This window comes from Agromyces tardus (assembly GCF_003710805.1).
Classification (GTDB): Bacteria; Actinomycetota; Actinomycetes; order Actinomycetales; family Microbacteriaceae; genus Agromyces; species Agromyces tardus.
The window spans coordinates 114,160-170,040 of the sequence record NZ_RHHB01000001.1 but is presented as its reverse complement, the minus strand read 5'-3'; the positions used below and the strand labels follow the sequence as shown (position 1 = coordinate 170,040).

The following is a 55,881-nucleotide window of genomic DNA, read 5'->3' as shown; positions in this document are numbered from 1 at the left end:
GCCGACCCCGACCGCCCCGCCGACGTGCGGGTCGAGCTCACCGCCCGGCAGGAGACGGTCGACGTGCCCGGCGGGCGTGCGATCGAGGGCTATACGGTGAACGGCACCTCGCCCGGACCGACGATCCGCGCACGGCAGGGCGACCTCGTCGAGGTGGTGTTCGTGAACGAGTCGGTCGCCGCGGGCGCCACCCTGCACTGGCACGGCCTCGACTTGCCGAACGCGGCCGACGGCGTCGCCGGCGTCACGCAGGACGCCGTGCCGGTCGGCGGCAGCTACGTCTACCGGTTCGTGGCCGAGGACGCGGGCACCTACTGGTACCACTCCCACCAGGTCTCGCACGAGCAGGTGGTGGGCGGACTGCTCGGCGCGGTCGTCATCGAGCCCGCCGAGCCGCCGGCCGCCAACCTCGCGACCGACCTCGACGTGACCGCCCTCCTGCACGTCTACGGCGGGCAGCACACGCTCAACGGTCGCGCCGACGACGAGCACGTGGCCGCCGCGCCCGGCGAGACGGTGCGGGTGCGGGTGATCAACACCGACCAGGGCACGGCCCCGGTCTGGTCGGACGAGCCGTTCCGCGTGCTCGCGATCGACGGGCACGACGTGAACGAGCCGTCGGACGTCGACGGCCGCAAGCTGCTCATCCCGGCGGGCGGGCGAGCGGATGTCGCGGTGCGCGCCCCCGACCACGGCGCCGTCGGCCTGCACGTGGGCGGCGCCCGCCGCGTCCTCGTGGGCGATCCCGCCGCCGACGTTCCCCCCGCGCCGCAGGCCACGGAGACGCTCGACCTGCTCGCCTACGGGGAGCCGGCGCCGCTCGGGTTCGACCCGGCATCCGCCGACCGCACGTACGACTACGTGATCGGACGCCGCTTCGGCCTCCTCGACGGCCGCCCGGGCAACTTCTGGACCATCAACGGGCGGCTCTTCCCCGACGTTCCGATGTTCCACGTCACCGAGGGCGACGTCGTCGTGATGCGCATCGTCAACCAGTCGGGCGACGTGCACCCGATGCACCTGCACGGCCACCACGTCGTCGTGGTGTCCCGCGACGGCGTGGCCGCATCCGGAAGCCCGTGGTGGGTCGACTCGCTCGACGTGCACCCCGGCGAGTCGTACCAGATCGCCTTCGTCGCCGACAATCCGGGCATCTGGAGCGACCACTGCCACACCCTGCCGCACGCGGTCGACGGCCTCGTCGCGCACGTGATGTACGACGGCGTCACGACGCCGTTCACCATCAACGGGGCGGCGGGTAACCAGCCGGAGTGATGCGGCGTCAGGGTGCCCGGTCGCCCAGCACCGACTCCAGTCCGTCGGCGACGGCGGCCAGCTGCGTCGCGTCGACGGCCGCGAACTCCCGTTCGATGGCCGGCAGGTAGACGCGGGCCGCGGCGAGGAATCGGCGCTTGCCCTCGGCGGTGAGCACGGCGTAGGCCGAGCGCCCGTCGTCGGGGTTCGGCTCGCGCGCGACGAGGCCGGCGGCTGCCAGCTCGTCGACGAGGCGGCTCACGCGTGTGCGGCTCAGCACGACGCGCTCCCCGAGCTGCCCCATCGTCAGGCGGCCCCCCGCTTCGCGGAGCTCGAGCAGCACGTCGTACCAGGCGAGCGGGATGCCGCTCGCCCTCGTCACGGCGCGGTCGAGGCGCGGGAGCACCGCGGCGTGCAGGCGCAGCACGGCGGCCCAGGTGCGTTCGGCATCGGTCGGCATGGGTCCATCGTAGCGTATTTGTGTGCGTGCGCACATACATGCTACGGTCGAGTCCTCCGAAATTCATGTGCGTCTGCACACACTGAAAGGACACGCCATGACCACGCTCCTCCACGTCTCCGCATCGCCCCGCGGCGAGGCATCCGAGTCGCTCGCGATCGCCCGCACCTTCCTCGACGCCTTCCGCGCGGCGAACCCTGCGGCATCCGTCGACGAATGGGACCTGTGGGACGGATCGCTGCCGGCCTTCGGGCCCGACGGCGCCGGCGCCAAGATGCGCATCTTCGCCGGCGAGCAGCCGGTCGGCCCCCAGGAGACCGCGTGGCACCGCGCTCGCCTCGCCTTCGAGCGGTTCGCGGCCGCCGACCTCTACCTGTTCAGCCTGCCGATGTGGAACGCCGGCATCCCCTACATCGCCAAGCAGTTCATCGACGTCGTGAGCCAGCCCGGCATGGTGTTCGGGTTCGACCCCGAGGCCGGGTACACGGGCCTCCTCGACGGCCGCCGCGCCGCCGTGGTGTACACGAGCGCCGTCTACGGCGAGGAGCGCCCGCGGTCGTTCGGCAGCGACTTCCAGCAGCCCTACTTCGAGGACTGGCTGAACTGGGCGGGCATCGCCGACGTCACCTCGATCGCGTTCCGGCCCAACCTCGCCGTCGCCGACGCGGAGCCCGGACGGCGCGCCGCGCACGAGGCCGCCCGCCGCACGGGGTCGGAGTTCGCCCGCTCGCCGCTGCGCCGGGCGTCGTGAGGCGCGAGCTCGCCTACCTCGGCGTGTCCGCCACGCGGGGCTCCGAGTCCACCGTCGCCTCGAGCGCACGGATGAGCGACGCCGAATCCCAGGGCCCCTTGAGCCGCCTCCCGTTGATGAAGAAGGTGGGCGTCGAGTGCAGGTCCATGAGCTCGGCATCGAGCTGGTCGTCCTCCACCCTGCGCACGACCCGGGGCGAGCGCAGGTCGGCCGCGAACCGCTCGGGGTCGAGGCCGAGCTCGGCGGCGCACCGGCAGAGGTCGTCGGTGGTCAGTGCGTCCTGGTTCGCGAAGAGCAGGCGCGCCATCGGCAGGAACTCCCCCTGCAGCGCCGCGGCCTCGTAGGCCTGCGCCGCCTCCTTCGCGTGCGGATGCACCGACTCGAGCGGCAGGTGCCGCCACACCCAGCGCACGTCGTCGCCGAAGTGCGCGATGACCGCGTCGATCGACCCCGTCGCCCGGCTGCAGAACGGGCACTCGAAATCGCCGTACTCGACGATCGAGTACGGCGCGTCCACCCGCCCGCGGAAGTGGTCGCGGGTCGCGTCGAAGGGGCGCATGAGCGTCGCGCCGACGGCGGTGGGCGGGCGCAGCCGGTCGGCGATCGTGAAGATCGCCCAGCCCAGCGAGAAGGCGATGACGGATGCCGCGAGCACGCCCACGCGCGCGAGGTCCTGTGATTCGGGGTCGGGCAGCGCGATCGTCACGATGAACAGCGAGATCGTGAAGCCGATGCCCGACAGCGCCGCACCGCCCGCGATGCGCGGCATCCCGAGGCCCGGGGCGAGCCGGCCGAGCCCCGTGGCGCGCACGACCGCCGTCGCCACCGTGATGCCGACGAACTTGCCGACCACGAGACCCGCGACGACGGCCCAGGTGAGCGGCGAGGTGAGGGCGGCGCTGAGGGTCGCGGCGTCGAGGTGCACGCCGGCGTTCGCGAGCGCGAAGATCGGCAGCACGAGGAACGAGACGTATGGAGCCCACGCGGTCTGCAGGCGGTCGTTGATCGAGAGGGATTCACGGAGGCTCCGGGTGACCGCCGCCGCGTACTCGGTGTTGGGCGACTCCCGGAACGCCTGCGTGAGCTCGGCCGTGCGCTCGACGTCGCGGCGTCGTGGCGGGTACACCGGGATGAGGAGCGCCACCGCGACGCCCGCGAGCGTGGGGTGGATGCCGGCCTGCGCGAGCGCGACCCAGAGGGCGACGCCGAGCACCGCGTAAGCGAAGCCGCGACCGGCGCGGAGGAACCGCACGAGCGCGAGCGCTGCCATCAGCACCACCGCCGCGATGATGGGCACGGGGCTGAAGCCCGAGCTGTAGAACACGCCGATCGCGAGCAGCGCGCCGATGTCGTCGACGACGGCGAGCGTCAACAGGAACGTGCGCAGCCGCGCGGGGAACTTCGGGCCGATGATCGCGAGCGCGCCGACGAGGAACGCCGTGTCGGTGGAGATCACGGTGCCCCACGCATGCGCGTCGCCGGCGGGCAGCGCGATCACGATGAAGATGAGCGCCGGGAGGATGAGGCCGGCGATCGCGGCGAGGACCGGCACGATCGCACGCGACCGGTCGGTGAGCTCGCCGAGCGTGAACTCGTGCTTCACCTCGAGCCCGACCACGAAGAAGAAGAACGTCATGATCGCGTCGTTCACGAGCTGGTGCGGCGTCGTGGCCAGTGAGAGGTCGCCGACGCTCACGGCGATCGGCATCGACCAGAACTGCTCGTAGCCGTCGCCCCACGGCGAGTTCGCCCACACGATCGCGAGCACGGTGGCGAGCAGCAGCAGGGCCGCGGCCGTGCGATCGCTCGCGCCGACGCCGAGTCGCTTGTGGCTGCGCTCCACGGTCGCGGCGATCGGCGGGCTCGTCATCTGCCCAGAATAGGGACTCCCACGACGCCCGAGTAGGGGCGCGGCGCGCCCCGGCGCTCAGACGGTGGCGGTCGCGCCGGCCCCGGCCCCGACGGCTGCCCCGACCCCGGCCCTGTTGCCGCTGCCGAAGGTCGCGTCGAGTGCCGCAGCGAGATCCGCCCGCAGGTCGTCCGCGTCCTCGATGCCGACCGAGAGCCGCAGGTGCCCGTGGGTGCGGAACTCCTCGGGATACGTCGCGACGCGCGGGCCGTCGGCGGCGACGTGCACGATGAGCGAGTCGTCATGGCCGAGCGAGAACGCCGAGGTGATCAGGCGCAGGTGCGAGACGAACCGGTTCTGCGCGTCGGGTCCGCCCACCACGGCGAACGCGATCATGCCGCCGAAGCCACGGCCTCCGAACTGGCGGCGGGCGAGCTCGTGCTGCGGATGCGTCGTGAGGCCCGGATAGGCCACGTACTCCACGCGGGGGTCGGCCTCGAGGAACTCCGCGAGCGTCGCCGCGCTCGCGAACGCCTGCCGGAGCCGGAGCGGCAACGTGACCGAGCCGCGATGGATCTGCGACGCGTTGAAGGGCGAGATCACTCCGCCCACGTCGACCATCGCGTCGGCCTTGATGCGCTCCACGAGCTCATGGCGGCCGATCACGGCTCCGCCCATCGCGTCGCCGTGACCGTTGATGTACTTCGTGAGGGAGTGCACGACGAGGTCGGCGCCGTCGGCGATGGGCCGGTAGAAGGGCGGCGGCGTGAAGGTGGAGTCGACCATGACGATGGCCTCCCACTCGTGTGCGATCCGCGCGATCGCGGCGATGTCGGCGACCTTCGTCGTGGGGTTCGCGATCGCCTCGACGCAGACGAGGCGGGTCTCTGGGCGCATCGCGGCGCGCAGCGCGTCGAGGTCGGTGACGTCGACGAACGTCGCCTCGATGCCGTAGCGCTGCGGGAGCAGCTCGGTCCACAGGCGCCAGGTCGCCTCGTAGGTGACGTCGCTCACGACGACGTGGTCGCCCACGCGCACGTGCGTGAAGAAGACCGCATGCAGGGCGGCGACGCCGGTGGCGAGCGCGACTGCGGCCTCGCCGCCCTCGAGCGCGGCGAGCTTCGCCTCGAGCGCCGCCTGATTGACGCCGGTGTTGCGCGTGTACAGCCCGGGCGCCGTCGCCGACCAGCTGATCGAGCTCGGGTCGTCGGGCAGCTCGTACGAGTTCGCCATGACGAGCGGAACGCGCAGCGCGCGGGTTCCCGGGTCGACGGCGTTGCCGGCGTGCACCGCCATGCTCAGGTCCGAGAGGGAGTGCGGGAGGCGCTTGTCGGGTCGGGCGGAGGTCATGTGTGGTCCCCTTCTGGAAGTCGACGGCATCGCTCGGCCGGAGCCGTCGCCGTCTGTAGTATGCATCATTGACATATTGTGTTGCTAGTATCGCACGCACGACGACGAAGTCATCGTCGATGCGCACCCACGAGGAGTCCCCATGACCGGAGCCCGTCTCGATGAGATCGATCGGCGCATCCTCGCCGAGCTCGCCGACGATGCGCGCATCCAGCTCGTCACGCTCGCGGCACGCGTGCACCTCTCGCGCAATGCCGTACGTCAGCGCATCGAGCGGATGGAGCGCGACGGGGTGATCGCGGGATACACGCTCGTCCGCGGACGCGCCGACGGCGACGCGCGACCGGTCTCCGCCGTGCTCTTCGTCTACCGGGTCGACCGGATGCGGGGCGGCCAGGTGCTGGCCGAGCTCGCCGCGATCCCCGAGGTCGTGCGGTGCGACATCCTCGCCGGCGAGTTCGACCTGCTCGTGACCGTGCAGGCCGACTCGATGGATCGGGTCGGCGACGTCTGGGAGCGGATCGCCGCGCTGCCCGACGTGGCGAACACCGTGACCTCCGTCTCGCTCACCACGGTGATCGACCGCGGCACGCGCTGACCGCCCCGTCCGCCCGTTCCCGCCGTTCCCTCCGTTCGCTCCGGCGGATGCCGCGGCTCACCGCGCGAGCATCCGCTCGGCTTCGGCGACGTCGACGCCGGCGTGCAGGGCGACGGATGCCGCGACCGCGCCGCCGGTGGCGAGCGCGTGCTTCGCGGCCGCCGTCGCGGCGTCGTACCCGATCACCGGCACCAGCGCGGTCACGGCACCCACGGAGACGGCGACGCGTTCGGCGAGGAGCGCCTCGTTCGCCTCGATCCCGTCGACGCAGTGGGCTCGCAGCACCCGGACCCCGTTGGCGAGCCAGTCGGCGGACTGCAGGAGGGAGTGCGCGATGATCGGCTCGAACGCGTTGAGCTGGAGCTGACCGCCCTCGGCGGCGATCGCGATCGTGACGTCGGCGCCGATGACCGCGAAGGCGATCTGGTTCACCACCTCGGGGATCACCGGATTCACCTTGCCCGGCATGATCGACGACCCCGCCTGCCGCGCCGGGAGGCGGATCTCCGAGAATCCGGCCTGCGGTCCGCTCGAGAGCAGCCGGAGGTCGTTGCAGATCTTCGACAGCTTCACCGCCGTGCGGCGGAGCACCGCGGAGGCCTGCAGGAAGCCGCCTGCATCCCACGTCGCCTCGAAGAGGTGCGCGGCAGGCGTCAGCGGCAGCCCGCTGAGCGCGCGCAGGTGCTCGATCACCGCCTCGCGGTACCCGGGCGGCGCCGTCACCCCGGTTCCGATCGCCGTGGCGCCGAGGCTGCACTCCAGGAGAAGCGGGACGGCCTCCCGGATCCTCGCGACGTCCTCGCGCACCGCGACGGCGAACGCCGTCAGCTCGTCGCCGAGCGTCATGGGCACGGCGTCCTGGAGTTGCGTCCGCCCGACCTTGCGCACGCGCGCGAAGGTCGCGCCGCGCTCGGCGAACGAGTCCGCGAGCCGGTCCAGCTCGGGCACCAGTTCGCCGAGCGCGGCGACGACGGCCAGTCGGATCGCCGTCGGGTAGACGTCGTTCGTGGACTGACTGCGGTTCACGTCGTCGATCGGGTGGATCACGTCGTAGCGGCCCCGCTCGTGGCCGAGCCGCTCCAGCGCCGCGTTGGCGATGACCTCGTTGGCGTTCATGTTGGTGCTCGTGCCCGCGCCGCCCTGCACCACGTCGACGCAGAACTGGTCGTGCAGTTCGCCGCGCCGCACCCGCTCGCAGGCGTGCTCGATCGCCCCCGCCTGGGTCTCCGTGAGGAGCCCCAGGCCGCGGTTGGCGCGGGCGGCCGCCTGCTTCACGGTCGCGAGGGCGCGCACGAGGTGGGGGTGGCGCGCGATCGGCGTGCCGCTGATCGGGAAGTTCTCCCGGGCCCGGGTGGTGTGCACGCCCCAGTACGCCCCGGCGGGCACGCGCACGTCGCCCAGCGAATCGGTCTCGACCCGGAACCGCTGCCCGATGCTCATGCGCTGATGCAGACGACCTTGGGCTGGGTCATCTCCTCGAACGCGAATCGCACGCCCTCGCGGCCCATGCTCCCGTACTTCGCCCCGCCGAACGGCATGCCGTCGACCCGGTAGTCCGAGGAGTCGTTGATCATCACGCCGCCCGCCTCGAGGCGCTCCGCGACGCGGAGGGCACGACCGAGATCGCGCGTGAAGACCGCCGAATGGAGGCTGAACTCGACCTCGTTGGCGAGGGACAGCGCCTGCTCCTCGGAATCGAAGGGCTCGAGCATCACGATCGGCGCGAACACCTCGTCGGCCCAGAGCTCGCACGAGAACGGGACGCGCTCGAGCACGGTGGGCCAGAACACGGCGCCGTCGCGCCGGTTCCCGAGCAGCAGCACGGCTCCGGCGGCGATCGCGTCCTCGACGAGTCGCTCGGCGCGTTCGGCCGACGGCACGCCGATCATCGGCCCGACGTCCGTGGACTCCTGCGCCGGGTCACCGGCACGCAGCGTCGCGGATGCCGCGACGAACCGCTCTCGGAACTCCTCGTACGCCGCCCGCTGCACGAGGATCCGCTGCACGCCGACGCAGTTCTGGCCGGCGGCCCAGAACGCGCCGGAGACGCACGCCTCGACGGCGGCCGGGAGGTCGGCGTCGTCGAACACCACGACGGGGGCGTTGCCGCCGAGTTCCATCGCGAGTCGCTTGAGCCCGGCGCCGCGCGCGATCGCCTCACCGGTCGCGAAACCGCCGGTGAACGACACCATCCGGATCTCTCGCACGGCGATGAGCGCCTGCGCGAGGGTGCGGTCACCGTGCACCACGGTGACGATCTCGTCGGGTACGCCCGCGTCGACCAGCAGGTCGACGAGGAACTGCGCCGTGAGCGGCGTGAACTGAGAGGGCTTCAGGATGACGGAGTTCCCGGCGGCGATCGCCGGCCCGAGCTTGTGCGCGACGAGGTTGAGGGCGTCGTTGTAGGGCGTGATCGCGAGGACGATGCCGAGCGGCTCCCGCGTGAACCAGCCGCGGCGGTGCTCGGAGCCCTCGAACGCATCGAACGGGATCACCTCGCCGGCGTTCGACCGTGCCGCCTCGGCGGAGAGCGAGAGCGTCGTGATCGCGCGGCGCACCTCCTTGCGCGCCTGGCGGATGGTCTTGCCCGCCTCGCGCACGATGAGATCCGCCGCGACGCCCGCGCGTTCGCGCAGCAGGCCCGCCGCACGCTCGAGCGCCGCGTGGCGCTGGAATCGCGACATCGCGCTCGAGAGCGTGAAGCCGAGGCGGGCGCGGTCGAGGATCCGCTCGACGTCGGCGCCGTCGTGCTGCGGGACGCGCCCGATCTCCGACCCGTCGTACGGGTTCAGCACCGCGGCGAAGCGGGGGAACATGCCGGTGGCCACGGGGGCGATGACGAGCTCAGACATCCGTGGCCGCCCCGATGAGGGCACCGCGACCGGCGTGGATGGCGATGACGTCGGACAGCAGGGCGTAGGCGGTCTCGACCCGCCCCGCGCCGGGCCCCGAGACGGCGACGGTGCCGAGCAGGTCGGTGTCGAACGCGACCGCGTTCGTGGCGCCCGAGACGCCCGCGAGCGGGTGGTCGAGCGGCAGCGCGACGGGCGCGACGCTCGCGGTCACCGATCCGTCGTCGTTGCGATGGGCGTCGCCGATGAGCTTCCACCGGCGTCCCTGGCGCTGCGCTTCGGCGATCTCCGCGGCGGAGACGGTCGAGAGGCCCCGGCGCGAGACGTCCGCCGTGGTGAGGTCGGCGCCGAGCACCTCGTTGGCGAGGATCACGACCTTGAGCTGCACGTCGGATCCTTCGAGGTCGGCCGTCGGGTCCGCCTCTGCGTAGCCAAGCTCCTGCGCCTCGGCCACCGCGTCCGGCAGGCTGAGGCCCGCCTCCATCCGGCCGAGCACGTAGTTGCTCGTGCCGTTCAGAATCCCCTGCACCCCGCGGATGCGCAGGCCCGAGAACATCCGCTCGGCGAGCCGCAGGATCGGCGTGCCGCTCAGGACCGCGCCCTCGTGCTCGAACCGCACGCCGTGGTCGGCGGCGAGCGCACGGAGCTCGGCGCCGGCGAGCGCGACGGGCCCCTTGTTCGTGGTCGTGACGTGCTTGCCGGACTCGAGCGCCCAGCGCACGTGGGAGATGGCCGGCTCGCCGTCGACGGGGTTGGTGAAGGTGGCCTCGACCACGATGTCGGCGGTGGTGTTGCGGATGACATACTCGTTGCGCGGTTCGGGGTCGCCTCCTGCGAAGGGGGCGAAGTTCGCGCCGGGCTCGAGCGCGAGCACCGCGGACAGGTCGATGCCGTCGGCCTGCATGAGCGAGCCGAGCCGCAGGTCGGTGATGGCGACCACTCGGAGCTCGAAGCCGAGCTCCGAGGTCAGCGCGGCGCCGCGCTCGTCGATGAGCTCGGCGAGCGCGCGGTTGACACCGCCGAAGCCGATGAGTGCCAGGTCGTAGCGATCCACGTTTTCCTCCTTGGTTCACGCTGTGGTGAGGTTCATCCTGCGAGGCGAGCGCGTCAGCCGTGCCTGTCGATCCGCTCGCGCGGCTGGGCGGATCGCCCGCGTCACGGCCGATGCGACCGTCGTCGTCGAACGCGGCGTACGACGACGTCATCGCACTTGCGGCAGGTCGGGTCGGGGTTGTAACGTCCTCGAAACCGAGGCGCGTGCATTAACGACATATCTGGATGCTGATAATGCATGCACACACTCAACGCCGAGCCCCTCACACGAAAACGGAGAAACCTGAGATGACCGGATCCGCCCGCGGCGACCAGCTGCCCAACACGCTTCCCCACACCACCGCCACGCAAGTGCCGTTCCGCCGATTGCAGCGCTCGATGGATGCGCGGCACCTGATCATGATCGCCCTGGGCGGCGTGATCGGCTCGGGGCTGTTCCTCAGCTCGGGCTACACCATCCACCAGGCAGGACCGCTCGGCGCCGTCATCGCGTACGGCATCGGCGCACTCGTCGTCTACCTCGTCATGGCGTGCCTCGGCGAGCTCGCCCTCGCCTACCCGGTGTCGGGGGCGTTCCACATCTACGCCGCGAGATCCATCAACCCGGCGACCGGATTCACGACGGCGTGGCTGTACTGGCTCTGCTGGGTCGTCGCGCTGGGGTCCGAGTTCACCGCAGCCGGCATCCTCATGCAGCGCTGGTTCCCCGACGTGGCGGTGTGGGTGTGGTGCCTCATCTTCGCGGCGCTGCTGTTCACCCTGAACGCGATCTCGGCGCGCGTCTTCGGCGAGACCGAGTTCTGGTTCTCGCTCGTCAAGGTCGCCGCGATCATCGGACTCATCGTGCTCGGCGGGGCCGCGATCTTCGGCTTCACGCCGCTCTCGACGAACGACCCCGGCGCCGTGCTCTTCAGCAACTTCATGACCCCCGACGGCCTCTTCCCGACCGGTATCGGCGGCGTGCTCATGACCTCGCTCGTCGTGTTCTACGCCTTCAGCGGCTCCGAGCTCATCGGCGTCGCGGCGGGCGAGACCAAGGACCCGGCACGCAACATCCCGAAGGCACTGCGCTCGACCGTCCTGCGCCTCGTGATCTTCTTCATCGGCTCCATCACGGTCATCGCGGCGCTCGTGCCCTACGAGGAGACCGGCGTCACCGACAGCCCGTTCGTGACCGTGTTCGAGTACGTGGGCATCCCCTTCGCGCCCGACATCATGAACTTCGTCATCATCACGGCCCTGCTCTCCGCCGGCAACAGCGGCCTCTTCTCCTGCGCCCGGATGCTGTTCTCCCTCGCCGAGGAAGGACACGCGCCGCGCGCCTTCATGCGACTGACCCGTCGGGGCATCCCGATCGTGGCGCTGAGCGTCAGCATGGTCATCGGCCTGGCGTCGCTCCTGTCGAGCGTGATCGCGCCGTCGACCGTGTACCTGGTGCTCGTGTCGATCGCCGGGTTCGCCGTCGTCGCCGTCTGGATGTCGATCGTGGCCGCGCAGTTCTTCCACCGCCGCGCGTTCGTGCGAGCGGGCGGCGACGTGTCGAGCCTCGCGTACCGTACGCCGCTCTATCCCGTGGTGCCGATCGTGGCGTTCGTCCTACTCGGGATCTCGATCGTCGCGATCGCGTTCGACCCGAACCAGGTCACGGCGCTCTACTTCGGCATCCCGTTCGTCGCGCTCTGCTACCTGTACTTCTGGTTCCGGTTCGGGCGACGAGGTGCGCGCACCGTGACGCCCCCGTCCGAGGAGGCGCCCGTCGATGAGATCGTCGAGCCCGTGATCGACGTCGCGGCACCGGTCGCGGACGACGCGATCCGATGATCCCGTCGCCGGGGTGGATCGAGGTCGACCTCGACGCCGTGGGCCGCAACCTCGACCTCCTGCGGGACTCGCTCCCGCAACGGGTCGACGTGGCAGCGGTGCTCAAGGCGGACGCCTACGGGCACGGGATCGACCACGTCCTCCCGCTGGTCATCGATCGCGGCATCGGGACCATCGGCGTCACCGGCAACGACGAGGCGCGCGCCGCTCGCTTCCTCGGCTTCGCCGGGCGGATCATGCGGATCCGCCCGGCGCTCGCCGAGGAGGTCGACGACGCGATCGCCCACGGCGTCGAGGAGTGGGTCGGCGGCGCCGAGCACGGCGCCGAGGTCGCCCGCGTCGCGCGCGAGCGGGGCATCCGCATCCCCGTGCACGTGTCGATCAACTCGACGGGCCTCAGCCGCGACGGGATCGAGCTGCTCCACCCGCGCGGCAGGGAGGACCTCCGCCGCGTGCTCGACGAGCCGTCGCTGCGCGTCGTCGGCGTGTGCTCGCACTTCCCCTGCGAGGACGCCGACGACGTGGCGCAGGGCGCGGCCGCGTTCCAGGTCCAGTCCGACCTGGTGCTCCGTTCGCTCGCGGCGGCCGCCCGGGCGGGCATCCGCCGTCACTGCGCGACGTCGTTCGCCGCCCTGACGGTGCCCGACTCGCACTTCGACCTCGTGCGGATCGGCGCGGCGCTCTACGGAGACTCCACTGCGCCGCACCCCGGCTTCCACCCCGCGTTCACGCTCAAGTCGCGAGTGGCCGCGGTCAACGAGTACCGGGCAGGGAGCACGGTCGGCTACGACCGCACCCACCGGCTCGACCGCGACGCCGTGCTCGCCACCGTGCCGATCGGGTACGCCGACGGCGTGCAGCGGTCGCTGGGCGGTCGCGCGTGCGTGCTGATCCGCGGTCGTCGCCTGCCGATCGTCGACCGGCACGCGATGAACACGCTGACCGTCGACGCGACCGAGCTCCGCGACCTCCGTCCCGGCGAGGAGGTCGTGCTCTACGGGCGGCAGGGATCCGACCGCATCTCGTCGGCCGACCTCGAGCGGGCGAACGGGCACATCGCCGCCGACCTGTACTCCGTCTGGGGACGGCTGCATCCGCGGATCCCGGTTCGCTCCACCACCGTGTCGCATCGGGATGCGGTGTAATGGGCAGACAACCCCGACCCCGTTGACAGGCGGACGCCGTGCAGACCCACTCATCGCTCTCCCAGGGCCTTCGGCTGCTCGAGACCGCCGTCGCACGGGAGCGGTCGGGTCGCCCCGGATACACTGCCTCGCGCCTCGCCGACGCGACCGGCATCGAACGCAGCCGGGTCTCGCGCCTCACCCAGGAGCTCCGCGCGCTCGACTACCTCGAGCGCGATGACACGCAGGCGTTCCGAGCCGGCGACCGGTTCCTCGCCGTCGCCGCGACGCTCAACGAGCCCTGGCTGCGAGCCGCCCGTGTCGAACTGCGCGCACTCGCCGCCCGCTTCCGGGTCACCGCGCGGGTCACCGGTCGCGACGGCGCGCGGGCCGTGCTGCTGCGCCACGAGGCGGGAGTCGGTGCGGCCGAGTCGTCCGTGCGCCCCGGCATGGTGACGCCCACCTGGTCGACGGGAGCCGGGCGCGCCCTGCTCTGGGACCACGATCGCGGGGCGCTCGAGGCGCTGCTGTCCGACGTCCAGTTCGTCGGCGTCGGCGGCCCCGGCGCGGCGCGCTCGGTCGCCGACGTCGACGCGCTGATGGAACGCGACCGGGCCGGCGGCGTCATCCGGGCCGCGGAGGAGTTCGACGACGGCGTGCACGAGACCGCGCTGCCACTGCGCGGGACCGACGGGACGATCGTCGCGGCGATCAGTGCGAGCGGGTCCGCCGCCGAGCTGACCGATGAGGTCGTCGTCGCGGTGGCAGGGGCCGCCGCGCGCCTGACCGCGCTCGTGACGGGGCGCTGAGCCGGTCGGGGCGTCTCGAACGGCCGAACGTCAGGCGGGAGCGCCCAGCAGGCTCGACAGCTCCGCGGCGGCGCCGACGCAGCGCTCCCCGAGCTCTGCCGTGCGCGGCGCCAGGCTCTCGCGCGCGCCGACGACCTGCACCGCCGCCACGACCTCGCCGCGGAAGTCGCGCACGGGTGCCGCGACCGAGTACAGGCCGGGTTCTGCCTCCTCGTCGACGATCGCGAAGCCGCGCTTCCGCGCCGACCCGAGCCGGTCGAGGAAGTCGTCGACCGATGCCGGCGCGTTCGGTCCGGCGCTCCGGAACGCGGTCGCCGCGAAGACGGCGCGCACCTCGTCGTCGCTCGCATCCCACAGCACCGCCTGGCCGGCGTCGCTGCAGTACGCCGGATAGGCGCGGCCGAGCCACGAGCCGATCATGCGCGACGTCGGCGGCAGGCTCTCGGCGATGGTCACCGTGCTGTCGCCGACCAGGGCGCCGACGAAGCAGGCCTCGTCGGCCGCCTCGCTGAGCCGGTCGAGCACGGTCAGGCCGTCGACGCGCAGGCGGTGGTCGGTCAGCTCCTGGGCGGCCGCGTACCAGCCCCAGCCGAGCCGGTAGCTGCGATCGGCGCCCCGCACGACGAGGCCGTGCGCGGCGAGGGACGCGAGCGTGCGCGACACCTGGGATCGCTCGCGGTCCAGCCGCGCGGCGACCCGCGAGACCGTGGCCCGATGCGGAGCGTCCCCCGTCAGCTCGGCGAGCGCCGAGAGCACCTCGAACGCCCGGCCCATGCTCGAGCTGGCGTTGCCGTGACCCTCGTCCATGGGATTCAGGCTACCGATCGATCGCCCGTCACTGCGGCGCGACGTCGATGAGCACCTTGCCGACCACGCCGCCCTCGACGGCGTCGTGCGCGGCCGCGGCCTGCTCGAGCGGGTAGCGGTGCAGCGGCAGTCCCGCTTCCTCGCCGACCGCGAGGGCACCGTCGCGCGCGGCGGCCGTCACGTCCTCGCCGGCAGCTGCCCAGGCCGTCGCGCCCATCGTGTAGATGAGCACGAACTGGTAGCGCAGGTTGAGCGAGATCGCGCGTCCGAAGTCGATCGTGAGCGGCATCCCGCCGTCGTTGCCGTAGCTCGCGATCGTCGACCGCTCGTGGGTCACCGCCTGGTCGAGCGCGGCGTTCGCGCCCGCGGCCACCTCGACGACGAGGTCGACGCCGCCGGGCGCGATCGCGCGGATCCGGCCCGCGACATCCGGATCGCGGTAGAGCACGACCTCGTGGGCGCCCGCAGCCGTGGCGAGCGCCGCCTTCTCGGGGCTGCTCACGGTCGTGATCACCGTCGCGCCGGCCCAGCGGGCGAGCTGGATCGCGGCGTGCCCCACGGCGCCCGCTCCCCCGGCGACGAGCACGGTCGTGCCGGCGAGCGCGCCCGGGTGCAGGCGGCTCGGTCCGTCCTCCGAGACGGTCAGCGCGCGGTGCGCCGTGACCGCCGGCACGCCGAGGCTCGCACCGACGTCGAACGACACCCCGTCGGGCAGCGGAAACGCCCGCTCGGCGAGCGTGATCGTGGACTCCTGCGCGGTGCCCGACTCGGGGCGCTGCCACGCCGAGATCGCGAGCCAGACCCGGTCGCCCACGGCGAACCCGGTGACGTCCGGGCCCACGGCGTCGACGATGCCCGCGCCGTCCTGGTTCGGCACGGTCAGCCCGGCGGTCGCCGCGGCCGAGCCGGAGCCGCGGCGCGACTTCCAGTCGGTGGGATTCACGCCGGAGACGACGACCCGCACCCGCAGCTCGCCGGGCCCCGGCTCCCCGATCTCCCGCTCCGACGGTTCGAGCACCGAGGAGTCCCCCGGGCGGCGATAGACGATGGCTCTCATGCGAGGTGCAACCCGCCGGGCATGCCCGGGATTCCGCGTCGACGAGCCCGGCGCGGCGAGCGGCTGGCCCGCGGCATCCGTCAGGCCCCGCCCTCGAAGCGCGCCTCGACGCGGTCGTCGAGCGCCAGCTCGATGCAGCGGCGGTGCCGCTCGGCCACGGCGGCCAGATCGTGCACCGGATGCCACGCCAGATCGGTCATCTCACCGTCGGCGGGATACGGCTCGCCCTCGAGCCAGGTGCACCGGAACGTGAGGTCGAGGTAGTCGGCCTGGTCGCCGTTGGCGTAGGTGATGCGCGGGATCTGGTGCACCCACGCCAGCCGATCCACCCGGATGCGGACCCCCGCCTCCTCGAGCGCCTCCCGCCGGGCGGCGTCGGCCGGCTCCTCGCCCGGATCGACGATGCCCGTGATCGGCGTCAGCGCGCCCGTGTCGGACCGCCGTCCGAGCAGCACCGCGTCGCCGCGCACGATGACGGCGGTCACGCCGACGAGCGAGAGCGGGGCCGTGCCGATGTGCCGGCGCAGGTCGAGCACGAAGTCGGGGGTGGGCATGGCGACACCCTATGCGACCGGCGGTGTCGGAGGCGGGTGGCAGGGTGGTCGCATGGCGATCGAGGTGCGTGCAGCATCCGTCTTCGACGACGTCGCGACGATGGTCGGGCCCAAGCGTCCCGACGCGAGCGTGTGCTGGTGCCTCAGCTACCGGCTGACCTCGTCGAAGGAGAACCTCGCGCTGCGAGGCCCGGCCCGGGGCGAGCGCGTGCGGGAGCTCTGCCGGCAGAGCCCGCCGCCCGGGGTGCTCGCCTACGACGGCGACGAGGTCGTCGGGTGGGCGGCCGTGCACCCTCGCTCCGACACGAGCTACGCGCGCAACCGCCGCATCCCCCACGTCGACGACCTCGACGTGTGGTCGGTGTGGTGCATCCGGGTGCGGCCCGGCCATCGCGGCGAGGGCATCTCGCACCACCTGCTCGCCGGCGCCGTGGAGTTCGCGCGCGAGCACGGCGCGCCCGCGATCGAGGGCTACCCCGTCGACAACCACGGCGAGAAGGTCGACCTCACGATGGCGTACGTCGGCACGCGCACGCTGTTCGAGCGCGCCGGGTTCACGAGGGCGGCCGACACGACGTCGGTGCTGAACGGGTTCCCGCGGGTGCTCATGCGGCTCGACCTGCGCTGAGGGCGGCGCAGGGCATCAGCCCCGACTCGCCTTCACGTCATGCGGTACGCGTCGTACACCACGAGCCCCTCGCCGCGGGCGGCCGCCGCGACGACGAGCTCGCGCTGGAGCGCTTCGTGGGCGGGCGCGGAGGTCTCGACCATCACGTGCAGCCGGAACGCGTACTCCGTGGCGGGCACCTGGGCGCCGCGCAGCAGCGCCTCGAGCACCTCGGGGCTGCCGGCGCGCACCCCATGGGTGCGCAGGTGCAGGAGCGCCCCGTCGGCGGTGCGCGCCGTGTACCGCGTGTCGATCTCGATCGTGCCGTCGGCGCGCACGACCTGCCAGTCGGCGCCGCCCGGCAGCACCTCGGCGTCGAGCCCGTCGAAGATGCGGCCCCCGACGATCGGCACGACGCGTCGATGGCCCGCGCTCGTCATGCCGTGGTCCTCGACCGGCCCCACCAGGACCTCCACGCGGAAGAGCCGCTCGAGCCCGGTCGGCGGCGGCTCCAGGCTCATCGCTGCTCCCCCGCCTGCAGTCGCACGCGACCGGCCCGGGCGTGGGCCTGGATCTCGTCCCGCAGTCGCTCGAGCGAGGGGAGCGCCGCGGCGAGCGCCGTGCGATCCGCCTCGGGCAGCGATGACATCGCCGCCGCGAGCAGCCGCTCGCTCGCCTCGTCGAAGCGTCGCAGCAGGGTCGCGGCACGCGTCGAGGCGCGCACCGCGACGCGGCGGCGATCGACGGGGTCGGGCTCGCGCACGATGAGGTCGGCGGCCTCCATCGTGCGCAGCAGGTTGCTGACCGTGGGGCGGCTGAGGCTCAGCTCCTCGGCGATCTCGGCCGGGCTGCGCACGGCGCCGACGGGCAGCGCGCGCAGCACCTCGACCTGGGCGTCGGGGATCTCGGGGAGCTGCTCGGCAGTGCGAGCGGCGCGCAGGAGCCCGCGCCGGAGGGGCGAGATCACTCCGCTGAGGCGGGCCGCGTCGAGGCGGCCGGGCCGCGCGCTCACGACCGCACCCCGGTGCCGGGCGTCAGCGACGGCCGTTCGTTCAGCCGCTCGGGATGGAACCCCGCCGCGACCTTGTACGAGTCGGCGATGCCGCGCAGCTCCTCGTCGGCGATCACGTCGTGGATGTCGGCGAACCCCTGCGGCGCCCGCTCCCGGGCGAGCTGCATGACGCGCTCCGGGCCGAGCTGCCGGGTCATCTCCGACAGGCGTGCGGTCGCCGGGCGGCGCTCCTCCTCGTAGGCGGCGAGCGCCTCGTCGATGCCGGGCCCGGTGGCGAGGTGGAAGACGAGCGTGCGTGCATCGAGGATCGCCTGGGACGCGCCGTTGGAGCCGTTCGGGTAGAGCGCGTGCGCAGCGTCGCCGAGCAGCGTGGTGCGGCCGAAGGTCCATCGGGGCAGCGGGTCGCGGTCGACCATCGGATACTCGAGGATCCGGTCGGCCGCGGCGATGACCCCGGGCACGTCGAGCCAGTCGAACCGCCAGTCGGCGAACAGCTCGACGATGGGGCCGGCGTCGACGGCGTGGTTCCAGTCCGCCGTCTCGGCCATGCCGTCGGGGGCTCGGCGCTCGGCGATGAAGTTGACCCGGGTGAGGCCCGTGTCGGGGCCCTGCGCGACGAGGGGGTAGGCCACGAACTTCTGCTCGTCGTCGCCCGCCATGACCATGGTGCGTCCGTCGAGGAAGGTGGGCGCGAGGGCGGTGCCGCGCCACAGCACGAGTCGGTTCCACGGCGGCGCCCCCTCGGCGGGGTACGCCTGCGCACGCAGGGCCGAGTGGATGCCGTCGGCGCCGACGACGAGGTCGGCCTCGAGCACGAGTTCGGCTCCGGATGCATCCGCGAACCGCACGATCTCGCCCGTGCCGCCGTGCTCGACGCCGAGGGCACGCCAGCCCAGCCGGATCGCATCGGGTCCGAGCCGCCGCCGAACCTCGTCGGCGAGCAGCAGCTGGAACTCGCCGCGATGCACCGAGAGCTGCGGCCAGCGGTAGCCGGCGTCGAGGCCGCGCGGCTCGCTCCAGATGAGCTGGCCGAACCGGTTGACGTAGGTCAGGCGGGCCGGCGGCACGCCGATCGCGGCGACCGCCTCGCCGAGCCCGAGCTCAGTGAGCTCGCGCACGGCGTGCGGCAGCAGGTTGATGCCCACCCCGAGGGGCCTGAGCTCCTGAGCCCGCTCGACGACGGTGACGTCCGAGTAGCCGGCGCGCTCCAGGCTGAGGGCGGTCGCGAGTCCGCCGATCCCGGCACCGACGATGACGATCTTCATGTGGCCTCCTTGCGCACGTGCAGATGATTTTGCAACAAACCTATCGCCGCCGTCAAGCGTCGGGAGCCGAACCGCTCGTCGCACGTCGCCTACCGTTCGTCGCAGGCCGACTTCCGTGAGCGCGCGTCCATGCGCTATGGTCGGTTCCCTGACCGAACGATCGGTCAGTAAAGGCGCTCCCCCGCCGAATCCCCACGCGAGAACAACGGAGTTCGCATGACGTCAACCATCCATGAACAAGCCGAGCGCACCGGCCGGATGCCCAAGGAGGAGCGCAAGGTCCTCGCAAGCACCCTGGTCGGCACCTCGATCGAGTGGTACGACTTCTTCATCTACGCCCAGGCGGCCGGCCTCGTGCTCGCGCCCCTGTTCCTCGCCCCGGTGGCCGAGTCCAACCCGGCGCTCGCGCAGATCCTCGCCTTCGCGACGATCGGCATCTCGTTCCTGTTCCGCCCGCTCGGCGCCGTGGTCGCCGGCTACCTCGGCGACAAGCTCGGCCGCAAGCGGATGCTCGTCTTCACGCTCGTGATGATGGGCGTCTCGACCTCGCTCATCGGCTTCCTGCCGACGTACGCGGCGATCGGCATCGCCGCCCCGATCCTGCTGATCCTGCTCCGCATCCTGCAGGGCTTCTCGGCAGGCGGCGAGTGGGGCGGCGCGGCGCTCATGGCCGTCGAGCACGCCCCGAACGCCAAGCGCGGCTTCTTCGGCGCGTTCCCGCAGATCGGCGTGCCGGTCGGCATGATCCTCGCGACCTTCACGCTCTGGGTCATCACCTCGTCGATGTCGCAGGAGGACTTCCTCGCCTGGGGCTGGCGCATCCCGTTCATCCTCTCGATCGTGCTCATCGTCGTCGGCTACGCGATCCGTCGCGCCGTCGAGGAGAGCCCGGTCTTCCAGGACCTGCAGCGCCGCCAGAAGGAGTCGTCGGCTCCGCTCCGCCAGCTGTTCCGCCACAACACGAAGAACGTCGTGCTCACGGCGATCATCTTCATCGGCAACAACGCGGCCGGCTACCTGCTCATCGCGTTCTTCGCCACCTACGCGGTGACGGTGCTCGGCATGGACCGCCCGGCGGTCCTGCTCGCCACCGTGCTCGCATCGTTCGGCTGGCTCGGGTTCACGATGCTGGGCGGCCGCATCTCCGACCGGATCGGACGCGTGCGCACGTTCCAGATCGGCTACACGTTCCTCGCGCTGTGGGCCGTGCCCATGTGGTTCCTCATCGACACGGGCGACATCGTCTGGTACTTCGTCGCCCTCTTCGTGATGACCATCGGCCTCGGCCTCTCGTACGGCCCGCAGGCATCCCTCTACGCCGAGATGTTCCCGGCGAACGTGCGCTACTCGGGCGTGTCGATCGGCTACGCGCTCGGCGCGATCCTCGGCGGCGCGTTCGCCCCGATGATCGCCGAGGCGCTGCTCGCCGCGACGGGCAACTCGTGGACGATCGGCGTGTACATCGCCATCGCCGCGCTGGTCTCGCTCGCGGGCGTGTCGATGGTCAAGGAGACGAAGGGCGTCGACCTGCACGTGTAGGGGGCGGCGTGCGCGGTCGGGGGCTGCGCACGCCACGGGGGGCCGGATGCCGCATCCGGCCCCCTCGCCGTGTTGTCCCCCGTTTCGGGCCCGGACAGCCCTTGCCGCGCCTCCCACCCGGGTCTATCGTGAGCACTGCTCACTTTTGGGTGTCTGACGTGATCTCGGGTCCCGCTGCTCACCGATCGCCCATCGGCATTCTGGGGGGATTGCACGTGGCCATGTCGAGATTGCCTGCCGAAGGCCTGTCCCGTCCGCTCATCGAGATCGACGACAAGGTCTCGCCGTTCCTCCGCGGTGCCACTCCGCGGCTCGATCCGCTCGACGCCGACACCATCCGCCTCCTGAAGTCCAACGACGCGCTCGCAGCGAGCGTGGCCGAGAGCCGGGTGCTCGCGGCGACCCACTTCTCCGACCGCCTCGGCGAGCTCATCAGGGATCCCTCGTTCGACATCGGCACGTTGCGCACGACGACCCTGCCCGGCCAGCTCACCGGCCAGGTCGTCGATCCTGCGAGCCTGCCCGCGAAGCGGCTGCGCGTCTCGATCGCCGAGCCGTTCCCGAGCGGGGCCGGACCGGGGTCGTCCATCACGGGCGACGACGGTTCGTTCGCGATCCGCGTGCCCGAGGAGGTGCGCACGATCACCGGCCTCGCGTCGATCGTGCTGCGCGTGGTCGGCGCGACGAAGAGCACCGACCTCGAGGTGAAGCTCGCCGACATCGACGGCACCGGCTCGGTCGGCGTCATCGCCCTGCCCGCCGCGCTCGACCCGCTCCCGATCCCCGTCGTCGCGCAACTCGCCGACATCGTCACCGGGCTCGCGACACCGGGCGAGTCCGGAGCGCCCCCGACCGCCACGGGCGCGCAGCCCGCGCTCGAGCTCGGCGCCGACGTCTGCACCCAGGTCTTCCGAAGCGACATGTCCTTCGACCGCTTCCCGTACGGCGTGCTCGTGCGGCTCGTCGAGCCGCGACCGAGCGTCGGCGCACTCGCAGTGCAGCTGAAGCGCGGGAACCGTACGGTCCTGGTCTCAGCGGCCTTCCTCGCGACGCTCGGCAAGGAGAACCACCCGTATTCGCATGCGGAGCGGCTTCCGATCGATCAGCCCGTGAGCGTCGACGCGTTCCGCGACGGCGTCGCGGGCATCACGCCAGGCGGCCGGGGCAGCGCCGCGTCGACCGTGCCGATCGCCGGCACGCTCGGCCTCGGCTACATCGTGCACATGGCACAGCGCTGGACCCCGATGGGCCTCTCATTGGGTGACCTCGTCTACTCGCTCCCCCTGGCCCCCGGCGAGCAGCAGCGAATCGCGATCGTCGACCGGCGCGCCACGAGCTCCGTGACCGACACCGAGCGCCTCGAGGCCCGCGAGACGATGGCCTTCGGCGAGCGCGACGACGCCTCGACCCGCGCGACCTTCGAGTCGGGCATGCGCGAGAAGGCCGAGGGCGGCAGTTCGTTCCACACCGAGTCCGAGTCGTCGTCGTGGGGCGCGGCGGGCGGCATCGGCTTCGCGCTCGGCCCCATCGCCATCGGCGGCGGCGCCGCCGGCGGGGGCGGCAGCGCCAACAGCAACGGCTCGACCAACAACTGGATGAGCGGGGTGCGCAATTACACGTCGACCGCCGCGCAGGCGTCGCACTCCTCGGTGGAACGATCGGCGAGCTCGACACGCAGCCTGCAGCGCATGGGCATGCGCCTCGCCTCGGCCTCCGAGCGCAACGAGGTCGTGACGAAGGTCATCGCGAACCACAACCGCACGCACGCCCTGACGATGCAGTACTGGGAGGTGCTGCGCATGTTCGACGTGCGCTCGACCGTCGAGGGGGTCTCGCTCGTCTGCTTCGTGCCCCTCGACCCGGTGCGCTTCCTGCCGCCCGGCGAGCCCATCGCGCTGTCGGATGCCGCGCTCTCGCGCTCCGACGTGCTGCGGCGCTACTCGCAGCTCCTCAACTACGCCGACACCCTGCGTCGCGTGATCGAACGACCCTACCGCAAGGGCCTCGCGATGCTCGAGGAGTTCGCGGCCGACCCCCGCGCGACCGTGCAGGCGCCCACCGACTCGGCGACGAACATCGTCACCGTCCACCTGCAGGGCACGTTCCTGCCCTACGAGGATGTGCGGGTCACCCTGCTCGCGACCGGCGGCCGGCGCCTCGGGCCGTACCCCGTTCCGACGGGCGGCATCGACGGACTCCCGTCGTCGTCGGACGCCTCGCAGGCGTTCGCCTCGGAGGCCGAGCTCATCGCGTTCCTGCGGCGGCGGCGGGACGGCGCGCCCTCCGTGATCAGCCGCAGCGTCGCGCTGCCCGAATGGCTCGCCCGCACCGACGTCGTGGGGATCGAGGTCAGCCGCCAGTTCCGCGACATCCGGTACCACTTCCCTTCGACCGCGAGCTCCGAGATCGCCCGCCTGAAGGCGACGGGATTCTCGGGTTTCGACGGCATCATCGACAAGCTCGTCGCCTCCGCGACCCCCGCGCACGACGTGGTGCTGACCCCCGAGCGCCTCGAGGCCGAGGTCGGCGGCGCCAACCTCGTGCGCGTGCGCGCGGCGCTCGCCGAGCCGTCCAAGTCGCTGAACGAGGCGATCCCCGCTGGCGACATGTACCTCGACGAGTACCTCGGCGGCGGGGAGTTCGGTACGGCCCCGCTGCCCTTCGCCGCGACGCAGCTCCCTCCCGAACTGCGGTACTCGTCGATCCTCGAGATCGAGAAGGCGCTGCAGCACGCGATCGCCAACACCGTCAGCTACTCGAAGGCGATCTGGATGTCGCTGACCCCCGAGGAGCGCGTGATGCTGCTCGAGGGCTACACGATCGGCACCGCCGACGGCGTCGCCGACGACAGCCAGACCATCCCCCTGCTCGCCTGCGTGGCCAATGAACTGCTCGGGTTCTACGGCAACTCGATGGTGCTGCCGTTCATGATCCCCGCGCCGCTGGTCGCGAAGCGCAAGGAGGTCGACGGCGTCGAGTTCACGACGGCATCGGTCCAGGACGCCCTGACGAGGTACCACACGACCGGCTTCTCCCCGCCCGTCTCGACCATCGCACTGCCCACGCGCGGCGTGCTCGGCGAGGCCGTACTCGGTCACTGCCCGTCGGCGGAGAAGATCGACCTCACGCGGTTCTGGAACTGGCAGGACTCCCCGACGGAGGAGGCCAGCCCCATCGAGGGCGTCACCGTGCCGGCCTCGTCGCTCACCCAGGGGCTCCAGGCGCCGTCGGCGCTGACCACCGTCGCACCGGCGATCCAGAACTTCAGCACTGCGGGCCCGGCGGGCGACTTCGGGCTGCTCGCCGAGCTCGTGAAGGCAGGGGCCGCGGCCAAGGGCTTCGACGTGGCATCCCTCACCGGATCGTCCGCCCTCGCGGACCTGCTCAAGGCGACGCTCTCGACGGCCGAATCCGCACGCAAGGATGCCCTCGCGGGTGCGCAGGCGATGGCGACGAAGGCGATGGACTCGATCCCGAACGTCATCAACGCGAAGGCCGGCAAGGGCGGCGGCGACACGAAGCCCAAGGAGGACGACAAGCCCGCCCAGACCGCCGACGCGCCCACCGTCAGCGAGCTCACGCCCACGCACGGCAAGGCCGGGGACAAGCTCGCGGTCATCGGCACGAAACTCACGGGGGCGACCAAGGCGACCGTGGGCGGCAAGCCCCTCGGCAACCTCAAGGTCGTCGACGACACCCGGATCGAGGGCGACGTGCCGCCGGGAGTGCCTCCCGGTGCGGTCGACGTGCTCGTCACGACCCCGAAGGGCGTCAGCACGGCGTCCACCAAGTCGAAGTTCACGATCGACGCGTAGGAGCCCGCCATGGCCGAAACACCAGCCGAAAGCGCCGAGGACCGCGCACTCGATGCGCTCATCTCGGTGATCCAGACCGCGTCGGGTCCGGGAGTCGCCGAAGCGCAGGCGCTGCTGCTGCGCCGCCTCGCCCTCGACGGGGACGTCATCCCCTCGCGGCTGCCGGCGCCCAAGAACATCACGGAGGTGGGCGGCTACCTCAACATGCTCGAGACGGTCGGCCAGCGGCGCGCGATCCCCGACGTGCTCGCCGGCGCCCTCGGCATCGCGAGCGCGTCCGCCCGATCGTTCGCAGGAACGGCGCCGCCGCTCACGTACACGACCGTCGAGAACGACCGGCCTGCGGGCGCGGCCGCCGTCACGGCCCCGACGAACGTGCTGGTGCGGGCGGATCTCGCGACCGGCATCATCGCGGCGAAGACGGCCCTGCACGCGTACGGCGCTGTGCTGCCGCTGTGGGCGCCGCCGGTGCCGCCGACCCTCCTCGGTTCGTCCGACCCGCTCACCGTGCTGGGCCGACGACTGCACGTGCTGCCGACCGCGGCCCTTTCCGATCCCGCGACCGACAGCATCGTGGTCGCGCGCGACCTCGACGGGCTGCCCGCTCTCGCCGTGATGGCGCGACCGGATGCCGCGGCAGCGCCCACGGCGGCGCTCGCCGACGTCGACGCCGAGGCGGTGGCGTTCGACGCCGCGACCGGCGCCCCCGTCACCGTGCAGCTCGGACTCGTGAAGCTCGTGGGGGTGGCGCCGCTCCTCGCCGCGAACGGCTGGCTGAGCTCCGTCGCCGCCGCACCGGCGTCCCGGTCCGACCTCGCGTGGGCCCAGCTCTCATGCGTCGCCGGGCTCGTGCCGGGGGTCACGCGCCTGCGGGACGAGCTCGAGCTGCTCTACCCGGCCGAGTCGATCGCCGACTCCTCGTTCGCACAACGGGTGGACCAGGTCTGGAACGGCACCGAGTTCGTCGACGGCGGCGCGTGAGACGCCCATGGCCGCGATGAAACGCGCCGACGCGGTCGCCTACGCGAAGGATCGGTGGTACCGGCCGACCGACGACGACCGCGTCTGGGCGAAGAGCTTCGCGATCAACGTCGTCACGCTGAAGGCCTCACTGCTCGCGAAGAAGCACATCAAGTCGGACTGGGTTCCCGTCTTCCTGCGGAAGCAGGCGACCGATGTCAGCACGGGGGCCACCGGCGAGGCCGACGGCCTGTACTTCGTGGCCCCGGCGCACGCGGGCACCAAGTTCTTCGAGGCCGACATCCCGGCCTCCGATCGATTCCTCGCCCACGATTGGTACGGAACGGCCGGGGTGCCCGGCAGCGACGGCGGCCTCAACGACTGCACCGCCTACGTCTCGCACTGCCTGGTCGCGGGGGGCGCGACCTATCTCGGACCGTCGTCGCCCGGTCAGGTCTGGCCGACCCGCGGCGCGCAGCAGCTCTACAACCTGCTCTCGGAACGCCCGGCCACGCAGGTGAAGCGCCTCACGAACATGGCGGGGCGCACCGCCGTCGAACTCGTCTTCTCGGCCCTCGCGCACGTCATCAAGCCGGGCGACGTGCTCACCTTCGCCGCGGGCGGGCGCCACGGCCACGCCGGCATGCTGGTCACCGTCGACTCGACCACGGGCGACGCGCGGATGACGTGCCACTCGACGCTCGACCACCCCGACCTGCCGGGGCAGGGCACGTGGCAGATCCGCACGACCACGGAGCATCCGTTCGTGAGCCTGCTGCACTTCAGCCACGACGACCCCGCGCTCGGCACGCTGACGGCGCTCGCCGGCTGGTGGACCGTCACGATGGGCGCCTCGACGTACTACTACTTCCTCCTCGCGGGCGGCGGCTGCCGGTGGGTCTCGAAGAAGCCCGCAGGCGCGGGTGCTCCGGGGGCACCGCGCGGCAGCGGCCACTGGTTCGCGGGCACGACGGCCGACCGTATCGTGATCGTGTGGGAGTCGGGGAGCGTCGACGAGATCACCCTCGCCGCCGACCGGAAGTCGTTCACCGGCAAGGAGAACCGGACCGCCGCGATCGACGGCGCCGTCGGGGTGACCTGATCGCGCGCCGAGGCTGCGCCCCCGCCTCACTCCGCCCTGCGGCGCCAGCGCCCCGGGGACACGCCATGACGCCGCTTGAACGCGGCGGCGAGCGAGTACTCCGACGCGAAGCCCGTCGCCGCGGCGACGGCGGCGACCGTCTCGGACGTGTCGTGCAGCAGGTCCTCGGCTCGCTCGACGCGGAGCCGGGTGACGTACGCGGCGGGGGTCTCGCCGACGACGGCCGCGAACCGCCGCGCGAAGCCCGCACGCGACAGGTGCGCGACCTCCGCCATGGACTCGACGGTCCACGGTCGTTCGGGCGCGCCGTGCACGGCGTCGAGCGCGGCGGCGAGCGACGGATCGCCGAGCGCGCGGTACCAACCGGGCGCCGCCCACGTGCCGCTCGAGAACGCATCGCGCAGCGCCTGCACGAGCAGGAGGTCGAGCGCTCGGTCGAGCACCGCCTGCTGGCCGGGCGCGACGCCCACCGCCTCGGCGGCGAGCACCCGGAACAGCAGCCCGAGCCCGGCGGAGCGCTCGCCGCTCGTGATGACGAGCTCGTCGGGCAGCGACGCGAGCAGGTCGCCGCCCGGAGTGCCCTCGATCGTGTAGCCGCCGCAGAGCACGACGGCGTCGACGTCGTCGCCGATCGAGTGGGATCCGCGGGCGCGGGCGAGCTCGATGGGCTCGGATGCCGCGCCGTGCTCGCTCACGAGTGAGTACGGCTCGCCGTGCCGCACCATCACGACGTCGCCCTCGCCGACCGGCCGGGAGCGCGTGCCGCGCACGAGCACACCGCCGCCGCGGAGCTGCACGTGCACGACGAGCGGGCGCCGCCCCGAGAACCCGAGCCCCCAGGGCGCGTCGCGACCGAGCACCGAGAAGACCGACCCCCGCGCCCGGGCCCGGGCCAGCACCTCCGACAGGGCATCCATGCACTCGATCGTAGACGCTCGTGCACGTTCCCGAGATGATCCGTGTGTTTTCGTCGCATCCCCATTCGTAGGCTGCCCGTATGGCAACCTTCCTCATCCTCGGCGGCACCGGCAAGGTCGGCCGCCGCCTCGGCACCCGTCTCTCCTCGCTGGGCCACACGGCCCGCATCGCCAGCCGCTCGTCGGGCGACGTGCGGTTCGACTGGCGCGACCCCGCCACCTACGCCGACGCCGTGCGGGACGTCGAGGGCATCTTCATCGTCGGGCCCGGCTCCGCGACCGACTGGAGCCCCCTGCTGCGCGACCTGCTCGCCGAGGCCGCCCGGGCCGGCGTGCGACGCGTCGTGCTGCTCTCGGCGCGCGGCGTCGAGTTCCTCCCCGACGGGGTCGTCGCCCGCGCCGAGCGCGCCCTCACCGAGAGCGGTGTCCCGTGGACGATCCTGCGTCCGACGCACTTCGCCCAGAACTTCAGCGAGGCGATGTTCGTGCCCGAGCAGGGTCGCATCCACGCGCCGGTGGGCGCGGCGCGGCATCCGTTCGTCGACGTGCGCGACCTCGCCGACGCCGCGGCGCGCGTGCTCGTCGACGACGCGTGGGCCGGCGAGGTCATCGAGGTCTCCGGCCCCCGCGCGCTCGGCTTCGACGAGGCCGCCGCAGTGCTCGCGGGCGCCCGCGGCGAGGCCGTGGAGTACGTCGCGGAGGATCGCGACACGCACGAGCGACGCCTGCTCGCGTCCGGCACCCCCGGCACCTACGTGACGTGGCGCATGGCCATGCTCGACGGCATCGCCGCGGGCCGCGACGCCTACCTCTCCGACGGCGTCGAGCGCGTGCTCGGCCGGCCGGCCACCACCTTCGAGCAGTGGGCGCAGGAGGAGGTCGCCGCGCAGCGATGACGGCGCGGGGCAGGGCCGCGACGCGGCATCCGCCCCCTGCTCTGGCGGGTGGCCCGACCGAGGTCTAGGCTCCGCATGGCGGCATCGACTGCCGCCTGATCGCGACACCGGTCGGAGGACCTCATGAGCACACTGACGGACCGCGAGCAGGCCGAGGTCCAGGCGGCGAACGAGTCGGGCCGACGGCCCGTCGTGTTCGTGCACGGCCTCTGGCTGCTGTCGAGCAGTTGGCAGGCGTGGCGCGACCTCTTCGAGGCGCGGGGCTATGCGACGCTGGCGCCGGGCTGGCCCGACGACCCCGACAGCGTCGAGGAGGCCCGTCGCGACCCCGAGGTCTTCGCGAAGAAGATGGTGAAGCAGGTCACCGAGCACTACCTCGAGGCGATCGCCGCGCTGCAGCGCGAGCCGGCCGTGGTGGGGCACTCGTTCGGCGGCCTCATCGCGCAGAAGATCGCGGGCGAGGCCGTCGCGTCGTCGACGGTGTCGATCGACAACGCGCCGTTCCAGGGCGTGCTCGCGCTGCCGGCCTCATCGCTCAAGTCGGCATCGCCGGTGCTGGCCAACCCCGCGAACTACGGACGGGCGGTCTCGCTCACGCTCGAGCAGTTCACCTACGGCTGGGCGAACAAGGTCGACGCCGACGAGGCGAAGCAGCTGTACGAGACGTACCACGTGCCCGCCTCGGGGGTGCCGCTGTTCCAGGCGGCGACGGCGAACCTCAACCCGTTCGCGGAGACGAAGGTCGACACGAAGAACCCCGAGCGCGGCCCGCTGCTGCTCATCTCGGGCGACGGCGACAACACCGTGCCGCCGGCGATCGTGGAGTCGAGCTACAAGCTGCAGTCGCGCAACCCCGGCGTCACCGAGTTCGCGAGCATCCCGAACCGCGGCCATTCGCTCATCATCGACTCGGGCTGGCGGGAGGTCGCCGACGAGGCGCTCGCCTTCGTCGAGCGGTACACCCCGCCCGAGGGGTGATCCGCCGGCACCGAGCACGACACCGGGCACCGCACCCAGCACGGCCATGATCGAGCGCACCGCCGCACTGCTCGACCGCATCCTCGAGATCGACGATCCGGTCGCCCGCAACGCGCTCATCACCCTGTGCTACCGCGACCTCGCCGCGCAGATCGGCGAGGTCATCGGCCGCCGCGACGTCAACTGGTTCGCGTTCGGCGCGTGGGCGAGCGGCACGGCCGGCTCCGCGATCCGCGGCGAGGGGCTGCTGTTCGACCTCGGCACGTCGCGCAACATCGCGGCCGGCAACCTCGCGATCATCGCCGACGTCGCGCCGCGCTTCATCCTGTGGCTGCGAGAGGTCGAGGCCGAGGGGGTCGCGAACGAGGCCGCGCTCGCGCGCACCCTCGCGCACCCCACCTTCGCTTCCGCGCCGCGGCTCGCCGAGGCCATCCGCTGGTACCACGCCGCCCGCGACCTCACCGCGGTCACCGATCCGCTCACGGATGCCGCGTGCGACAAGTCCGCCGCCGAGCTCGTGCTGCTCGCCAACCTCCTCACGGGCGCGCACGAGCAGGACCTCGTCGACCGCTTCATCGACGCGGCCATGCCGCTCGGCGGGCTCTTCGGGCTCGTCACGACGCGCTTCGTCCACATCCTCACGCCCGACGGTCCGCTCGACGTGTGCCGCGACGTCGTCGCCCCGAGTTACCTCGGCAGCGCCCTCTTCCCCGCGCCGCTCGAGCTGCTCGACAACCCCGACCTCTGCGCGCTCTGCGAGCACTTCGGCCAGTCGACGCGAGCGGATGCCGCGGCCTCGAACGCCCTCGAATGGGAGGACTTCGACGACCGCATGGGCTTCATCCTGACGTTCTTCCGCGCCTACCAGCGCGACGCGCGATTCTTCGAGGTGCCGGTGGAGTTCCTGCGCGCCGGGTTCCCGCCCGCGAGCGTCGACGGCGAGGTCTCCGGCCCCGCTATGCGATGACGAACCGGGCGATGAGCCCGGCCTCGTCGAGGGTGAAGGTGAACGTCCCCGGGCCGTTGTAGCCGTTGCCCGACACGGTCACCGTGACGAGGTACTGCCGCTCGATCCGCCCCGGCCGGATGCCGTGCACCGCGAAGTGCGCCTGCTTGCCGATGTTGTCGCTCTCGTTCCAGCTCGCGGCGCCGTCGCGGCCGTGGAACTCCCGCCCCCAGTCGTTGAGGTACGCGTCGGCACTGAACGCCGCGACGAACGCCTCGGAATCGCCCTGGTTCGTGGCGTCGACGAACGCGCGGACCGCCGGCGGCAGTGTCTGCTCGGCCATGCTACACACCCTACTTGCGGCGGGCCGTCCTGTCAGGTGAGCGACGGATGCCGCGGCGCACGGGTCAGTCGAACGCGCCGTCGATCGTGAGCCCGCCGTCCACCTTCAGCACCGCGCCGTGCACGAAGGAGGCCTCGTCGGACAGGAGGAACGCGATCGCCCTGCCGATCTCGGCGGGCTCCCCGAGCCGCCCGAGCGGGGTTCGGCCGAGGAGCTTCCGCTCATCGAGCGACCCCGAGCGGAACCCGCTTCGCACCATGTCGGTGTCCACGTAGCCGGGCGCGACCGCGTTGACGCGGATGCCGCGGCTCCCCCACTCGGCCGCGAGCGTTCGGGTGAACCCGAGGATGCCGCTCTTCGCCGTCGAGTAGGCGATCCGTCCCGGCAGCCCGAAGGTCGAGCCGACGGAGGCGATGTTGACGATCGCCGACCCGCGGCCGAGCAACGGGAAGAGCTGCTGCGTGATGAGCAGCGTGCCGGTCAGGTGCACCGAGAGCTCGCGTTCCCAGCGCGCGAGCTCGAACGTCTCCGCGCGGTGACGAGAGATGATGCCGGCTCCGTTGACGAGGCCGTCGACGCGCGCGAACTCCGCGCCGATCGCGCGCGCAAGGGCGCGCACGGCGGCCTCGTCGGTGATGTCCGCGCCATACCCGCGGTGCCCGCCGTCGACGGGGAAGTCCGCGTCGAGCCGGCTCGCCATCGCGGCCGCCGAGCCGCCGTCGAGGTCGACGACGAGCACGCGACGTCCGCGCCCGGCGAGGATCGCGGCTGTCTCGGCGCCGATGCCCTGCCCAGCGCCCGTGATGACCACGGCGCCCGTCGCGCCGGTCGTGCCGGTGCTGCCCATTCCTAGACCCCTCCGTCGTAGCGCGCCGAGTTGTCGTAGTACCCGCTCGGGAAGTAGAGGCTCGGGATGCCGAACTCCTCGTACATCGCCACGATCCTGCGGTTGTCGTCGACGGCCATCACCGGTTCCACGCCGGCCTCGAGCAGGCGGCGCACCTCGACGCGCTTGTAGTCCACGGCGTGCGTGCTGTCGTCGCTGTCGCTCGGCGGCCGGCAGATCAGCACGTCCCAGCGGACCCCATGGCGATCGAGCCAGCTCTTCGTGACCTCCGCGACCGCGTCGATGCGGCCGGTGAGCACCACCACCGGGACGTCGTCGCGGAAGTACTCGGTGAGCGCGCGGCCGCGCTCGAGGACCTCGTCGGCATCCACGGCCCCGTAGAAGCCGTCCCAGTCGGGCTCCGCCAGGTGCAGGAAGTGCTGCCGGTGCAGCGCGTCGGCGAGGACGCCGTCGAGGTCGAAGATGAGGGCCGGGCCGGAGCGCAGCTCTCGACCGCGTGCCACGTGCCAGTTCTCGGGATGCATGCGTCTCCCCCTCACTGGAGTGCCAGCTTCGCGACGCCGACGAGACCCGCGGTGTCGAGCCGGTAGTGGCGGTACAGGTGGGTGGGCGGCCCGATGAGGCTGAACTCGTCGGCGATGCCGTGCCGCACGAGGCGGGCGCGTGACGGGTGCTCGGCCATGACCTCGGCGACCGCCGCCCCGAGTCCGCCGAGGACGTTGTGCTCCTCCGCGGTGACGACGATGCGGCTGCGGGCGGCGACGAGACGCACGAGCTCCTCGTCGAGCGGCTTGATGGTCGGCATGTCGACGACCCCGACGGACAGGCCCTCGCGCCGCAGTGCCTCGGCCGCCTCGAGCGCCGGATGCACGAGCGTGCCGCACGCGATGAACGTGAGGTCGGCGCCGTAGCCGTGCTCGATGCCGCGGCCGAACTCGAAGGTGACGTCGTCGCCGTACACCCGCGGGTCGCGGCCGCGGCTGATGCGGAAGTAGATCGGCTGCTCCCACTCCGCGGAGGCACGGATCGCAGCGCGAAGCTGCGGTCCGTCGGCGGGCGAGACGACGGTGAGGCCCGCGATCGCGCGCATCGTCGAGATGTCCTCGGTGGCGTGGTGGCTCGTGCCGTAGAACCCGAGGGCGATGCCGGTGTGGTGGCCGATCAGGCGCACGGGCAGCTTCGTGTACGCGACGTCCATTCGGATCTGCTCGCAGCAGAGCAGCCCGAGGAACGAGGCGAAGGTGGCGACGAACGGCATGGCGCCGGTCGTTGCGAGTCCGGCGGCGGCCGACACCATGTGCTGCTCCGAGATGCCGAACTGCAGGAACCGGTCGGGGTGGACGTCGGCGAACTTCACGAGACCGTTCGAGTACTTCAGGTCGGCGCTGCCCGCGACGACGGGATGGCCCGCTTCCACGAGGTCGATGAGCCCGTCGGACAGGTGGTCGAGCCCCGGGTTGAGGGCGTTGAGCGCCCGGTACTGCCAGGAGCCGGCTTCGAGGGTCGCGCTCATGCGCCGACTCCGTTCCGTGCGGCGAGGATCTCGGCCACGGCTCGCTCGCCGTCTGCCGGCTCGAGGTAGCCGAGATGCCAGCCGGGCTCGGTCTCCATGTAGGACACGCCCTTGCCCTTCACGGTGTTCGCGATGATGCACGTCGGGATGCCGGTGCGCGGTCCCTGCTTCGCCTCCCGGAGCACCTGGCGCACGGCGCCGACGTCGTGCCCGTCGACGGCGACGACGTGCCAGCCGAAGGCCCGCCACTTCTCGGCGAGGGGTTCGATGCCGATCACGTCGTCGACGCCGCCGTCGAGCTGGAAGCCGTTGCGGTCGACGATCGCGACGACGCGGTCGAGTCGGTGGTGCGCGGCCGAGAGCGCCGCCTCCCACACCTGGCCCTCCTGCATCTCGCCGTCGCCGAGCATCACGAAGACTGTGAAGTCGCGACCCGCCAGCCGACCGCCGAGGGCCATGCCCACCCCGTTCGACAGGGCGTGCCCGATCGATCCGGAGCTGAAGTCGATGCCGGGGATCTTCGTCATGTCGGGGTGGTCGCCGAAGGAGCTGCCGAGATGCGCGTACCCGTCGAGCAGGCCCATCGGGAAGTAGCCGAGGTCGCCGAGCACCGGGTAGAGACCGACGGCGGCATGCCCCTTGCCCATCAGGAACCGATCGCGGTCCTGCCAGTCGGGTCGAGCGGGATCGATGCGCATGACGTCGTAGTACAGCGCGGCGAAGATCTCGGCGGCCGAGAAGACGGAGCTGTAGTGGCCGACCTTGGCGATCTCGATGAGGCGGATGGTCTCGGTGCGGATGAAGGCCGCCCGGTCACCGAGGCGGTCGGTGCCGTCGTCGGAGCCGGGCGGACTCGTTGCGGAGGTGGTCGATGGCTGCGTCGCTGCGGGATTCACCACCTCAGGATGCTCGAATATCTTTCGCTCGTCAATTGTAGATCAGAAATTTCTACTTTCGATCAGAACACGACGAGCGTGCGTGCGCCCGTTCCGGCATGGAGGTCGGCGACACCCTCGTTGATCCGCTCGAGCGGGAGCCGGCGCCCGACCAGCGCCTCGAGCTCCAGCCTCCCGTCGAGGTACGACGCCACGAGCGCGGGCAGGTCGCGCGCCGGCACGAGCGAGCCGGCACGCACGCCGTGCACCCCCTTGCCGGCATGCAGGTGCGCCGCGGGTATCGTGACCTCGGCCGCATCGCCGAAGACGCCCACCGCCCACACGGAACCGCCACGTGCCGTGACGTCGAGGGCGAGCCCGACGAGGCCCGGGAGTCCGACGGCCTCGAACGAGTGGTCGGCTCCCCCGTCGGTGAGCTCGAGGATCCGCGCGACGGCATCCGGGTCGCTCGCCGTGTTCACGGCGTGGGTGGCCCCGAATCGCTCGCGGGCGAGGGCGAGCTTCTCGTCGCTCCGGTCGACGGCGATGACCGTCGCAGCCCCGGCGAGCGCGGCGCCCTGACTCACGTTGAGGCCCACGCCGCCGCATCCGATCACGACGACGTGGTCTCCGGGCGCCACTCGGGCTACCGTCTGCGCCGAGCCCACACCGGTCGCCACGGCGCACCCGAGCATCGCGGCGAGGTCGAGCGGCATCCGCTCGTCGATGACCGTGACCGCGTTGCGATGCAGCACGAGTTCCTCGGCGAAGCCCGCGATGTTCGTCCACTGGTGCACCTCGCGCCCGCCGAGCGAGAGGCGCGGCTCGTCGTCGACGCCGCGCATGGTCGCCGTGCGGTCCTGGCACATCGCGGGGCGGCCCGCACGGCACATGCGGCACTGCCCGCAGTACACGACGAAGCACGCGACGACGTGGTCTCCGACGGAGACATCCGTGACACCGGAGCCCACCTCGGCGACGGTTCCGGATGCCTCGTGGCCGAGGACCACGGGCATCGGACGCGCCACGAGGCCGTCGATCACATGCAGGTCGGAGTGGCAGAGGCCCACCGCGGCCGTGCGCACCCGCACTTCGTTCGGCCGGAGTGTCGCAGCGGTCTCCACGTCGTCGATCACGAGCGGCGCGTGTGGGGCGGTGAGGACGGCGGCTCGCATGGAGGACCTCCAGTTTCGGTAAGATTTTCGCTCAAAGACTTGCGTTCGGAAATTTCTTCAGTCACTCTAGGGAGTGGGCGGAAGCCCGTCAACACACACGAGGAAGTGGGCACGGTTCGACGATGAACGCGACGCATGTGATGGCGCTCGACGCCGGCACGGGAAGTGTGCGGGCCATCCTGTTCGACCACGACGGCGACATCGCCGGCATCGCGCAGGAGGAGTTCGAACAGCACTACCCGCAGCCCGGGTGGGTCGAACACGACGCCGTCGTCATCTGGGACGCGCAGCTCCGGGTGGCCCACCGCGTCCTCGCCGATTCGGGGGTCGCCGCAGGGCAGATCGCCGCGATCGGCATCGCCAACCAGCGCGAGACGATCGTGGTGTGGGATGTCGCGACCGGCGAGCCCATCCACAACGCCCTCGTCTGGCAGGACGGCCGCACCGCCGAGTACTGCGACGAGCTTCGCGCACGGGGACTCGGCGACTACGTGCGCGACACCACCGGGCTGCCGATCGACAAGTACTTCTCGGGCACCAAGCTCAAGTGGATCCTCGACCGGGTGCCGGGTGCCCGTGAACGCGCCCGCGCCGGCGAGCTCATCTGCGGCACCATCGATTCCTGGCTCATCTGGAAGCTGACCGACGGACGCGCCCACGTCACCGACGTCTCCAACGCGTCGCGCACGCTCTGCTTCAACATCCGCGAGCTCGACTGGGACGACCGGATGCTCGAGACCTTCGACATCCCGCGCCGGATGCTCCCCGCGGTCCGCCCCTCGAGCGAGGTCTACGGATGCACGGGCGAGGCGGCCGGATTCAGCACGCCGATCCCCGTGGCATCCGCGACGGGCGACCAGCAGGGCGCCCTGTTCGGCCAGGCCTGCTTCACCCCGGGCGCCGTCAAGGCGACGTACGGCACGGGCGGGTCGGTGATGATGAACACCGGCACCACTCCGGTCTTCTCCGAGGCCGGCCTCATCACGACGGTGGCGTGGGGCCTCGACGGCCGGGTCGAGTACGCGCTGGAGGGCGTCTTCTTCGGCGTCGGCGCGACGATCAAGTGGCTGCGCGACGAGCTCCGCATCATCGACGGCGCCGCCGAGACCGCGTCCATCGCGGCATCCATCCCCGACACCGGCGGCGTCTACCTCGTGCCGGCGTTCAACGGGCTCGCATCGCCGTACTGGGACCAGTACGCCCGCGCCACGATGTTCGGCATGACCTCGGGCACGGGCCGCGCGCAGATCGTGCGCGCGGCGCTCGAGTCCATGAGCTACTCGTACCGCGACGTCATCGACGCGATGGCCGCGGAATCCGGCAATCGCCTGCCGTCGCTGCGCGTCGACGGCGGCGTCGCCGCCAACGACTTCCACCTGCAGTTCCAGGCCGACCAGCTCGGCGTGCCCGTGCACCGCCCCGTGGTCACGGAGTCCACCGCCCGCGGTGCGGCCTTCCTCGCGGGGCTCGCGGTGGCGTTCTGGGCCTCGCAGGACGAGCTGCGCGACTCCATCGAGATCGAGCGCACGTTCGAGCCGCAGGTCGACGAACCCACCCGCGAGGCGCTCTACGCCGGCTGGCGCAAGGCCATCGCGCGCTCCCGCGACTGGGTCGATCACTGAGCCCACCCGGGCACGAGCCCGGGTCATTCGGCCGTCGCAGGGGTCGCACCGGCGGCATGCGCCCGGATGCCACGGTCGGGGTCAGGGCGCCGCGGTGTCGGTCAGGATGCCGCGCCGCCCCGGGTGGGCTTGATGACCGACAGGTAGCCCTCCTGCAGGAAGTCGGCCGTCTCCTCGAAGTACCGTGTCGCGTAGGTCGCGTACAGCACGTCGATGGCGAGCAGCTGCCCCCACTTGGCGGTCACGCTCTCGCCGTAGACGTCGGAGCTCGCGATCGACGACGCCGTGAGGATGACGGTATCGACGACCCCGGCGAGCGCCGAGTCGACGTTCGAGGTGACGCCCACGGTGTAGGCGCCGTGGTGCCTCGCGATCTGGGCGGAGCTCACGATCGAGGTCGAGTCGCCGGAGTCGCTGATCGCGATGAGCACGTCGCCGTCGCGCAGGGTCGCGGCGCCCATCGACTGCACGCTCTGGTCGCGGAACAGGTGGCAGCGCTTGCCCGCTCGGATGAATCGCATGACGGCGTTCTCGGCGGAGATCGACGACGACCCCATCGAGGCGAAGTACAGGGTCGAGGCGGCGTGGATGCGATCGACCACGTCGCCGATGACCTCGGGTGAGAGGCGCTCCGCGGTGCGCTGCAACGCCTCGAGGCTGCCGTGCAGCACCTTGTCGACGATGTGCTCCTGCGAGTCGCCCTTGAGCACGCCCTCGTAGACCCAACTGGACCGCGACTCGGTGACGCTCGGCGCACGTGAGTAGATGGCCTGGGCGATGCCGAGTCGCAGCTGGTTGTAGCCGTCGAGGTCGAGTTCGCGCAGGAACCTCGAGACCGTCGAGTCGGCGACACCGGCGCGGTTCGCGAGCTCGGTGATGGACAGGGCCTGGACTTCCTCGGGGTTGGCGAGGATGACATCCGCGACTCCTCGGAGCGCGGGACTCAACGACGTGGACCGGCTCGAGATCCGGTGCAGCAGGTTACTGCTCATCTGGGAGTCTGGCACGGCCCGAGTCTAGGCCGTGGATCAGGTGATCCACGGCAGCGGCCATGGCCCGGTCGACACTCTCCTCGGTGAATCCGCCGATGTGCGCGGTGCCGATGAATGCGGGGTGCTGCGTCAGCGGCGTGCGTCCCGGCGGCTCCGGATCGAACACGTCGGCGGCGTACGCGCGCAGCGCCCCGGACTGCAGCGCGGCGAGCACCGCGTCGTCGTCGACGAGCGACGCGCGGGCGGTGTTGACGAGGACGGCGCCCCGCGGCATCCGCTCGAGTGCGGTTCGATCGATGAGGGGCCGGGCGGCCGGCGGCGCGTGCAGGCTCAGCACCTGCGCCTGGTCGAGCACGTCGTCGAGGCCCGTGAAGGCGAAGTCGCCGTCGGGCCGGAACGAGGCATCCGGGTAGGCGTCGTACGCGCGCACCCGCATGCCGAGGGCGAGGGCGACCCGCGCCACCCGGCGACCGATCTGGCCGGCGCCGACGAGCCCGAGCGTGCGACCTGCCAGCTCGATCCCCTGGCGCCGTCCCCACTCGCCGGCCGCGATCGACGAGGCCGCGAACGGCAGGCTCCGCGCGGCGGCGAGCATGAGGCCGACGGCGAGCTCGGCGACGCCCTGGGCGTTCGCCGCGGGCGCCCGGAGCACCTCGATGCCGAGCTCCGCCGCGGCGTCGAGATCGATCGCGTCGGCGCCGGTGCCGTTGCGCGAGATCACCCGCAGCTTCGGGGCGGCGGCGAGCGTCTCACGGGTGATCGGCTCGATGCCGGCGAGGTAGCCGACGCAGTCCGCGAGGGCGGCTCGCTGCTGCTGCGGCGTCGGCACCGCTCCGGGCGCGGGGAAGACGACGTCGTAGCCCGCGTCGGCCAGCCGCTCCACGGCCGGGTGCCCGACGGCCGACCGCGGCGTCACCATGATGCGTCCGTGCGAGTGGGTCATATCGCTTCCTTGCTGTCGGTTCCGCTCGGCTGCGAGCGAAGGCGGGGTGATCTGGACCTGCCGGCCGGCCGGCGGCCCGTCCTAGAAGATGGCGCGCCGGGTTCCCCCGTCGACGCTGAGCGCCGAACCGGTGGTCGCCGAGGCCTGCTCGGAGGCGAGGTAGACGACGAGGTTGGCGACCTCCGCCGGTGTGGCCGCGCGACGCAGGAGCTGGGTCGACCGGTGCTCGCGCACGAACGCGTCGAGCTGCTCCTCCGGGCTGCGCTCATCGCCGGGGTTGAGCTTCGCGACGAAGTCGGTCACGCCCTCGGAGGCCGTGGGACCCGGCAGCACCGCGTTGACCGTGACGCCGGTGCCGGCGCTGCGTTCCGCCAGACCGCGCGAGAGCGCCAGCTGGGCGGTCTTCGTCATGCCGTAGTGCATCATCTCGGGCGGGATCTGCAGCGCCGACTCGCTCGAGAGGAAGACGACCCTCCCCCAGCCCCGCCCGTACATGCCGGGCAGGTACTCGCGAGACATCCGGATGCCGCTCATGACGTTGACGGTGAAGAAGCGGTACCAGGTGTCGTCGGTGATGTCGAAGAAGTCCTCGGGCTCGAAGATCCCGACGCTGTTGACCAGGATGTCCGCCTCCGGCACGGCCCCGCGCATCGTTGCGACGCCCTCCGGCACGGTGACGTCGGCGACGACGCCGACGAGGTCGGCGTCCGGCACGTCGGCCCGGATGCGGGCGATCGCCGCGTCGACCGACTCGCGGGTGCGGCCGTTGACCACGGTCCTCGCACCGGATTCGGCGAGGCCCGCGGCGATCGCGCGCCCGATGCCCTGGGTGGATCCGGTGACGACCGCCGTCTTCCCGGTGAGATCGATCTTCATGCTGGGGTGTCCTTGCTGTCGCGGTGGCGTTGGGAGGTGACGCGGTTCATTCTTCGCGCTTGAGCCAGCGCGAGACGATCACGGCGATCAGCAGGGCGGCGCCCTCGAAGATCGGCTGGATCCAGAACGGCGCGCCGAGCTGCACGAGCCCGGTCGTGCCGACCTGCACGGTGAGCACGGCGATCACGGTGCCCCAGACGTTGAAGACGCCGGGCTGGATCGCCGTCGCCCCGAGGAACACGGCGGCGTACGCGGGCAACAGGAACGGCGGTCCGACCGTCGGGTTGCCGCTGCCGAGGATTCCCGCCTGCACCACGCCCGCCACGCCGGCGAGCAGGCCGGCCCCCACGAAGGCGAGCACGGTGAGGCGCTTCACGGGCACGCCGCTGAGCGCCGCGGCATCCTTCGACCCGCCGATCGCGTAGAGGTAGCGGCCGAGCGGCGTGCTCGAGAGCACGTACCAGAGGGCGATCGCGATGACCGCGGCGTACACGACCGGCTTCGGGATGCCGAGCAGGTCGCCTCGACCGAGATCGACGAGTCCCTGCGGGATGTTCTCGTAGAAGACGTTGCCCTGGGTGTAGCCGCCGATCGCGCCGGTCACGAGGGCCGACATCGCGATGGTCACGACGAAGGCGTTCACCCCGACGCGCGCGATGAGGAGGCCGTTGACGAGCCCGATGAGCGCGGAGACGCCGAGCGCCGCGACGACGGCGAGGGGCAGCGGCCAGCCGTTCTGCGACGTGAGGCCCGTGACGAGCACCACCGACAGCCCGAGGTTGGCCGCGACCGACAGGTCGAGCTCGCCGACGATGAGTGGCAGCAACAGGCTGAGGCAGAGGATGGCGAGCACCGCCTGGAGCGCGAGGGTCGTCGTGAGGTTCGCCGTGGTGAAGAAGGTGTCGGGCCGGAGCGCCGAGAACACGACGATGAAGACGAGCAGGATCACCGGCAGCGCGATCCGCGCCGCGAAGATCGAGAGGGGTTCTCGGCGACCTCCGGGCAGTGCGACGGTGCGTCGGGCGTGGTCGGCCGGATCCAGCTGGACGGTGGCGATGGGAGTGGTCATGAGCGGTCGCCTTCCTTGGAGTCGCTCGGTGCGATGAGCTCGGGGTGGCCGAAGTAGACCAGCTCCGAGATGGCGGCGCGATCGAGGTCGCGGTTCACGAGGTCGGCGATGATCGCACCCTCGCGCAGCACCAGCACCCGGTCGCAGATGCCGAGCATGAGGTCGATCTCCGACGAGATGACGAGCACGGCGGTGCCCGTGGCGGCGGCGGCCCGCACGTGCTCGACGATCTCGGCCCGGGCGCCGATGTCGACGCCCTGCACGGGCTCGTCGAAGATGACGAGGCGCGGGTTCGTGTTCATCCACTTGGCGATGACGATCTTCTGCTGGTTGCCGCCGGAGAAGTACTTGAAGGCGCGCGACGTCATCGGCGGCCGCACCCCGTACGCGCGGGTGAGCTCGTCCACCCGCCGCCGCTCCTTCCGGCCGGAGATCCGCCCGTATCGGGTGAAGGAGCGGAGCGTCGGCAGCGTCATGTTGACCGCCAGCGACTGGTCGAGCACGCCGCCGTCGCGACGGCGGTTCTCGGGGATGAGCGCGACGCCCCTGCGCATGGCCGCGGCCGGGGAGTCGAGCCGCGCGGGTACGCCGTCGATCTCCACCGTGCCCGCCCTGCGCCGCTGGGCGCCGAAGAGGATCCTCGCCAGCTCGCTGCGGCCCGAGCCCAGCATGCCGGCGAGTCCCACGATCTCGCCCTCGTGGAGGTCGAAGCTCACGTCGCGGAGGGCGTTCGCGGCGAGGCCCCGCACCGAGACCCGCGTGCGCGAGCCGACCTCGCGGGGTCGCCGCTCGGAGACGTCGACGGCACGCCCGACGATCAGGCGGATCAGGTCCTTCTCCGTGAGGCCGGCGCCGTCGACCGTCTCGATCTTCCGGCCGTCGCGCAGCACGGTGATGCGGTCGGCCAGCCGGATGATCTCGTCGAGCTTGTGCGAGACGTAGACGACCCCCACGCCCTGCGCGGTGACCTCACGCACCGCGGCGAACAGCAGCTCCGCCTCGGCGTCGGGCAACGCGGCCGTCGGCTCGTCGAGCACGAGGATCTGGGCGCCCTCCTCCGCCGAGCTGAGCGCGCGGGCGATCGCGACGATCGTCTGCGTCGCGATCGGCAACCGCCAGATCGGCAGGTCGACGTCGACGTCGCCGCAGCCGAGCTTGGTCAGCTCGGCCCGCGCGTGGGCACGGATCCTCCGCCACGGCACGCGGGCGAGAATGCCGGTCTCGTATCCGCGCCCGATGGCGAAGTTCTCGGCCACCGAGAGCGTGGGCACGAGGCCGAGGTCCTGGTGCACGAACACCATGCCGAGCCGCGCGCTCTGCGTCGTCGTGAGCGGCATGGCGAGCTCGTGCCCGTCGAGCTCGACCGCGGCGCCCTCGTCGGGCTCGTAGAACCCGGCGAGGCACTTGATCAGCGTGGACTTGCCCGACCCGTTCTCGCCGATGAGGGCGTGCACCTCGCCGGCTCGCACATCGAGCGCGACCCGATCGAGCGCCAGCTGCCCCGTGAAGGTCTTGGACAGCTCCCGCACCGCGAGTACGGTGCGGAAGCCGTCCGCGTCGTGGACCATCAGTCCAGCCCCCAGGCCTTCCGGTACTCGGCGACGGCGTCGAAGTCGCCGTCCCACGCCTCGCCGTCGGTCGGGGCGTTCGCCTCGGTGATCAGCTTGCCGACCAGGCCCTGGTCGACGGCGTCCTGCCCGTCCAGGAGGCGGTTGACGTTGTCGACGTGCCCGTATCCGGCGCGGAGGAACGCGAACCCGATGCAGGCGGACTGGAACCCGCCCTCGGCGATGCTCGTCGCGTTCGCCACGTCGCAGTCGACCGAGACGCCCTGCGCCTTCGACGGATCGGCGAGACCCGCCGGCAGGAGCCCCTGGGTCACGACCGCGTTGAGCGCGGCGTCGAAGCCGAGGAACAGCGTGTTGTAGTCGGGGTGCTGCTTGACGGTCTGCACGACCTGGTTCGGCAACGTCGTCGCGATGTCGGCGGCGAGGTGCTTGCCCTGGTACTCGATCGAGCAACCACCGCCGGCGTCGGCGCAGTCCTGCACGAACTGCACGAAGCCGGCGACGCGCTGCTTGACGGTCGCGAACTCCTGGTCCTCGAAGACGATCGCCTTGACGGGCTGCTGGTAGCGCTCCTGCGCGATGAGGAACGCCTGCTGGCCGAGCAGGTAGCCCGCATCGAAGTTCGCCTCGAGCGGGGGCACGATGGCCTGGTACAGCTCATCGGCGTTGCCCGCCATGTTGGCGACGACGACGATCCCCTTGTCGCGCGCGGCCTGCAGGTCGGCCTTGATCGAGCCGGCGTCGATGGACGTCAGCAGGATGGCGTCGGCGCCGGTGGCGACCGCCCGCTGCACCGCCGCGGAAGCTCCGCCCTGGCCCGTCGAGGGGTCGTCGATGGTCGGCTTCCAGCCGAGGGCCTTCGCCGCCTCCTCGGCCGACCGTGCGGGGCGTGCACACCCCTCGACCGCCATCGAACACGGGATGATCGTGAGCTCGACGCCGGCCTTCGGTGCGGGACCGCCTGTGGGGACCGGTGCGGTCTCCGTGGTCTGCGCGGCGGATGCCGCGTCGACCGCGGCCTGCGCCTGCTCGGTGAACGCGGTGAGCTCCGCGCTCGACCCCGCCCCCGCCGCCGCGGTCGAGCTGCCGCCCGACCCGCAGGCCGTCATGGTGATCGAGGTCGCGAGGAGCGCGCCCAGGACCAGCACGGTCCTCGTTGCGCGCTGGGATGCCGTGAACTTCATTGTTCCCCTTGCTTTCTGCCGATGCCGGCATTGTGGTTCGGCGCCACCCGGGCGGGCCGCCGAGACGAGATGGTGACGAATCCGGCGGCGCGCTCAGCCCACCCAGCGAGGGTTGTCGAGCAGTTCCGGCTCGCCGTCGCGGTCGACGACGATCTTGCGGAACCCCTTCGTCTCGATCGTCCCGTAGTCGTGGCCGGCGTCCCCGGGGAACGCGAAGAAGGTGATGAGCGGCTCGTCGGGCGAGGTGTTGACGCTGCGGTGCGCGTATCGCCCCGGCACGTAGACGGCCCGGCCCGGCGCGAACTCCTCCACCTGCACGTCGCCCTCCGGGCTCTCCATCAGCATCAGTCCACGGCCCGAGAGGCAGAAATAGATCTCGGCGGACTCGAGGCGCTCGTGGAAGTGCCCCTTCGTCATGTGGTACTCGTCGCCGACCTTGCCGGGATAGGTGATGCTCGTGCCGTAGGCGATCTCGGTCTCGAGCGCGGGAACGCCCATGTCGTAGAACTCGTACGTGAGCGGGTCGCCGTCGGCGACCGCCGCCTCGAACGCGGCGGTGTCGGCGTACATGCCGGTCATCGCCGAAAGTGGCCGTCGCAACGACGGCACGGACTCGGCGAGTCCGGTGGCCAGGTCGAACTGCGTCGCGACCGCGACGGTCGTGGCTTCGGCGACGGTGGTGGATTCGGTCATCAGGGGTGCTCCTCGTGTGTCGGGGGTGTCGGGGTGTGGGGATCCGGGCTCGGTCAGGCCGCGCGGGCGATCCGGGAGAGGGTTTCGAACTCGGGCCCGGAGGTCGGGATGTGCAGGTCGAACACCTGCGCCATCACGCGGGTCCAACCGTGCAGGAAGTAGAACCAGCCGTCGACGGCCCGCACGCCGTGGCCGGCGGCGCGACGCGCCTGGTCGAGGAAGACGAGGTCGCCGCGGTAGTTGAAGTCCCAGGCGACGGCCCCGTCGGGGAACGCCGCGGCGTCGGTGAGCGGCGAACCGGGTCGGTCCTTGCCGAGGCCCGTGGCGTTGACCACGAGCGATCCGCCCGCCATTCCGGCGAGCGCAGCATCGTTGCGCATGGGCCGCGGCGCCTCGATGTACTCGATCGGGATGCCGAACCCGATACGGCGATGGAACGCCCGCATCTCCTCGAGCCGGCCGGGTCGTCGATTCGTGACGACGATCCGCGACGGCACCGATGCGCCGGTGCGCTGCCGCCGGTGCAGGTACAGGCTCAGCGCGAGCGACGAGCCGCCGGCCCCGAGCAGCAGCACCTCGCCGTCGAAGTCGCCGACGATCGCGTCGTAGGCGAGCCCGCTCGTGACATCGTCCATCGCGTGGCCGAGCAGCCGGTCGCCGCGCTTGGAGATGCTGCTGATCTCGTCGAGCTGCTGCGCCGACTCCCCCACCTCGTCGAACAGGTCGCGAGTGGCCTTGAAGAGGTTGAGCTTGTGCGTCGTGACGAGGGCGCCGAGCGAGTCCCCGTCCTCCTTCAGGAACGAGACGACGCGCCGGTACACCTCCGGTTCGGCATCCAGCGGCACGTCGATGCCGACGATCCGCTGGGGGATGCCGAGGTGCTCGGCCCACCTCGGGAAGACGGTCATGATCGACGACGCGCCGGTCGTCACGCCGACGAAGTAGAACGTCGGCTCCTCGGCCGCGACGAGCGTGTCGGGAGTGAGGACGGTTGGGGGCATCAGTCGGTCCCTTCGAAGACGATGACGGGCTTCATGCCGGCGCCCGAGGCCGAGTGCTCCATGGCGGCGTGGATGTCGTCGACGACGAACCGGCGGGAGATGATCGGTGACAGGTCAACATCGCCCGTCCCGAGCATGCCGAGCACGTCCCGGTAGTCGTCGTTGCTCGATCCCGTCGTGCCGGTGAGCACGAGCTCCCGGTAGTGCAGGGCGTTGACGTCGATCGGCGGCCGGGCCGCGTCGCCGAGGCCCGAGAAGACGTTGATGCGTCCGAGCCGCGCGAGCAGGTCCGTGGCCGAGGCGATGACGTCCCGATCGGAGACGCTCGTGATCACCACGTCGACGCCTCGGCCGTCGGTGAGCCGCATGACTTCGTCGCGCAGGTCCTGCTCGCCGACGTTGACGAGCTCGTCGGCGCCGAGGCGGCCGGCGATGTCGAGCCGGGGCTGCCGCCGGTTCGCGACGATGACCTGCCGGGCGCCGTGCCGCTTCGCGAGCAGCGTGTGGAAGCACCCGATGGGCCCAGCGCCGATGACGAGTACCGAGTCCTCGCTCGAGACCCGCACCTTGCGCTGCCCGTGCAGGCAGCACGACGCCGGCTCCATGATCGCGCCGACCTCGAACGAGGCACCGTCGGGCAGCCGAAAGAGGTTTCCCCGCTCGATCGCCCACCCGGGCACGAGCAGGTACTCCTCGAAGCCGCCGTTCAGCGTGATGCCGAACGCCTCGTAGGTGGGGCACATCTGGTTGAGTCCGCGACGGCACATCTCGCACCTGCCGCAGCCCACGTTGGGGGTGAGGCTCACGCGATCCCCGACCAACCAGTCGGCGACGCCCGAGCCGACGTCGGCGATCTCGCCGGCGACCTCGTGGCCGAGCACGCGCGGCGTGCCCGCGGGGAGCTTGAAGTGGCCGTGCTTGAAGATGCGCAGGTCGGTGCCGCAGATGCTCGCAGCGCGCACGCGCACGAGCACGTCGTCGGGTCCCACCTCGGGGATGGGGATGTCCTGCACCTCGATGCGCCCTGGCTCGAGGAAGACGGCGGCCTTCATCATGGCACCTGCTTCGCTGAGAACGACGCTGCGAGCGCGGCATCCGCTTCGGCCTTCGCCTCGTCGGACACGGCGAACACGGTCTTGTTGGCCCACACGGAACGGTCGGCGAGGTCCTCGAACACGCTCTGCGCCTGCTCGAGCTCGAACACGTGGCTCACGAGGTCGGCGACGTTCACGGTGCGGCCGATGGACGCGACGACCATGTCCCATTCGCTCTGGCCGCGTGGCGTGATGCGCGCGTTCCACGTGCCCAGCAGCGTGAGCTCGCGGCGGAGGATGCGGGACACGGTCTCCTTGGGCAGGTCCACGTCGGTGCTGAGGTCGCCGAGCAGCACGACCTGCCCGCGATGCGCGGCCGCGTGCACGGCCTGCAGGAAGGTGATGCCGAGGCCGCTCGCCTCGACCGCGATGTCGACGCCGCGCCCGCCCGTCGCCTCCATGACGCGCGCGTCGCTCGTCGAGCCGGTCGGGTCGATCGTGTCGAACCCGAGGTGCTCGGCGACGCGGCGCTTGCGCTCGTCGATGTCGGAGACGAGCACCCGCACGACGCCGAGCACCCGGAGCCACTGCGCGGCCAGCAGCCCGATCGGCCCGGCGCCGATCACGAGGGCGGTCGCGTTCGCGGGCACGGTGGCCTTGCGCACCGCGTGCAGCGCGACACCCGCCGGTTCCACCAGGGCGCCCTCGACGAGCGATACCCCTTCGGGCAGGCGCACGAGGTTGCGCTCGGGCACCGAGAGGTACTCCTCGAGCCCGCCGTCGCGGCGCGAGCCGAAGTAGTCGTAGTGGGTGCCGAGGGTGAATTCGCCGATCTCGGTCATCGGGTCGGCAGCGTCGGGAAGGCACGGGAAGATCGCCACCCGGTCGCCCGACGTGAACGCGCCACTCGGCGAGTCCTCGACGACCGTGCCCGACATCTCGTGGCCGAGCACGAGCGGGAACCCGTAGCCCTTGCCGACGCCGAACCGCAGCACGTCCGATCCGCACACCCCGACGGCCCCGATGCGTACGAGCACCGGCCGGTCGCCGACCGGCTCGGGCATCGGCACGTCGGCGATCTCGATGCGGCGGATGTCGTGCAGCACAGCTGCCCTCACGGTCACACCTCCATGCCGTACCGGTGCGCCTTGTGCGTCGGGTACAGCGAGAGGGTGGGAATGGTGACATCCGCGGTGCGGGTGGCGATGTAGAGGGCGGCCTCGGCGACGTTCGACACGTCGATGCAGCTGGCGGCGATGCCCTCCTCGATCTCCTTCTCGTCGAGCCATCCGTCGGTGTAGGCGACGAGGTCGCCGTCGTAGAGGCCCTTGTCGATGATCTCGGTCATCGGGGTGCGCACGTGCGAGGGGTTCAGCACGGTCACGCCGATGTTCTTCTTCACGCCCTCGAGGAGGATGTTCTTGCTGAAGCCGAGCATCCCGTGCTTGGAGGCGCGGTACGGACTGTGGCCGGGACCCGACGCGACCCGCGTCGACGAGGAGCCCATGTTGATGATCCGCCCGCCGGTCTCCTGGCGCTCCATGGCGAGGAACGCCTCGCGGCAGCACAGGAACACGCCCGTGAGGTTGGGGCCGATCGTCTTGTTCCACTCCTCGAGCGTCACCTCGGTCACGGGCGGCGACAGGGAGTCGCGACCGGCGCTGTTGATGAGCAGGTCCACCTGCCCCCAGCGTTCGAGGGTCTCGGCGAAGAACGCGCGCACCTGGTCCTCGCTGACGACGTCGGCGACGGTCTCGGCGACGTCGCCTCCGCGCTCGCGGATGTCGGCGGCCACCTCGGCGAGGCGGGCGGCGTCGAGGTCGATCATCGCGACCCGCGCGCCGTTGGCGGCGTAGATCCGGCTGACCGCCTCACCGATGCCGGACGCGGCCCCGGTGATGATCGCGACCTTGCCGACGAGGGCCGAGCCGGGCTCGGGCAGGTAGTCAGGCACCATTGCGGTGCTCCTTTCGGTGTGTTTCACGAATCGCTCCGATTCGAGCGACGGATGCTGCCGCCCGCTGCCGGATCTCGTCGAAGTCACCGGCTGCGATGAGCGCGGTCGGCGCGATCCACGTTCCGCCGCAGGCTGCGACGGAGGGGCGGGCGAGGTAGTCGGCGAGGAGCTCCGGCCGGATGCCCCCGGTCGGCATGAACCCCGCGGACGGGTAGGGCCCGGCGAGCGCGTCGATGAGCCGCAGCCCACCGATCGGCTCCGCAGGGAAGAGCTTGAAGAAGTCGAGTCCCAGCGAGAGGCCGCGCTCGAGCTCGCTCGGCGTGGCGATGCCGGGTGCGAACGGGAGGCCGAGGGCGGCTGCGCGCTCGACGACGGGTGGGCGCAGACCGGGGGCCACGCCGAACGCGGCTCCGGCGTCGACGGCTGCGTCGACGGATGCCTCGCTGAGCAGTGTGCCCGCACCGACGAGCAGTTCGGGCAGCTCGGCCGCTACCGCGCGGATCGCGGCGGCCGCGGCATCCGTTCGGAAGGTGATCTCGACCACGGGCAGGCCGCCGCGGAGCAGCGCCTCCCCCAGCCGGAGCCCCTCGTCGGCGCTCGACACGGCCACGACGGGCACGACGCCGAACTTCGCGAGCAGTTCGCGGAGGGGCGGGGTGCGGGTGCCGGCGGCGCTCGTGGCGCCGGCGGCATCCGCGGTTCGGGCGGATGCGGCGGTTCCGGCGGTTGCCGCGGTCATCGGGCGAGCCCCAGCTCGGCGGGGGTCTTCGCCCCGACCATCACGGCGACGGCGTCGGCCATGTCGATGTCCGCCGTGTCGACGAGCGCGACGCGCTTGCCGAGCCGCTGGATGTGGATCCGATCGGCGACCTCGAAGATCTGCGGCATGTTGTGGCTGATGAGGATCACGGGGATGCCCCTGGCCTTGATGTCCTGGATCAGCTTCACGACCCGGCCCGACTCCTTGACCCCGAGCGCGGCGGTCGGCTCGTCGAGGATGACGACCTTCGACCCGAACGCGGCCGCCCGGGCGACCGCGACGCCCTGCCGCTGCCCGCCGGAGAGGCTCTCGACCGACTGCCCGATGTTCTGGAGCGTCTGCAGGCCGAGCTGCGACATCACCGCGAGGGACTCCTCGCGCATGCGCTTCTTGTCGAGCCTGCGGAAGACGGTGCCGGCGATCCCGGGCATCCGGAGCTCGCGGCCGAGGAAGATGTTGCTCGCGATGTCGAGAGCCGGCGACACGGCGAGGCTCTGGAAGACGGTCTCGATGCCGCGATGCCGCGCCTCGACCGGCGACTTGAGCGTGACCTGCTGACCGCCGATGAGCAGTTCCCCCTCGTCGGGCTGGACGGCGCCCGCGAGGCACTGCACGAGCGACGACTTGCCGGCGCCGTTGTCGCCGATCACGGCGAGCACCTCGCCCTGCCGGATCTCGAAGTCGGTCTCGTCGAGGGCGACCACGTGACCGTAGCGCTTGACGAGTCCGCGGGCCTCGAGGACGAGTTCTGGGGTCGTGGTGGTCATGGCTATCGTCCGATCTTGCGAAGGCGCTGGTCGACCGCGACGGCGCCGATGATGAGCAGGCCGATGGTGAACTCCTGCCAGAGGCTGTCGAAGCCCGCGAGCGAGAGCCCGCTCGAGAACACGCCGACGATGAGGGCGCCGAGCAGGGTGCCCATGATGCGTCCGCGACCGCCGAAGAGCGAGGTGCCGCCGATGACGACGGCGGTGATCGACGCGAGGTTGTAGCCCACGCCGGCGGTCGGCGAGATGGAGCCGATGCGGCCGATGAGGAGCCACGCGGTCAGGCCGATGATGAGCCCGGCGACGACGTACACCGACATGAGCACGCGGTCGACCCGGATGCCGGTGAGCCGCGCCGCCTCGATGTTGTCGCCCACCGCGTAGATGTGGGTGCCCCAGGCGGTGCTGCGGAGGATGTACGCGAACAGGAGGAACATCGCGAGGGTGAGCACCTGCCCGTAGGTGAAGGTGGTGCCGAGCACCTGGAAGCCGGTGCCGAGCCAGTTGAAGAGCGGCGGCACGTCGGCGTACGGCACGCTCTCGCCGTCGGAGATGAAGATGTTGAGGGCGTAGAAGATGCTCAGCGTGCCGAGCGTCGCGATGAACGGCGGGATGTTCAGCCTCGTGACGACCAGTCCGTTGATCGCGCCGCACGCGACGCCGACGAGGATGCCGAGCACGAGTGCGAGCTCCACGGGCAGGCCGAGCGAGACCGCGAACTTCCCCATCGCCACCTGCGACAGCAGCATCACCGCTGCGACGGAGAGGTCGATGCCCGCGGTGAGGATCACGAGCGTCTGGGCGATGCCGAGCATCGCGATGACCTGGACCTGCTGGAGGATGAGCGAGAAGTTCTGCAGGGTGCCGAAGTTCGGCGACACGATCGAGAACACGATCGTCGCGATGACCAGCACCGCGAGCGGACCGATCAGCGGACGCGAGAGCATCTTCCGCTCGATCCACTGGATCGGCGTGAGCGGGCCGCCCTGCTCGATCTCGACGAGACCGGTCTTGGACGGGTTCGCGGGCGGGGCCGCACCGGCCGGGCCTGCAGCGGCGGCGGCCAGCTCGGGAGCGCGTTCATTCATGGGAGATCACACCTTCAAACGTCGTCGTATGTGCGTGGAGTGTGCGGTGGGGGCGGCAGCCGGTGCCGGCCGCCCCCGCCGAGTCAGGGGCCGGCCCTCGGATCAGCCCCAGCACTTCTCGAGGCCGAAGGTCGTGTCCTCGGACTCGATGCCGGCCTGGGGCTGGTCGGTGATGAGGGTCACGCCGGTGTTGGTGAACTCCAGTCCGGGCGAGTTCTCGGGCTTCGTGCCGTCGGCGAGCCAGGCGTCGACGGCCTGCAGCGCCTGTGCCGCCATGTCGAGCGGGAACTGCATCGAGGTGGCGGCGATGATGCCGTCCTCCACGTTGGAGACGCCGGGGCATCCGCCGTCGACCGAGACGATGGTCACCTGGTCCTGCAGGCCCGCCGCGGCGATCGCCTGGTACGCGCCGGCCGCGGTGGGCTCGTTGATCGTGTAGACGAGGTTGATCGTCGGATCCTTCTGCAGGAGCTTCTCCATGCCGGCGCGGCCGCCCGCCTCGTTCGCGTCGGTCACCTCGTAGCCGGCGAGGCGGGGATCGGTCTCGTCCCACATCTTCGACGGGTCGGCGAGGTCGATGCCGAAGCCCTCGAGGAAGCCCTGGTTGCGGGCCACGTCGACGGGGATCTGGTCGGTGCTGAGGTCGAGCGTGGCGATGCGCGCCTCGGTGTCGCCGAGGTAGGCCTTCGCCCACTCGCCGATGAGCACGCCGGCCTGCTTGTTGTCGGTGGCGAAGGTGCCGTCGACGCCCGAGCCCTCGCCGAGGGGCGAGTCGAGCGCGAGCACGAGGATGCCAGCCTGCTGCGCCTTCTTGAGGGCGGGGACGACCCCGTCGCCGGCCGGCGTGATGAGGATGGCCTTCGCGCCCTGGGCCACGAAGTTCTCGACCGAGGTGATCTGGGAGTCGACGTCGCTCTGCCCGTCGCCGCTCGCGATCTGGAGGTTGAGGCCGAGCGACTCCGCCTCGGCCTTCGCCCCCTCGGTCATCTTCACGTAGAAGGGGTTGTCCTGGGTCTTGACGACGAGCCCGACGAGCGGCTCGCCGGATTCGGCGCCGGCGGTGGCGGCGCAGCCGCTCAGTCCGGCGAGTGCGGTGATGCCGAGTACAGCCGCGGCAACGATGGCGCGAGTGCGTGAACGCATGGGGGTGTCCTCCGGGTAATCGCTGGAAGTTTTCAGCTCACGTCACACGATAACCGAAATCATTTCGGTTGTACACACCGCAGCAGAAATTTTCTCTTCGCTCGTGTTACGCTCACAGAAATCATTGCGAAGGAGCAGACTGTGGCGATCTCGACCCAGCCGATCGATCCGGCGTTCCCCCTGGAGTCCGGGGCCGACGTCACCATCTGGTGGCTCGGCCAGGCGGGGTTCGCGCTCCGCCACGGCGACGACCTCCTCTTCATCGACCCGTACCTGAGCGACGTGCTGGCCGACAAGTACGCCGGCCGGCTCTTCCCCCACAGGCGCCTGCACGATGCCCCGGTCGCGCCCGCAGCGGTCGAGGGCCTGTCCACCGTGCTCTGCACCCACGGGCACACCGACCACATGGATCTCGGGGCCATCCCGCTGCTGCAGACGCGGAGCGACCCGCTCTTCGTCATCCCCCGATCCGAGACGGTGAAGGGCATCGGCCGCGGCATCCCGCCCGCTCGACTCCTGGGCCTCGACGCGGGGGAGTCGTTCCGCACTCGCGCGGGCGTCACGATCACGGCGGTGCCCGCCGCGCACGAGGAGATCACGGTCGACGAGCACGGCCAGAACCTCTTCCTGGGCTACGTGCTCGACCTCGGGGGGTACCGCATCTACCACTCCGGCGACTGCGCGCCGTACCCGGGCCAGCACGAGCTCCTCCGCGCGCTCGACCTCGACCTCGCCCTTCTTCCCGTCAACGGCCGCGACGCCCACCGCGCGGGCAACGGCGTGCCCGGTAACTTCCACCTCGAGGAGGCGGTCGAGCTCTGCCGCGCCGCGGGCATCCCCCGGCTGGTCTGCCACCACTGGGGCCTCTTCGCGTTCAACACGGCGCAGCCCGATGACCTCCGGCGCCGCCTCGCCGACGTCGACGACGTCGAGTGGCACATCCCGGAGCTCGGCGCGCCGTTCACCGTGGGACGTGTGCTCGCATGACCGCCGTCTTCTCGTTCTTCGGCGTCACCACGAGCCAGTCCGCGATCCAGCGCATCTACCCGCGCTGGGTCGAGCTCCTCGACCTCGACGCGCGGCTCGTCGGCCTCGACTTCCCCATCGGCGCGCCCGCGCGCGACTACCGCCGAGCGGTCGAGCGGATCAAGGCCGACCCCGACGCGCTCGGCGGGCTCATCACCACCCACAAGCTCGACGTGCTCGCGGCATCCGCGGACCTCTTCGGCGGCCTCGACGGCTCCGCCGCGCTGCTGCGCGAGGTCAGCTGCATCCACAAGCGCGACGGTCGGCTGCTCGGCGCGGCGCTCGACGATCGCACCAGCAGGCTGGCGATCGACCGGTTCGCGCCGCCGTCGTACTGGGCCGAGCGCGGCGGCGAACTGCTCCTGCTCGGCGCCGGCGGCGCCTCGATCGCCACGACCCTCGGGATGCACCGGGCGGCCGAGCTCGGTGTGGCCGTGCCGTCGCGCATCCACGTCACGGCGCGCTCCGAGCACCGGCTCGAGGAACTGCGCTCCCTGCACGACCGCATCGGCATGCGCATCGAGGTGGTGCACCACGTCACGCGCACACCGGAGGAGGCCGATCGCGTCGTCGCGAGGGTCGCGCCGTACAGCGTCGTCGCGAACGCGACGGGCCTCGGAAAGGACCGTCCGGGGTCCCCGCTGACCGACACGGTGCGCTTCCCACACGGCTCGATCGCGTGGGACATGAACTACCGCGGCGAGCGCCGCTTCCTCGAGCAGGCCCGCAACCAACCGGCGGATGCGGCGGTCGACGTCGTCGACGGGTGGGACTACTTCGTCTACTCCTGGACCCAGGTGGTCGGCGTCGTGCACGACATCGACATCCCGTCGAGCGGACCGCTCTTCGACGAGCTCTCGCAGATCGCACGCGAGGAGCAGTTCGGCGAACCGGCGCGGCTCGCCGGCTGATCCGGCGCCTGCGCCCGGCGGATGCCGCGGCGCACGTTCTCACGCCGTGAGCACCGCCCAGCCGGCGGCAGGGACCGTGACGCGATCGCCACGGAGCTCGGCGCGGCCGGCAGCGACCGAGCGAGCGCCGGCAGCGGGAAGGTCCACCGCGGTCACACCGAGGTTGAGCACGGTCACCGCTGCCTCCGCGTCGCCCGCCGTCCCCCCGGTCGGGCCGGCCACCGACCGGATCGCGATCGACGTGTTGGCCACGTCCACCACCTCCGCGTGCGCCCGGTGCAGCCACGGCATCCGACGGCGCAGGGCGATCAGGGCGTGATGCGCCTCGAGCACCTCGCGCGCCGCGGCATCCAGCTCCTCCGTCGCCGGCGGACTGGCGGGGAACTCGGGCCGCACGGCGTCGTCGCCGCCGAACCGCTGCTCCTTGATTCCGGTGAAGGCATACTCGTCGCCCGCGTACACCGACGGCACGCCGGCGACCGTGAGCAGCACCGCGAGCGCGTGCGGCACGAACTCCGCTCCGATGGCCGACGCGATGCGGGTCACGTCGTGGTTGCCGAGGAAGGTCGACGGCACGAACGTCGGCAACAGCGCGTCGTGGCGCTGCAGCGCGTGCTGCAACTCGAAGAGGTTGCGGTCGGCGATGCCGTGCCAGATGCCCTGCCACAGCTCGTACTGCGTGAGCGAGTCCACGGTCGACGCCTGCACGATCGCCGCGGCATCCCCGTGGATCACCTCGCCCGAGAACCAGGCGTCGGGGTACTCGCGACGCACCCGCGGCAGCACGCGCGCCCAGAACTCCGGCGGCACCGCGTAGGCGGCGTCGAGCCGCCACGCGTCGGCGCCGCGATCGAGCCAGTGGGTCATCACGGCGACCACGAGGTCCTCGACCGCCGGCGACGAGTGGTCGAGCGCCACGAGCGACTCGTGCCCCTCGAAGACCTCGGCATCGACGGGATCGCCCGGCCGCCAGCCCTCCCAACGCGCCCGGAACAGCCCGGCCGTCGCGGCATCCGGCCCGTCCGCCTCGACCGCGCGGAACGCCGGGTGCGCCCGCCCGACGTGATTGAACACGCCATCGAGCATGACGCGGATGCCGCGGCGATGCGCCTCGGCGACCAGCCGGTCGAAGTCGGCGTCGTCGCCGAGCCGCGGGTCGATGCGGAAGTGGTCGATCGTGTCGTAGCCGTGCGTCGACGAAGCGAAGACCGGGCCGAGGGCGATGCCGTTGAGTCCGAGCTCGATCACGTGGTCGAGCCAGGCCTCGATGCGACCGAGGCGGTGCACGACGTCGCCGCCGGCCCCCGCGGCATCCGTCCGCCCCGCGGCATCCGTCCGCCCCGCGGCATCCGGACGCACCGGGGCGCCGACGAACCCCAGCGGGTACAGATGCCACCACATCACGTGCTCGGTCCACGACGCCATGGGTCGAGTCAACACCCTTCCCGCCGTCGGCGGCGTCCGCGAGCATGGGCACATGGATGTCATCGACTGGTTGCTCGATTCCGATCCGTCGATCCGCTGGCAGGTCATGGCCGACCTGTTCGACCGGCCCGGCGAGGCCGTCGCGGCCGAACGGGCGCGGGTCGCCGCCGAGGGGTGGGGCGCGCGGCTGCTCGCGTTGCAGGCCCACGACGGCTACTGGGGCGGCGACGAGTACGGCGAGCAGGGAGCGCGCACGAGCGTCACCTGGACGCTCCACCTGCTGCGCCGGTTCGGCATCGACCCCGATGCCCCGCAGGTGCGTTCGGCGGTCGCCCGCGTGCGCGACGGCGTCACCTGGCGCCACTGGAACGACCTGCCGTACTTCCACGGCGAGGTCGAACCCTGCATCAACGGCGGCGTGCTCGCACTCGGGGCGTACTTCGGCGTGCTCGGTGCCGGCAGCGATCGCATCGTCGAGCGGCTCCTGGCGGAGCAGCTCGACGACGGCGGCTGGAACTGCGATGCGCCCGAGTCGACGCGCTCCTCCTTCGACACCACCCTGTGCGTGCTCGAGGGGCTGCTCGAGTACGAGCGCGCGGTCGGCGACGCCCGGGCCGGCGCCGCCGTGATCGACGCACGCCGTCGCGGCGAGGAGTACCTGCTCGAGCGCGACCTGTTCCGGCGGCGCTCGAG

At 71.6% G+C, this 55,881-nt stretch carries 53 protein-coding genes (2 of these 53 cut by a window edge); 18 read left to right on the top strand and 35 right to left on the bottom strand.

Going from position 1 to position 55,881, the window contains the following annotated elements:
- On the top strand, positions 1–1,275 hold the 3' portion of the coding sequence (locus tag EDM22_RS00740; protein WP_122935117.1) for a multicopper oxidase family protein. The gene continues 240 nt to the left of window position 1, outside the view; 1,275 of the gene's 1,515 nt are visible here — the last part of the coding sequence; its start codon lies beyond the left edge, outside the window; its stop codon occupies positions 1,273–1,275.
- 7 nt (positions 1,276–1,282) lie between these two features.
- On the opposite strand, the gene EDM22_RS00735 is transcribed toward EDM22_RS00740, so the two are convergent.
- Positions 1,283–1,714: a MarR family winged helix-turn-helix transcriptional regulator gene (locus EDM22_RS00735; protein ID WP_122935116.1), complete on the bottom strand. Its 432-nt coding sequence runs from the start codon at positions 1,712–1,714 to the stop codon at positions 1,283–1,285.
- Positions 1,715–1,811: 97 nt separating this feature from the next.
- On the opposite strand from EDM22_RS00735, the gene EDM22_RS00730 reads away from it, so the two are divergent.
- Entirely contained in the window at positions 1,812–2,465 is a 654-nt protein-coding gene (locus EDM22_RS00730; protein ID WP_122935115.1) for an FMN-dependent NADH-azoreductase, read from the top strand.
- Positions 2,466–2,478: 13 nt separating this feature from the next.
- Here EDM22_RS00730 and nhaA read toward each other — a convergent pair whose 3' ends face one another.
- Entirely contained in the window at positions 2,479–4,335 is a 1,857-nt protein-coding gene (nhaA, locus tag EDM22_RS00725; RefSeq protein WP_122935114.1) for a Na+/H+ antiporter NhaA, read from the bottom strand.
- Positions 4,336–4,392: 57 nt separating this feature from the next.
- Positions 4,393–5,664 carry a trans-sulfuration enzyme family protein gene (locus tag EDM22_RS00720; protein ID WP_122935113.1) on the bottom strand — a complete coding sequence of 424 codons (1,272 nt, stop codon included), beginning with the start codon at positions 5,662–5,664 and terminating at the stop codon, positions 4,393–4,395.
- Between the two features lie 142 nt (positions 5,665–5,806).
- Here EDM22_RS00720 and EDM22_RS00715 point away from each other — a divergent pair, with 142 nt between their 5' ends.
- Positions 5,807–6,262 carry an Lrp/AsnC family transcriptional regulator gene (locus tag EDM22_RS00715; protein WP_122935112.1) on the top strand — a complete coding sequence of 152 codons (456 nt, stop codon included), beginning with the start codon at positions 5,807–5,809 and terminating at the stop codon, positions 6,260–6,262.
- Positions 6,263–6,319: 57 nt separating this feature from the next.
- Here EDM22_RS00715 and EDM22_RS00710 read toward each other — a convergent pair whose 3' ends face one another.
- Genes EDM22_RS00710 through EDM22_RS00700 form a run of 3 tightly spaced genes read right to left on the bottom strand, consistent with a single transcriptional unit; the run spans position 6,320 to position 10,168 of the window.
- Positions 6,320–7,702, bottom strand: coding sequence for an aspartate ammonia-lyase (locus tag EDM22_RS00710; protein WP_122935111.1), 1,383 nt, complete (start codon positions 7,700–7,702; stop codon positions 6,320–6,322).
- A complete protein-coding gene (locus tag EDM22_RS00705; RefSeq protein WP_122935110.1) occupies positions 7,699–9,114 on the bottom strand; it encodes an aldehyde dehydrogenase family protein in 1,416 nt (471 codons plus the stop codon). The genes EDM22_RS00710 and EDM22_RS00705 overlap by 4 nt, the downstream gene beginning before the upstream one ends.
- A complete protein-coding gene (locus tag EDM22_RS00700) occupies positions 9,107–10,168 on the bottom strand; it encodes a homoserine dehydrogenase (protein ID WP_122935109.1) in 1,062 nt (353 codons plus the stop codon). The genes EDM22_RS00705 and EDM22_RS00700 overlap by 8 nt, the downstream gene beginning before the upstream one ends.
- Before the next feature lie 377 nt (positions 10,169–10,545).
- On the opposite strand from EDM22_RS00700, the gene EDM22_RS00695 reads away from it, so the two are divergent.
- The 3 genes from EDM22_RS00695 to EDM22_RS00685 are packed head-to-tail and all read left to right on the top strand — an operon-like array spanning position 10,546 to position 13,921.
- Positions 10,546–11,988, top strand: a complete 1,443-nt coding sequence (locus EDM22_RS00695) for an amino acid permease (protein ID WP_245989102.1) — start codon at positions 10,546–10,548, stop codon at positions 11,986–11,988.
- A complete protein-coding gene (alr, locus tag EDM22_RS00690) occupies positions 11,985–13,133 on the top strand; it encodes an alanine racemase (RefSeq protein WP_122935107.1) in 1,149 nt (382 codons plus the stop codon). Before EDM22_RS00695 ends, alr begins: the two co-directional genes overlap by 4 nt.
- A gap of 38 nt (positions 13,134–13,171) precedes the next feature.
- Entirely contained in the window at positions 13,172–13,921 is a 750-nt protein-coding gene (locus EDM22_RS00685; protein WP_122935106.1) for an IclR family transcriptional regulator domain-containing protein, read from the top strand.
- Between the two features lie 30 nt (positions 13,922–13,951).
- Here the strand turns inward: EDM22_RS00685 and EDM22_RS00680 are convergent, their stop codons facing one another.
- The 3 genes from EDM22_RS00680 to EDM22_RS00670 form a co-directional block, all read right to left on the bottom strand.
- Complete coding sequence (locus EDM22_RS00680) at positions 13,952–14,728, bottom strand: IclR family transcriptional regulator (RefSeq protein ID WP_122935105.1); 777 nt, start codon at positions 14,726–14,728, stop codon at positions 13,952–13,954.
- A gap of 28 nt (positions 14,729–14,756) precedes the next feature.
- The gene (locus EDM22_RS00675; protein WP_122935104.1) at positions 14,757–15,785 is read right to left on the bottom strand and encodes an NADPH:quinone reductase; all 1,029 of its coding nucleotides are present in this window, start codon (positions 15,783–15,785) and stop codon (positions 14,757–14,759) included.
- Between the two features lie 80 nt (positions 15,786–15,865).
- A complete protein-coding gene (locus tag EDM22_RS00670; protein WP_122935103.1) occupies positions 15,866–16,339 on the bottom strand; it encodes an NUDIX hydrolase in 474 nt (157 codons plus the stop codon).
- A 52-nt stretch (positions 16,340–16,391) separates the two neighbouring features.
- Between EDM22_RS00670 and EDM22_RS00665 the strand changes: the two genes are divergently transcribed.
- On the top strand, positions 16,392–16,967 hold the full coding sequence (locus EDM22_RS00665) for a GNAT family N-acetyltransferase (RefSeq protein ID WP_122935102.1): 576 nt from the start codon (positions 16,392–16,394) through the stop codon (positions 16,965–16,967).
- Positions 16,968–16,999: 32 nt separating this feature from the next.
- Here the strand turns inward: EDM22_RS00665 and EDM22_RS00660 are convergent, their stop codons facing one another.
- From EDM22_RS00660 to EDM22_RS00650, 3 genes are read right to left on the bottom strand one after another with little or no spacing between them, the layout of a single operon-like run.
- Positions 17,000–17,467 (bottom strand): DUF3237 domain-containing protein, encoded by a 468-nt coding sequence (locus tag EDM22_RS00660; RefSeq protein ID WP_122935101.1) that lies wholly within the window; start codon positions 17,465–17,467, stop codon positions 17,000–17,002.
- Positions 17,464–17,958, bottom strand: coding sequence for a MarR family winged helix-turn-helix transcriptional regulator (locus EDM22_RS00655; protein ID WP_122935100.1), 495 nt, complete (start codon positions 17,956–17,958; stop codon positions 17,464–17,466). Before EDM22_RS00655 ends, EDM22_RS00660 begins: the two co-directional genes overlap by 4 nt.
- Positions 17,955–19,223 carry a flavin-dependent oxidoreductase gene (locus EDM22_RS00650; protein ID WP_122935099.1) on the bottom strand — a complete coding sequence of 423 codons (1,269 nt, stop codon included), beginning with the start codon at positions 19,221–19,223 and terminating at the stop codon, positions 17,955–17,957. The genes EDM22_RS00655 and EDM22_RS00650 overlap by 4 nt, the downstream gene beginning before the upstream one ends.
- A gap of 216 nt (positions 19,224–19,439) precedes the next feature.
- Between EDM22_RS00650 and EDM22_RS00645 the strand changes: the two genes are divergently transcribed.
- The 4 genes from EDM22_RS00645 to EDM22_RS00630 all read left to right on the top strand — a co-directional run bounded on the left by EDM22_RS00645 (position 19,440) and on the right by EDM22_RS00630 (position 26,639).
- Positions 19,440–20,762 carry an MFS transporter gene (locus tag EDM22_RS00645; RefSeq protein ID WP_122935098.1) on the top strand — a complete coding sequence of 441 codons (1,323 nt, stop codon included), beginning with the start codon at positions 19,440–19,442 and terminating at the stop codon, positions 20,760–20,762.
- Between the two features lie 221 nt (positions 20,763–20,983).
- The gene (locus EDM22_RS00640) at positions 20,984–24,577 is read left to right on the top strand and encodes an IPT/TIG domain-containing protein (protein ID WP_138707993.1); all 3,594 of its coding nucleotides are present in this window, start codon (positions 20,984–20,986) and stop codon (positions 24,575–24,577) included.
- A gap of 9 nt (positions 24,578–24,586) precedes the next feature.
- Entirely contained in the window at positions 24,587–25,558 is a 972-nt protein-coding gene (locus EDM22_RS00635; protein WP_122935096.1) for a hypothetical protein, read from the top strand.
- A 16-nt stretch (positions 25,559–25,574) separates the two neighbouring features.
- On the top strand, positions 25,575–26,639 hold the full coding sequence (locus EDM22_RS00630; protein WP_170963948.1) for an amidase domain-containing protein: 1,065 nt from the start codon (positions 25,575–25,577) through the stop codon (positions 26,637–26,639).
- A 26-nt stretch (positions 26,640–26,665) separates the two neighbouring features.
- Here the strand turns inward: EDM22_RS00630 and EDM22_RS00625 are convergent, their stop codons facing one another.
- Positions 26,666–27,556 carry an AraC family transcriptional regulator gene (locus EDM22_RS00625; RefSeq protein ID WP_122935094.1) on the bottom strand — a complete coding sequence of 297 codons (891 nt, stop codon included), beginning with the start codon at positions 27,554–27,556 and terminating at the stop codon, positions 26,666–26,668.
- Positions 27,557–27,636: 80 nt separating this feature from the next.
- On the opposite strand from EDM22_RS00625, the gene EDM22_RS00620 reads away from it, so the two are divergent.
- From EDM22_RS00620 to EDM22_RS00610, 3 genes are all read left to right on the top strand, one after another.
- On the top strand, positions 27,637–28,452 hold the full coding sequence (locus tag EDM22_RS00620; RefSeq protein ID WP_122935093.1) for an NAD(P)H-binding protein: 816 nt from the start codon (positions 27,637–27,639) through the stop codon (positions 28,450–28,452).
- A gap of 123 nt (positions 28,453–28,575) precedes the next feature.
- Positions 28,576–29,430, top strand: coding sequence for an alpha/beta hydrolase (locus EDM22_RS00615; protein ID WP_122935092.1), 855 nt, complete (start codon positions 28,576–28,578; stop codon positions 29,428–29,430).
- A gap of 46 nt (positions 29,431–29,476) precedes the next feature.
- Positions 29,477–30,397 carry a hypothetical protein gene (locus tag EDM22_RS00610; protein WP_122935091.1) on the top strand — a complete coding sequence of 307 codons (921 nt, stop codon included), beginning with the start codon at positions 29,477–29,479 and terminating at the stop codon, positions 30,395–30,397.
- Here the strand turns inward: EDM22_RS00610 and EDM22_RS00605 are convergent.
- From EDM22_RS00605 to EDM22_RS00580, 6 genes are all read right to left on the bottom strand, one after another.
- Positions 30,387–30,719, bottom strand: a complete 333-nt coding sequence (locus EDM22_RS00605) for a nuclear transport factor 2 family protein (protein ID WP_122935090.1) — start codon at positions 30,717–30,719, stop codon at positions 30,387–30,389. The two genes, EDM22_RS00610 and EDM22_RS00605, sit on opposite strands and share 11 nt — an antisense overlap.
- A gap of 64 nt (positions 30,720–30,783) precedes the next feature.
- Complete coding sequence (locus EDM22_RS00600; RefSeq protein ID WP_122935089.1) at positions 30,784–31,566, bottom strand: SDR family NAD(P)-dependent oxidoreductase; 783 nt, start codon at positions 31,564–31,566, stop codon at positions 30,784–30,786.
- Between the two features lie 2 nt (positions 31,567–31,568).
- Positions 31,569–32,090 carry a phosphatase domain-containing protein gene (locus EDM22_RS00595; protein WP_122935088.1) on the bottom strand — a complete coding sequence of 174 codons (522 nt, stop codon included), beginning with the start codon at positions 32,088–32,090 and terminating at the stop codon, positions 31,569–31,571.
- 11 nt (positions 32,091–32,101) lie between these two features.
- Positions 32,102–33,079: a transketolase family protein gene (locus EDM22_RS00590; RefSeq protein WP_122935087.1), complete on the bottom strand. Its 978-nt coding sequence runs from the start codon at positions 33,077–33,079 to the stop codon at positions 32,102–32,104.
- Positions 33,076–33,978 carry a transketolase gene (locus tag EDM22_RS00585; RefSeq protein ID WP_212591849.1) on the bottom strand — a complete coding sequence of 301 codons (903 nt, stop codon included), beginning with the start codon at positions 33,976–33,978 and terminating at the stop codon, positions 33,076–33,078. The genes EDM22_RS00590 and EDM22_RS00585 overlap by 4 nt, the downstream gene beginning before the upstream one ends.
- Positions 33,979–34,037: 59 nt before the next feature.
- A complete protein-coding gene (locus EDM22_RS00580) occupies positions 34,038–35,129 on the bottom strand; it encodes an alcohol dehydrogenase catalytic domain-containing protein (RefSeq protein ID WP_122935086.1) in 1,092 nt (363 codons plus the stop codon).
- Positions 35,130–35,251: 122 nt separating this feature from the next.
- Here EDM22_RS00580 and glpK point away from each other — a divergent pair, with 122 nt between their 5' ends.
- Positions 35,252–36,751, top strand: a complete 1,500-nt coding sequence (gene glpK, locus EDM22_RS00575; protein ID WP_122935085.1) for a glycerol kinase GlpK — start codon at positions 35,252–35,254, stop codon at positions 36,749–36,751.
- A 101-nt stretch (positions 36,752–36,852) separates the two neighbouring features.
- Here glpK and EDM22_RS00570 read toward each other — a convergent pair whose 3' ends face one another.
- The 15 genes from EDM22_RS00570 to EDM22_RS00500 form a co-directional block, all read right to left on the bottom strand.
- On the bottom strand, positions 36,853–37,743 hold the full coding sequence (locus EDM22_RS00570; protein WP_122935084.1) for a MurR/RpiR family transcriptional regulator: 891 nt from the start codon (positions 37,741–37,743) through the stop codon (positions 36,853–36,855).
- The gene (locus EDM22_RS00565; RefSeq protein WP_122935083.1) at positions 37,733–38,686 is read right to left on the bottom strand and encodes an NAD(P)-dependent oxidoreductase; all 954 of its coding nucleotides are present in this window, start codon (positions 38,684–38,686) and stop codon (positions 37,733–37,735) included. Before EDM22_RS00565 ends, EDM22_RS00570 begins: the two co-directional genes overlap by 11 nt.
- 81 nt (positions 38,687–38,767) lie before the next feature.
- Entirely contained in the window at positions 38,768–39,562 is a 795-nt protein-coding gene (locus EDM22_RS00560) for an SDR family NAD(P)-dependent oxidoreductase (protein WP_122935082.1), read from the bottom strand.
- A 46-nt stretch (positions 39,563–39,608) separates the two neighbouring features.
- Positions 39,609–40,631: an ABC transporter permease gene (locus EDM22_RS00555; protein ID WP_122935081.1), complete on the bottom strand. Its 1,023-nt coding sequence runs from the start codon at positions 40,629–40,631 to the stop codon at positions 39,609–39,611.
- Positions 40,628–42,199, bottom strand: a complete 1,572-nt coding sequence (locus EDM22_RS00550) for a sugar ABC transporter ATP-binding protein (RefSeq protein WP_122935080.1) — start codon at positions 42,197–42,199, stop codon at positions 40,628–40,630. Before EDM22_RS00550 ends, EDM22_RS00555 begins: the two co-directional genes overlap by 4 nt.
- A complete protein-coding gene (locus tag EDM22_RS00545; RefSeq protein ID WP_170963947.1) occupies positions 42,199–43,347 on the bottom strand; it encodes a sugar ABC transporter substrate-binding protein in 1,149 nt (382 codons plus the stop codon). The genes EDM22_RS00550 and EDM22_RS00545 overlap by 1 nt, the downstream gene beginning before the upstream one ends.
- A 129-nt stretch (positions 43,348–43,476) precedes the next feature.
- Positions 43,477–44,076 (bottom strand): glucose-6-phosphate isomerase, encoded by a 600-nt coding sequence (locus EDM22_RS00540; RefSeq protein WP_122935078.1) that lies wholly within the window; start codon positions 44,074–44,076, stop codon positions 43,477–43,479.
- A gap of 53 nt (positions 44,077–44,129) precedes the next feature.
- The gene (locus EDM22_RS00535) at positions 44,130–45,077 is read right to left on the bottom strand and encodes a shikimate dehydrogenase family protein (RefSeq protein ID WP_122935077.1); all 948 of its coding nucleotides are present in this window, start codon (positions 45,075–45,077) and stop codon (positions 44,130–44,132) included.
- Positions 45,077–46,132 (bottom strand): zinc-dependent dehydrogenase, encoded by a 1,056-nt coding sequence (locus tag EDM22_RS00530; protein ID WP_245989065.1) that lies wholly within the window; start codon positions 46,130–46,132, stop codon positions 45,077–45,079. The genes EDM22_RS00535 and EDM22_RS00530 overlap by 1 nt, the downstream gene beginning before the upstream one ends.
- Complete coding sequence (locus EDM22_RS00525; protein WP_170963946.1) at positions 46,129–47,229, bottom strand: galactitol-1-phosphate 5-dehydrogenase; 1,101 nt, start codon at positions 47,227–47,229, stop codon at positions 46,129–46,131. Before EDM22_RS00525 ends, EDM22_RS00530 begins: the two co-directional genes overlap by 4 nt.
- Positions 47,230–47,231: 2 nt before the next feature.
- Positions 47,232–48,068: an SDR family oxidoreductase gene (locus EDM22_RS00520; RefSeq protein ID WP_122935076.1), complete on the bottom strand. Its 837-nt coding sequence runs from the start codon at positions 48,066–48,068 to the stop codon at positions 47,232–47,234.
- Complete coding sequence (eda, locus tag EDM22_RS00515; protein WP_122935075.1) at positions 48,058–48,807, bottom strand: bifunctional 4-hydroxy-2-oxoglutarate aldolase/2-dehydro-3-deoxy-phosphogluconate aldolase; 750 nt, start codon at positions 48,805–48,807, stop codon at positions 48,058–48,060. The genes EDM22_RS00520 and eda overlap by 11 nt, the downstream gene beginning before the upstream one ends.
- Entirely contained in the window at positions 48,804–49,595 is a 792-nt protein-coding gene (locus tag EDM22_RS00510; RefSeq protein WP_122935074.1) for an ATP-binding cassette domain-containing protein, read from the bottom strand. The genes eda and EDM22_RS00510 overlap by 4 nt, the downstream gene beginning before the upstream one ends.
- A gap of 2 nt (positions 49,596–49,597) precedes the next feature.
- Entirely contained in the window at positions 49,598–50,683 is a 1,086-nt protein-coding gene (locus EDM22_RS00505) for an ABC transporter permease (RefSeq protein WP_122935073.1), read from the bottom strand.
- Positions 50,684–50,785: 102 nt separating this feature from the next.
- Complete coding sequence (locus EDM22_RS00500) at positions 50,786–51,826, bottom strand: substrate-binding domain-containing protein (RefSeq protein WP_122935072.1); 1,041 nt, start codon at positions 51,824–51,826, stop codon at positions 50,786–50,788.
- Between the two features lie 141 nt (positions 51,827–51,967).
- Between EDM22_RS00500 and EDM22_RS00495 the strand changes: the two genes are divergently transcribed.
- Both EDM22_RS00495 and EDM22_RS00490 read left to right on the top strand, forming a co-directional pair.
- A complete protein-coding gene (locus EDM22_RS00495) occupies positions 51,968–52,813 on the top strand; it encodes an MBL fold metallo-hydrolase (RefSeq protein ID WP_170963945.1) in 846 nt (281 codons plus the stop codon).
- Positions 52,810–53,763: a shikimate dehydrogenase gene (locus tag EDM22_RS00490; RefSeq protein WP_122935070.1), complete on the top strand. Its 954-nt coding sequence runs from the start codon at positions 52,810–52,812 to the stop codon at positions 53,761–53,763. Before EDM22_RS00495 ends, EDM22_RS00490 begins: the two co-directional genes overlap by 4 nt.
- Before the next feature lie 39 nt (positions 53,764–53,802).
- Here the strand turns inward: EDM22_RS00490 and EDM22_RS00485 are convergent, their stop codons facing one another.
- Positions 53,803–55,188 carry an alpha-amylase family protein gene (locus tag EDM22_RS00485; RefSeq protein WP_122935069.1) on the bottom strand — a complete coding sequence of 462 codons (1,386 nt, stop codon included), beginning with the start codon at positions 55,186–55,188 and terminating at the stop codon, positions 53,803–53,805.
- A 52-nt stretch (positions 55,189–55,240) separates the two neighbouring features.
- On the opposite strand from EDM22_RS00485, the gene EDM22_RS00480 reads away from it, so the two are divergent.
- Positions 55,241–55,881: the 5' portion of a prenyltransferase/squalene oxidase repeat-containing protein gene (locus EDM22_RS00480; protein ID WP_122935331.1), read on the top strand. The gene runs 286 nt beyond the window's last position; 641 of the gene's 927 nt are visible here — the first part of the coding sequence; its start codon is at positions 55,241–55,243; its stop codon lies off the right edge, out of view.

Coding starts and splice junctions, on each gene's coding strand:
- EDM22_RS00550 (WP_122935080.1), bottom strand. CDS start 42,199: ATGGTCCACGACGCGGACGGCTTCCGCACCGTACTCGCGGTGCGGGAG.
- EDM22_RS00615 (WP_122935092.1), top strand. CDS start 28,576: ATGAGCACACTGACGGACCGCGAGCAGGCCGAGGTCCAGGCGGCGAAC.
- EDM22_RS00735 (WP_122935116.1), bottom strand. CDS start 1,714: ATGCCGACCGATGCCGAACGCACCTGGGCCGCCGTGCTGCGCCTGCAC.
- EDM22_RS00660 (WP_122935101.1), bottom strand. CDS start 17,467: ATGAGCCTGGAGCCGCCGCCGACCGGGCTCGAGCGGCTCTTCCGCGTG.
- EDM22_RS00555 (WP_122935081.1), bottom strand. CDS start 40,631: ATGACCACTCCCATCGCCACCGTCCAGCTGGATCCGGCCGACCACGCC.
- alr (WP_122935107.1), top strand. CDS start 11,985: ATGATCCCGTCGCCGGGGTGGATCGAGGTCGACCTCGACGCCGTGGGC.
- nhaA (WP_122935114.1), bottom strand. CDS start 4,335: ATGACGAGCCCGCCGATCGCCGCGACCGTGGAGCGCAGCCACAAGCGA.
- EDM22_RS00565 (WP_122935083.1), bottom strand. CDS start 38,686: ATGACCCACTCGCACGGACGCATCATGGTGACGCCGCGGTCGGCCGTC.
- EDM22_RS00710 (WP_122935111.1), bottom strand. CDS start 7,702: ATGAGCATCGGGCAGCGGTTCCGGGTCGAGACCGATTCGCTGGGCGAC.
- EDM22_RS00695 (WP_245989102.1), top strand. CDS start 10,546: ATGGATGCGCGGCACCTGATCATGATCGCCCTGGGCGGCGTGATCGGC.
- EDM22_RS00500 (WP_122935072.1), bottom strand. CDS start 51,826: ATGCGTTCACGCACTCGCGCCATCGTTGCCGCGGCTGTACTCGGCATC.
- eda (WP_122935075.1), bottom strand. CDS start 48,807: ATGACCGCGGCAACCGCCGGAACCGCCGCATCCGCCCGAACCGCGGAT.
- EDM22_RS00530 (WP_245989065.1), bottom strand. CDS start 46,132: ATGATGAAGGCCGCCGTCTTCCTCGAGCCAGGGCGCATCGAGGTGCAG.
- EDM22_RS00605 (WP_122935090.1), bottom strand. CDS start 30,719: ATGGCCGAGCAGACACTGCCGCCGGCGGTCCGCGCGTTCGTCGACGCC.
- glpK (WP_122935085.1), top strand. CDS start 35,252: ATGAACGCGACGCATGTGATGGCGCTCGACGCCGGCACGGGAAGTGTG.
- EDM22_RS00665 (WP_122935102.1), top strand. CDS start 16,392: ATGGCGATCGAGGTGCGTGCAGCATCCGTCTTCGACGACGTCGCGACG.
- EDM22_RS00535 (WP_122935077.1), bottom strand. CDS start 45,077: ATGCCCCCAACCGTCCTCACTCCCGACACGCTCGTCGCGGCCGAGGAG.
- EDM22_RS00580 (WP_122935086.1), bottom strand. CDS start 35,129: ATGCGAGCCGCCGTCCTCACCGCCCCACACGCGCCGCTCGTGATCGAC.
- EDM22_RS00510 (WP_122935074.1), bottom strand. CDS start 49,595: ATGACCACCACGACCCCAGAACTCGTCCTCGAGGCCCGCGGACTCGTC.
- EDM22_RS00650 (WP_122935099.1), bottom strand. CDS start 19,223: ATGAAGATCGTCATCGTCGGTGCCGGGATCGGCGGACTCGCGACCGCC.
- EDM22_RS00640 (WP_138707993.1), top strand. CDS start 20,984: ATGTCGAGATTGCCTGCCGAAGGCCTGTCCCGTCCGCTCATCGAGATC.
- EDM22_RS00485 (WP_122935069.1), bottom strand. CDS start 55,188: ATGGCGTCGTGGACCGAGCACGTGATGTGGTGGCATCTGTACCCGCTG.
- EDM22_RS00520 (WP_122935076.1), bottom strand. CDS start 48,068: ATGGTGCCTGACTACCTGCCCGAGCCCGGCTCGGCCCTCGTCGGCAAG.
- EDM22_RS00630 (WP_170963948.1), top strand. CDS start 25,575: ATGAAACGCGCCGACGCGGTCGCCTACGCGAAGGATCGGTGGTACCGG.
- EDM22_RS00645 (WP_122935098.1), top strand. CDS start 19,440: ATGACGTCAACCATCCATGAACAAGCCGAGCGCACCGGCCGGATGCCC.
- EDM22_RS00505 (WP_122935073.1), bottom strand. CDS start 50,683: ATGAATGAACGCGCTCCCGAGCTGGCCGCCGCCGCTGCAGGCCCGGCC.
- EDM22_RS00680 (WP_122935105.1), bottom strand. CDS start 14,728: ATGGACGAGGGTCACGGCAACGCCAGCTCGAGCATGGGCCGGGCGTTC.
- EDM22_RS00635 (WP_122935096.1), top strand. CDS start 24,587: ATGGCCGAAACACCAGCCGAAAGCGCCGAGGACCGCGCACTCGATGCG.
- EDM22_RS00600 (WP_122935089.1), bottom strand. CDS start 31,566: ATGGGCAGCACCGGCACGACCGGCGCGACGGGCGCCGTGGTCATCACG.
- EDM22_RS00595 (WP_122935088.1), bottom strand. CDS start 32,090: ATGCATCCCGAGAACTGGCACGTGGCACGCGGTCGAGAGCTGCGCTCC.
- EDM22_RS00675 (WP_122935104.1), bottom strand. CDS start 15,785: ATGAGAGCCATCGTCTATCGCCGCCCGGGGGACTCCTCGGTGCTCGAA.
- EDM22_RS00610 (WP_122935091.1), top strand. CDS start 29,477: ATGATCGAGCGCACCGCCGCACTGCTCGACCGCATCCTCGAGATCGAC.
- EDM22_RS00570 (WP_122935084.1), bottom strand. CDS start 37,743: ATGAGCAGTAACCTGCTGCACCGGATCTCGAGCCGGTCCACGTCGTTG.
- EDM22_RS00730 (WP_122935115.1), top strand. CDS start 1,812: ATGACCACGCTCCTCCACGTCTCCGCATCGCCCCGCGGCGAGGCATCC.
- EDM22_RS00560 (WP_122935082.1), bottom strand. CDS start 39,562: ATGAAGATCGATCTCACCGGGAAGACGGCGGTCGTCACCGGATCCACC.
- EDM22_RS00620 (WP_122935093.1), top strand. CDS start 27,637: ATGGCAACCTTCCTCATCCTCGGCGGCACCGGCAAGGTCGGCCGCCGC.
- EDM22_RS00625 (WP_122935094.1), bottom strand. CDS start 27,556: ATGGATGCCCTGTCGGAGGTGCTGGCCCGGGCCCGGGCGCGGGGGTCG.
- EDM22_RS00670 (WP_122935103.1), bottom strand. CDS start 16,339: ATGCCCACCCCCGACTTCGTGCTCGACCTGCGCCGGCACATCGGCACG.
- EDM22_RS00490 (WP_122935070.1), top strand. CDS start 52,810: ATGACCGCCGTCTTCTCGTTCTTCGGCGTCACCACGAGCCAGTCCGCG.
- EDM22_RS00705 (WP_122935110.1), bottom strand. CDS start 9,114: ATGTCTGAGCTCGTCATCGCCCCCGTGGCCACCGGCATGTTCCCCCGC.
- EDM22_RS00720 (WP_122935113.1), bottom strand. CDS start 5,664: ATGACCTCCGCCCGACCCGACAAGCGCCTCCCGCACTCCCTCTCGGAC.
- EDM22_RS00590 (WP_122935087.1), bottom strand. CDS start 33,079: ATGAGCGCGACCCTCGAAGCCGGCTCCTGGCAGTACCGGGCGCTCAAC.
- EDM22_RS00715 (WP_122935112.1), top strand. CDS start 5,807: ATGACCGGAGCCCGTCTCGATGAGATCGATCGGCGCATCCTCGCCGAG.
- EDM22_RS00540 (WP_122935078.1), bottom strand. CDS start 44,076: ATGACCGAATCCACCACCGTCGCCGAAGCCACGACCGTCGCGGTCGCG.